The following is a 55,294-nucleotide window of genomic DNA, read 5'->3' on the forward strand; positions in this document are numbered from 1 at the left end:
TGCTGGGTGTCCGCTGTGAACCAGCCGTGCTCCCGACTGTGAGTCCTCTCAGACCCGGATCAGAGCAGCCGCGGTCAGCTCCAGAACCCCAGGACCGAGCCGCCGATCCGGACGATGAACGCCCCGACCACGAGGACGAAGACGACCCGGACGAAGCCGGCGCCCCGGGCCACGGCGGTGCGGGCGCCGAGATACGCCCCCATCAGGTTGCAGCCGCCCATGAGCAGGCCAATCCGCCACATCACGGCGCCCTGCGGGATGAAGACGGCCAGGGCGGCCACGTTGGTCGCCCAGTTGGCCATCCGGGCCTTGGCGCTGGCCTGGAGGAAGGCGTAGCCGAGCAGGCCGACGAGCGCGAACACGAAGAACGAGCCGGTGCCGGGGCCGAGGGCGCCGTCGTAGAAGCCGATCACCAGGCCGGCGCCGGTGGCGGCGAGGACGTGGTGGTGCCCGGCGAAGCGCAGGTCGGTGAACGTGCCCAGGGCCGGCTTGAACAGCGTGTAGCCACCCACGGCGATGAGCACCACCAGGATGATCGGGTTGAACGCGCTCTTGGGGATGTGCGAGCCGACCAGCGCCCCACCGAGCGCGCCCACGAACGCGACCGCCGCCATGGGGATGGCGGTGCGCAGGTCGGGGCGCACCCGGCGGTAGTAGGTCAGCGAGCTGGCCGACGTGCCGCAGATCGAGCCGAGCTTGTTCGTCGCGAGGATCTGCACCGGCGCCGCGTGCGGGAAGCCGAGCACGAGGGCGGGCAGCTGCACCAGCCCTCCCCCGCCGACGACGGCGTCGATCCATCCGGCCGTCAGCCCGGCGAGCATGAGCAGCAGCGTCGTCTGCAGCGACGGGTCGCTCACGCGGACAGCCAGCCGTCCACGATCTCCAGGATGTCGAGCAGCTCGTGGGCGACGCCGTCGGGGGTGACGTCGACGGTCACCTGCTGGTCCATCGGGATGTCCGAGTGCGGGATCCAGATGGCGCGCAGCCCGGCGCGCTGGGCGCCGTGGACGTCCTCGAAGGGCCGGTCACCGACGTAGACCGCCGCCGCCGGGTCCTCCACGCCGACCGCGGCCAGGGCGGCGCGGAAGGCCTCCCGGTGCGGCTTGGCGTGGTCGATCTCGGAGGTGTAGACCGCCCCGTCGAGCAGCTCGAGCACGCCGTCCCGGGCGAAGACGCCGTCGTGGTAGTCGGCCGGCCAGATCGTGTTGGACAGCACGCCGACCCTGACCCCGCGCTCCCGCAGGCCGCGCCACAGGGGCGCGACCTGCGGGTCGGTGAACGTGTGCGGCTCCCAGAACTCCTGGTATGCCGTGAGCGCGGCCGGGTGCCCCGGGTGGTCGCTCTCGACGCCGGCCGTCCGGAGCACGTCCTCGATGTGGGCGCTGCTGCCGTCGACGCGCAGCCGCTTCCACGCCCGGTCCTCGACCTCGAGGATGCGCGCGGCGAGGGCCTCGACCTCGGCCTCGGTGTGCCCGGCGGCCACGGCGAACTCGCGGGCGTAGACGCGCCACTGCTCGGCCAGGTCGATGCTGTGCCAGGGCGTGAGCGTGCCGCCCCAGTCGAAGATGACGGCTTCGACCGGGGCGCGCCCGGCGCTCATCGGGCGGTGGTCCCGCGGACCTCCGCCACGACCGCCTCGACGATGCCGTCGACGGCGACCTCACGGCGCTCACCGCTGGCGCGGTCCTTGAGCTCGACCGTGCCGTCGGCCAGGCCGCGGCCGATGACGACGATGGTCGGCACGCCGATCAGCTCGGAGTCCTTGAACTTCACGCCGGGGCTGACGCCCTTGCGGTCGTCGTAGAGGACCTCGATGCCCTGCGCCTGCAGCGCGCTGACGATCTCCTCGCCCTTGTCGAACACCGCGGCGTCCTTGCCGGTGGCCACGACGTGCACGTCGGCGGGGGCGACCTCGCGGGGCCAGACCAGGCCGATCTCGTCGTGGGTGCCCTCGGCGATCGCGGCCACGGCGCGGCTGACGCCGATGCCGTAGGAGCCCATCGTGACGGTGACGAGCTTGCCGTTCTGGTCCAGCACCTTCAGCTCGAGCGCCTCGGCGTACTTGCGGCCGAGCTGGAAGATGTGGCCCATCTCGATGCCGCGGGCCGACTCCAGCGGGCTGCCGCAGTTGGGGCAGGGGTCGCCGTCACGGACCTCGGCGGCCTCGATCGTGCCGTCGGCGGTGAAGTCCCGGCCGGCGACGAGGTCGATGACGTGCTGGCCGGCGACGTTGGCGCCGGTGACCCAGGCCGTGCCCTCCACGACGCGGGGGTCGAGCAGGTAGCGGATGCCGGACTTGCCCGCCTCGCCGAGCACCTCCGGGCCGATGTAGCCCTTGACCAGCGCGGGGTTCTTGGCGAACTCCGCCTCGTCGAACGCCTCGACCTCGGCGGGCTCGAGCTGGGCGCCGAGCCGCTTCTCGTCGATCTCGCGGTCGCCGGGCACGCCGATGGCGAGGGGCTCGCGGGTGCCGTCGGGGTGGACCACCATGACGAGCACGTTCTTGAGCGTGTCGCCCGCGGCCCAGGGACGGTCCTCGCGGGGGAACCGCTCGTTGAGGTGCGCCACGAGGGTCTCGATCGTGGGGGTGTCGGGCGTCTCCTCGGCGTGTGCGGCGGGCAGCCCGTCATACGGCCTGGCCTCGGGGACGGGGACCTTGACCGCCTCGACGTTGGCGGCGTAGTCGCAGGAGGTGCACCGCACGTAGGTGTCCTCGCCGTGCTCGGCCGTGGCGAGGAACTCCTCGGACTTGCTGCCGCCCATGGCCCCGGCCATGGCGGCGACGATGACGTAGTCGAAGCCGAGCCGGTCGAAGACCCGGACGTAGGCGCGGCGGTGCGCCGCGTAGGAGTCGTCAAGCCCGGCGTCGTCGACGTCGAAGGAGTAGGAGTCCTTCATCGTGAACTCGCGGCCGCGCAGGAGGCCGGCACGCGGACGCGCCTCGTCGCGGTACTTGGTCTGGATCTGGTAGATCGACAGGGGCAGGTCCTTGTACGAGGAGTACAGGTCCTTCACCGCGAGGGTGAACATCTCCTCGTGCGTGGGGCCGAGCAGGTAGTCGGCGCCCTTGCGGTCCTTGAGCCGGAAGATGTTCTCGCCGTACTCGGTCCACCGGCCGCTCGCCTCGTAGGGCTCGCGGGGCAGCAGCGCGGGGAAGACGAGCTCCTGGGCGCCGATGGCGTCCATCTCCTCGCGGACGATGCGCTCGATGTTGCGCAGCACCTTCAGGCCGAGGGGCAGCCACGTGTAGATGCCGGGGGCGACGCGACGGATGTAGCCGGCGCGCACGAGGAGCTTGTGGCTCGGCAGCTCCGCGTCGGCCGGGTCCTCGCGCAGGGTTCGCAGGAACAGGGTCGACATGCGCAAGGCGGCCACGATCACTCCTTCGTCAGGTCCGGCGACGACGCTCGCCCCGGACCCCGCGAGGATATCGGCCCGCGCGGGTCGTGCTCACGGCAGTTTCACGCCGCGGTATGCCGGGTGCTCGCCGCCTCAGCCCCGGCTCGCCTTGAGCGCGGTGCGCACCAGCGGCACCTGCAGCGGCAGCCGGGCGAGCGTCACGGCCTGTCGCCGGCGGCTGACCGGGCGCCCGGCGCGCAGCTTGCGGTTGACCCGTCCGGTCTCGTCGACGGCCATCTGCACGTTGGCGGGGAACACCGCGACCAGCAGCGCCGCGCTCAGCCAGCCGGCGACCTTGCGGGTGCGCGGGTGCAGCAGCCCTGCGGCACACGCGATCTCGGCGACCCCGGAGGCGTAGACGAGCCCGCGTCGAGCCGGCAGCTGCCGTGGGGTGATCGACTCGAACGGCTCGGGCTTGACCAGGTGCAGCACGCCGGAGGTGGTGAAGAGGGCGACGAGGCCCTTGAGGTCACGGGTGAGCGGGGCGGCCATGACCCGATCCAAGCAGACCGGGCCCGGCCGCGGCGCGGCGCGCTCAGCCCCAGATGTCCTCCACGAGCCGCTCGGCGGACCGCAGCCCGGCCAGCCAGGCCTGGGCGTCACCCTGGCTCGCGCCCGTGCGCTCCCGGAAGATCGCCATGAGGGACGCCCGCACGCCGGGGGCGATCGTGGCGGCGTTGCCGCAGACCAGCACGAGGGCGTCCTGCTGAAGCAGGTCCCAGACCTCGTCGGCGCACTCGAGCATCCCGTCCTGGACGTAGTGCCGCGGGGTCCCGGGCGCATCCGAGTAGCAGCGCTCGACCCGGGCGACGCCCTGCTCCTCGAAGGCCGCCAGCTCCTCGGGGTAGAGCTGGTCGTCGGCGTCGCGGCACCCGAAGAAGAACAGCGACGGCCCGGTCGGGACACCCTGGGCGCGCTGGGCGGCCCGCTCGAGGATGAACCCGCGGAAGGGCGCGAGCCCGGTGCCGGCGCCGACCATGATCATCGGGGTGTGCGGGTTCTCCGGGGGCCGGAAGGGGATCGCCGGCCGGCGCACGAACACGAACACCGTGCCGTGGACCGGGATCTGCGCCAGGTGGCTGGAGCAGACGCCGACGTACTCCCCATCCCCGGACCGGGCGGGCCCGCGCAGGATGCCCTCGGTGATGGCGCAGGTGTCCGGGCTGGCCAGCGCAGAGGAGGAGATCGAGTAGAACCGCGGCCGCAGCGGGGGCAGCAGCTCCAGGTAGACCTCGAACGGCAGGCGGCACGAGGGGAAGGCGTCCAGCAGGTCCAGGACGGAGGCGTTCCTCGCCCGCACCCTCTCGCGGTAGAGCGCCTGGGCCTCCTCGGTGTCCCCGGTCATCGCCTCGAGCGCCGCTCGCTGCTCGGGGTCGTCGGTGTAGCGGGCCATGACCAGGAGGTCGTCCCGGCCCGCGGCGTCCTGCAGCTCGACGCAGCTGCCCAGGACGCCGAGCAGGGGCGCCGGCTCGTCGATGGGCAGGTGGGTGAAGCTGCCGCCGTTGGGGATGATCGTGAGGTACTGCCCGGCGTCGAGGCCGAAGCGGTCGATGACCCGCCGGATCGCCTGGAAGCTGTTGCGGGGCAGCACGCCGAGGTGGTCCCCGGTGCGGTAGGTCGTCCCCACCGGGAGCGCGATCTCGAGGTGCCGCACGGACCGCCCGGCCGGGGCGCCCGTCGCCGTGGCGGGGATCAGCTCGCGGCTCTCCCGCACCAGGGCCGGGTGCGCCTGGTAGGACACGACGACCGGGTTGGTGACCTGCCGGTTGGTCAGCGTCACCGACAGCCGCGGCCCGGCCGGCGCCTCCTGGGCGACCTCGGCCGGCAGGTCGAGGGCCCCGGCGAGCCCGCCCCACAGCCCGGCGTGCCAGGCGCGGTAGGCGGCGTCGAAGTCACCGGCGGCATTGCCCTCGCCCCGGGGGTGCACCCGCCGCCCGCCGAGCCGTTCCAGCTGCTCGTCGACCTGGGTGGGCACGGCCTGGTAGGTGTCGGCCCACTCGGTGTTGCCGCAGCCGAACACCGTGTAGGCCAGCCCGCTCGCCGCCCCTGCCGGGGCGCCGCTGAGCCACCGGCAGAAGGCGACGGCGTTGTCCGGCGGGGTGCCGTTGTAGGAGGAGGTGACGACCACGGTCGCGCCGTCCGCGCGCAGGTCGTCGACGTGGTCGTCCAGGGACCCGACGGTCACGTCGAACCCCCGCTCGGTGCCCTCCTGGGCGAGCCGGGTCGCGATGGACTCGGCCGTGCCCAGGTTGGAGCCGAACAGGACGGACAGCCGGGTGCCGTGGCGCGGCACCATCGGGGCCGGCGCCGCCAGCGGTGCCGTCGTCCCGGCGACCGCAGCCGGTTCGCCGGTGACCGGGCGGATGTGGACGTCGGGCCGGGGCACCACCTGGATGTGGAACTCGTCCGGCTTGACCGTCAGGGTCGTCTTGGTCCGCAGCTGGTAGTCGAGGTGGTCGATCAGGTCGAACCGCTGGAGCACCATCCCCAGCACCAGGGCCGCCTCCTGGAGGGCGAACTGCCGCCCGATGCACGCCCGCATGCCGGTGCCGAAGGGCTTGTAGACCGCCGGGGACACCGCGGCGACGCGTTCGGGCGCCATGTGCTCGGGGTTGAACTCCCCCGCGTCCGGCCCCCAGACCGACGTGGCCCGGTGCAGGGCGGGGGTGAGCACGGTCATCGGGGTGTGCGCCGGGATCGCGTACCGGCCGCCGATCACGGTGTCCTCCAACGGAGTCCGGGTGAACCCCGGCGCGGTCGGCCACAGCCGCAGCGACTCGTCCAGCACCTGGCGCACGTAGGTCAGGCGGTGCACCTGCTCGAACGTGGGCACGGCAGTGTCGCCGAGCACCTCGTCCACCTCGGCCCGCGCCCGCGCGAGCACCTCCGGGTCCTTGAGCAGGTAGTAGATGGCGAACGACAGCAGCCCCGAGGTCGTCTCGTGCCCGGCGACCAGGAAGGTGATGCACTGGGCCCGGATGTTGTCGTCGGGCAGGCCCTGGCCGGACTGCTTGTCCACGCCCGTGATCATCCGGCCGAGCAGGTCGGTGTTGTCCGCGGCGTCACCCTGGGCGCGGCGCTCGGTGATGAGCCGCCCGACGAGGTCGGCCATGAAGTCCTGGTCCTCCTCGAGCTGGCGCTGCGACCGGACCTTCAACCGGGCCTGGATGGGCAGCTGCCGCATCCGGGCCTGCGACTCGGACAGGACGCGCACCATGGCCTGGATGAACGGGTGCGGGGTGTCGCGGTAGAAGGAGTTGAACCGGTAGCCGAAGCCGCACAGCGCGATCGTGTCGAGCGTCAGACGGGTCATGTCGGCGGGGACGTCGACCTCCTCCCCCGGGTTGAGCCGGGACCACTTGTCCATCAGCTGGTCGGCGATGTCGAGCATCCGGGGCATGTAGTCGCGCATGGCCTGGACGCTGAACGGCGCCATGAGGATGTTGTGCGCGCGGCGCCACAGCGGGTCGTCGGTGTCGGAGGTGAACAGGCCTGCGCCGACCGCGCCGTTGCGCAGGTTCGACAGCCCCCCGCTGACCAGCTTGTCGAACCGCGAGTCGTCGCAGATCTCCTCGACGAGCTCGGGCCCGGACACGATGAGCCGGGTGGTGCCCGGAGTGGTCAGCTTGAAGATCGGCCCGTACTCCCCCGCCATGGCGATGAAGCCCTCGATCGGGTTGTGGGCGTCGATGTCGAACGCGTTGCCGACCAGCGGCAGGCCGTGCGGGCCGGGGATGGCGTCAAGCTGGATCGTGGTGCTCATGGGGAGCCTCCTGTGCAGGCTGTCGGGGGACGGCAGGGACGCTGGGCCCGACGTCGGCGCCGGGCGGACCGGGGGCCTCGCGTCGGGCGGCGCGGAGCAGGACGACGCCCAGCAGGACGGCCCATCCGGGGAGGACGAGCAGGACCGCCGGGTGGAAGGTGGTGCTCACCAGCAGGAAGGCCGCGGCCAGGTAGCTCAGCACCGCCAGCCAGCGCGGGAGCAGGCGCCGGGACTGGACCAGCTGGGTGGTCGCGATCATGTACATCCCCGCGGCGCGCACCGCGAAGACGAAGACCAGGCCGTATCCCGCGCTGCCGAGGGCGCGGGCCACGTCCGGGGGCGGTGGCGGGGTGGTCGACAGGCGCGTCAGCAGCGCCACCGCGCCCACGGCGGCGGTGCCGGCGAACAGCATGCAGACGAAGACCACGCCGGAGGACAGCTGGATCCAGCGCTGGACCTCCGAGCGCGGGCCGGGCAGGTCCTCGACGAAGGTCCGCAGGGCGCTCACGTGCCAGAGGAACGCGATCCCGGCGAACGGCACGACATACAGCCCGACCGTCACGAGCACGTTGCGGTGACCGACCGCGTAGAAGCGGGTGTAGACGCTGTCGGGCACGCCCAGCCCCGGGGCCTCGTGGACCAGGACGAGGGCGAGGACGAGCAGGGCGGCGAACACGAGGCTGGACACGGCGCTCATCCGTGCGCTGGCCCGGTGGGCCGGGGCCGCCGCCTCCACGGGCGCCGACCGCCGGCCGTAGCGGGTACGTGGTGCCATGCCGGACCTTCTTCTCCCCCACCGTCGGTGGCGTCGAACAGGCCCCACGCTCGTCCGCCCCCGGTGACCGTGGTTCCCCTCCAGAGGTGAGCCGGCCCCGGGTGGGCCTCGTCAGTTAGGACGGGCGCCCCTCATACCGGCCGAGCGCCGGAGCGTGCGTCGCTCAGAGCAGGACGGTGGCGAAGCTGCCGACCTCGGTGAAGCCGACCCGGCGGTAGGTGGCGCGCGCGGCGGCGTTGAAGTCGTTGACGTACAACGTGACCAGGGGGGCGACCTCCTGGCGGACGGTCTCGACCACCGCGGCCATGGCCGGCTCGGCCAGGCCCTGGCCGCGCAGCCGCGGCGCCAGCCAGACGCCCTGGATCTGGGCGACGCCCAGGGCCACCGACCCCACGTCCGCCTTGAAGACGACCTCGCCGTCCTCGACCCGCACGAACGTGTGCCCCCTGGAGATGAGGGACGCGATGGACTGCCGGTATGCCGCGTCGGAGCCCCAGTAGGGCGGGTAGCCGATCTCGTCGGTGAACATCGCGGCGGCGGCCGGCACGACGAGGTCGACCTCGTCCAGCCGGGCGCGGCGGACCCCGGGGTCAGGGACCACGCCCGGGGCGAGCGGGCCACCCAGCGACATCATCGGCTGGTGGCCCCGCACCGCGCGGGCCGGGCCCCAGTGGGGGCCGAGCTCGTGCCAGAGGGCGTGGACCGCGTCGGCCGGGCCGAACAACGAGGAGCACTGGCGCCGCCACCGACGGACCTTCGTGGCGAACGCCGCCACCGCCAGGTCGTCGGCCTCGACGGGCACGAGGTTGGCCGCCGCCCAGCACAGCGCGGTCAGCGCCGTGCCGTCGGAGTAGCCGAGCAGGCTGCCCGGCGACGTGGCCAGGGCGCCCTCGAGGATGCGGGCGGCGACGAAGACGTTGGTGGCGGCATCACGGGCGCACACCTCCAGCGCCTCGTCCCGGTCGCTGACCGTCAAGGCGCGGACCGGGGTCTGGGTGCGCAGCACGCCTCCAGCGTGCCTTCACCCGGGCCCGGTGTCGACCGCTTCCATGGTGTTCACCGCCACGCCGGGCAGCATGCGGGTCAGGCCGGGACGCGCGTGGCCGGGTCGAGCCCGTGCCGGAGCCGGCTGCGGACCGAGGTCTGTACGCCCTCTCGGCGCGGGGCGACCATGGGAGGGGGCAGGGGCTGAGGGCCGGGGCGCCCGGCCGGCGGGAGGCACACCATGAGACTCGACCACCTCTTCGATGCCGACTGGCACTACGACCTGTTGCACGAGGTCAGCTCCGCCGCCGGCGGCGACGGACAGGTCTACGGCCAGGGCACCGGTGTCCTCTCCGGACGGCTCTCCGGCACGGCCCGGTGGTCCAACTACCCGCGGCTCCGGGGCGGGTACGCGTTCCCCGACGCCCGGGGCACGGTGGACGTGGGCGACGGCGGCTTCGTGCTGTTCAGCCTCGCCGGGTTGTCCTCCATCACCGACGGCAGCGGGGTCCACGTCATGCTCTTCCGGACCGACGACGAGAGGTACCAGTGGCTGAACACGGTGATCGCCGTGGGCGAGGGCAGCGTCGACCGGACTGACGGCGTGCTCGCCATGCGCTACTACGCCTGCGTGGTCGACCACCTGCCGTCCCTGGACGCGGCCCGCGCCCTGGCCTGACCGCCGGAGCGCGTCACGGGGGGCCGACCCGGCGACGTGTCTGACGGCCTGCGGGCTCGGGACGTTCGCCCTGTGGGGGCATGTCCCGACGAGGAGTATGCAGGTGGCGTAGCAGCAGTCGGCGGAGGCCTCGGCCGAAGTCCCTCGGCCGAGACCCCTGCCCAACCGCTGGGAGGTGTCAGAGCGATGAAGCGAGTCGTGGTTGAGCGCTTCGGCGGGCCCGAGGTCTTGCGCGTGGTGGACGACGACAAGCCGCGACCCGGCCCGGGCGAGGTGTGTGTCAGGGTCCTGGCGGCGGGCGTGTCCTTGACGGACGCGCAGCTGCGCGCCGGTACCTACCTCGGGGTGCCGAGACCACCGTTCACACCGGGTTATGAGCTGGTCGGTGTCGTCGACGAGCTCGGCCCGGGCTGCAGGAGGCTGCGGACGGGCGACCGGGTCGCCGCGCTGACCGCCTACGGCGCCTACGCGGAGTACGTCTGTGTGCCGGAGTCGGAGGTGGTCGAGGTTCCCGCGGACCTGGACCCGGCTGAGGCCGTGGGCCTGGTATTGACCTATGGGACCGCCTACCAGATGCTGCACCGCCTGGCGAAGGTGCGCAGCGGCGAGTCCTTGCTCGTGCACGGCGCGGCCGGCCGGGTGGGTGTCGCAGTCCTCGAGCTCGGAGCACTGGCCGGGCTGCGCCTCTACGGCACCGCGGCCGCGGTTGACTGCGCCGCCGTGGAGCGCCTCGGCGCCGTGGCGATCGACTACCGCAACGAGGACTTCCTGGTACGGGTGCGGGAGCTGACCGGTGACGGCGTGGACGTCGTGCTGGACGGGATCGGCGGCCCGACGTCGCTGCGCTCCTTCCGCGCACTGCGACCTGGCGGGCGGCTGATCGTGTACGGCCACTACGCCATGCTCGAGCGAGGGCGCAGCAGCTGGCGACGGTGGGCCGCGGGCTGGGCCGAGTGGTACGGGACGACCGCGGCCGTCTCGCTGTGGGGGCTGCTGGATCCTCGCCGGCGGGTGATGGCCTACCGGATCCAGAGACTGCGCGACAGCCGGCAGTGGCTGCCGGTGGCCGGACGCCGTCCGGCACGGCTGGTGGGTGGTGGTCCCCGCAACCCCGAGTGGTTCCGCGAGGACATGACCGTGCTGCTCGAGCTGCTCCGCGCGGACAAGGTCCACCCGGTCGTGGCCGAGCGTCTGCCGCTGTCCGAGGCGCGGCACGCGCACGAGCTGCTCGCGCAGTCGGCGGCGAAGGGCAAGATCGTGCTGGTGCCGTAGCCGGGGAGAGGTGAACCCGATGGCTCCCGACCTCCCGACCGCCCCTGTGGCGAGCGCCGTCATCGACCGGGTCGACCGGGGGCGTTACCTCCCCATCGCTGAGCACGGCGTCATCGGTGACCTGCACACCGTCGCGCTCGTCGGGACCGACGGCACGATCGACTGGTACTGCTGCCCACGCTTCGACTCACCGAGCGTCTTCGCCGCGCTCCTCGACGCCGACCGCGGCGGCCTGTTCCGCATCGCACCCGAAGGAGGCGGCTGGACCTCGAAGCAGCTGTACCTGCCCGACACCAACGTGCTCATCACCCGCTTCCTGACACCCGGCGGAGTGGGCGAGGTGCATGACTTCATGCCTCCTGCCCGCGCGGGGGCGGCGGCGCACCGCCACCGCGTGATCCGTCGGATACTCGTCGTGCGCGGCCGGATGGACTTCCTCGTCGAGGTGGCCCCGCGCTTCGACTACGCGCGCGCCAACCACGAGGTGGTGCTCCACCCGCACGGCGCGCTGTTCCACTCGCCCCAGCTGGAGCTGGGCCTCTCGACAGGCTGCCCGCTGGACATCGTCGACGGCCGCGACGTCCGGGCCCACCTCAGTGTCCGCGCAGGCGAGACGGCCGCCTTCGTGCTGGAGCGCCTTGACCCCGGACGCATGCCGGAGCCGTGGACCGACGACGACATCGCCACTGCCTTCGACGCGACCGTGGCGTACTGGCGGAACTGGCTGAGCCGCTCGCGCTACGGCGGACGCTGGCGAGAGACGGTGCACCGCTCGGCACTGACCCTCAAGCTGCTCACCTACGCCCCCACCGGCGCCATCGTGGCCGCCCCCACCACCAGCCTGCCCGAACAGATCGGGGGCTCGCGCAACTGGGACTACCGCTACACCTGGATGCGCGACTCGGCGTTCTCCCTCTACGCGCTGCTCAGGCTCGGGTTCACCGAGGAGGCAGCCGCGTTCATGCAGTGGCTGGAGGGTCGCGTGCGCGCCGGCGGCGACCGGGAGTCCGGGCCGCTGCAGATCATGTACGGCATCGACGGTCGCGCGGACCTGCCCGAGGAGGAGCTTGCCCACCTGGAGGGCTACATGGGCTCGGCCCCGGTGCGCATCGGGAACGCCGCGGCAAGCCAGCTCCAGCTGGACATCTACGGCGAGCTGATGGACTCCCTCTACCTGTGCGACAAGCACGGGCTGCCGATCTACCAGGAGGGCTGGACCGAGCTCACCCGCAGCCTCGAGTGGCTGATCGAGCACTGGGACCAGGCCGACGAGGGAATCTGGGAGACCCGCGCCGGCCGCCAGGACTTCACCCACTCCCGTCTGATGAGCTGGGTGGCCGTCGAACGCGCGATCCGGGTCGCTCTTCACCGTGGACTGCCCGTCGACCTGCTGCGCTGGATGGCCGTCCGCGACCGGATCTACACCCAGATCATCGAGCGTGGGTGGCATCCCGGTCGCCAGGCGTTCGTCCAGCACTTCCAGACCGACAGGCTCGACGCCTCCGTGCTGCTCATGCCGCTCTGCAAGTTCATCGCACCCACCGACCCGCGCTGGCTCTCCACGCTGGACGCCATCGGCGAGGAGCTGGTCTCCGACAGCCTGGTCTACCGCTACCGCGCCGACACCTCCCCCGACGGCCTCGCCGGCCAGGAGGCGACCTTCTCGATGTGTTCGTTCTGGTGGGTGGAGGCGCTTGCCCGGGCCGGGCGACTGAACCAGGCCCAGCTGGCCTTCGAGAAGATGCTGACCTACGCGAATCACCTCGGCCTGTACTCGGAGGAGATCGGGCCGACCGGCGAGCAGCTCGGCAACTTCCCCCAGGCCTTCACGCACCTGGCCCTGGTCAGCGCCGCGTACAACCTGGACCGCCAGCTCGGCTGAGGCCCCTGTGCCGCCGTCAGCGCGGAGCGGCGTCACCCGGCCGGGGCGGAGCCCGGAACAGGGACGTGCCCGTTCACAGGACCTGGGACAGGAACCGTTGCAGGCGTGGGCTCTCCGGCGCGTCGAAGAGCTGCTCCGGTCGGCCCGCCTCGACCACGCGGCCCGCGTCCATGAAGGCGACCCGGTCGGCCACCTCGCGGGCGAAGCCCATCTCGTGGGTGACCACGAGCATCGTCATGCCGGTGGCCGCGAGGTCGGCCATCGTGGCGAGGACGCCCTTGACCAGCTCGGGGTCCAGTGCCGACGTGGCCTCGTCGAAGAGCATCACCTCCGGGCCCATGGCCAGGGCGCGGGCGATGGCGACCCGTTGCTGCTGGCCGCCGGAGAGGCGGCCCGGGCGGACCTCGGCCTTGTCCTTGAGCCCCACCTGGTCGAGGTGGTGGAGGGCGACCTCGCGAGCCCGCTCGGACGGCATACCGCGCAGCTTGCGCAGGCCGAGGGTGACGTTGGCGAGGACGCTCTTGTGCGGGAACAGGTTGAAGTGCTGGAAGACCATGCCGACGCGCTGCCGCAGGGCGTCCGGGTCCTCGCCCAGCACGCTGCGCCCGTCGAGCAGGACGTCGCCGCGGTCCGGCTCGAGCAGGCGGTTGACCACCCGCAGCAGGGTCGACTTGCCCGAGCCGGAGGGGCCGATGACGCAGGTGGCCGAGCCGGCCGGGACCTCGAGGTCGATCCCGCGCAGCACGGGGTTGGCGCCGAAGGACAGGTGCACGTCGCGGGTGGCGACGCTGACCGCGGCACGCCCCGAGGTGGGGGTGGACGTCGTGGCGGTGGTCATCAGTGGGCCTCCTGGGTGACGGCGACCGGCAGGTCCTGCTCCACGCCGGCCGCACCGCCGGCGGCCTCGCGCCGCCCCTCGCGCAGCCGGCGGTCGATGGCGTTGACGGCGTGGGTCAGCGGGATGGTGATGAGCAGGTAGAGCAGCCCGGCCAGCAGCAGCGTCGACTCGTTACCGGTGTTCGCCGCCTGGTCCTGGCCGATGCGGAACAGGTCGCGCTGGCTGGCGAGCAGGCCCAGGAAGTAGACCAGCGAGCTCTCCTTGATGAGGGCGATGAGCTGGTTCACCAGCGCCGGCAGCACGCGCCGGACGCCCTGCGGGATGACGACCAGGCGCATGCCCGCCGGGCGGCTGAAGCCGAGCGCGCGCGCAGCCTCGAGCTGGCCGGCCTCGACCGACTGGATGCCGGAGCGGAAGATCTCGCCGATGTAGGCCGAGGCGATCAGCGACAGCGCGAGGATACCGAGCGGGTAGGGGTTGGGGCCCCAGACCTGCAGGCCCAGCGGGGACAGCCCGACGCCGATCAGCAGGATCGTCACAGCGGCGGGCAGCCCGCGGAACACGTCGGTCCACACCCGGGCCGGCCAGCGCAGCCAGCGGCTGTGGGACAGCCCGGCCACCGCCAGCAGCATGCCCAGGACGGTGCCGAGCACCGCCGCGGTGAGGGCCAGGAGCAGCGTGTTGGGCAGTCCGACCGTCAGCAGGTCGGGCAGCGCCTGCCGCATCGCGTCGACGTCGAAGAACGTCTGCCAGAGCGTCGTCAGGATGTCCATGAGGCCTCCCGGCCCTCCCCTCGTGTCATGTCCGGTGGGTGGTGGCGGGGCCGGTCAGCCGGCCTGGGCGGCCTTGACCGCGACCGCGCCGCTGCCAGGCTTGAAGTCGGCCGGGATGGTGCGGCCCGGGTAGTACTTCGCCTGGAGCCGGCTCCAGGTGCCGTCGGCGATGACCTCGTCGAGGGCCTTGTTCAGGGCTGCGAGCAGCGTGGGGTTGCCGTGGGCGATGGCGAACGCGGTCGGCGCGGGGCTGAGCTGCTTCTGCGCCAGGACGACCTTGCCGCCGCTGTCCTTCGCGCTCTTGTCGCCGATCTCGGCGGGGGCGATCCACGCCTGGGCGGTGCCGGCCTTGAGCTGGTTGAGCGCGCTGTTGTAGTCGGGGACGCGCACCGGGTCCAGGCCGTTCTTGCTGGCGTAGTCGTCCTGGACCGTGCCCTGCACCACCGCGACGCGCTTGCCCTTCAGCTGGTCGAAGCCCTTGATCGGGGAGCCCTGGGGCACATCGAGGCCGAAGTAGCCGAAGTCGTAGCCGTTGGTGAAGTCGACGGTCTTCTTGCGCGCGTCGGTGATGGTGATCGAGGAGGAGCCGAGGTCGAACTTGCCGCTCTTGACCTGCGCGAGCAGCGCGGAGAAGTCGGTGCCGACGAACTCGACCTTGAGGTCCAGCTTCTTCGCGACCGCGGTGAGCAGGTCGTTGTCGAAGCCGGTGAACTTGCCGTCCTTGAGGTAGACGTTCGGCGGCGCGTCGGTGAGCGTGCCGACGCGCAGGGTCCCCGGCTGCTGCAGGGCATAGGGGTTGTCGGCACTGGCCTTGGTCGGGCCGCACGCCGTCAGCGAGGCGGCGGCGACGAGCGTCGCGGCGGCAGCGGTGATGACACGGAAACGCTTGGTGGGCATGGGTCTTCCTTCGGGCGTCAAGTGTGGCGGGCAGGCAGCCGCGCGGACGCGATGGGCGCGTCGGCGGTCAGGTGTGCTGCCGGTGGAGCAGGATCCGGGGCGAGGCGGCGTATGCCGGCGTGGCCGCGCCTTCCCGGGTCGGCCGACCCGGGTGCGCGGCTACCGACACCTCAACGGGGCCGGCGTCCAGGGGTTGCTCCTCACAAAACGTGACGTTATAGGACGCCAAACGTTGGCTAATAACCGGATGGCCTCTCCGCTCACCATCCGAGACGCCCCTCCCCCAGACCAGCCGGTCCTGGCGGGCCAGCACCTGCACCCCGCCCGGAGCCCGGAGCCCGCAGCCCGCAGCCCGCAGCCCGCAGCGCAGGTTCGTCACAGTTGTCCGCAGACGTTTCCGGTCCGGTGTGACGAACCTGCGCGTGGGCACCGGGTCGTGCCCTTGCAGCGGCTGTGCCGGCCGGGAGGAGGATGGTGCCCGACGACCTGCAGGGAGGAGATCGCGGTGCTGAGGACCTGGCTGACCGAGACGTTCGGGGTGGGGGTGCCCGTCATCGGCGCGCCGATGGCCGGCGCCGGGTCCGGCCGGCTGGCGGCTGCGGTGTCCGCCGCCGGCGGGCTCGGGATGATCGGGGCCGGTGGCGCCGCGACGCCGACGTGGATCAGCGAGCAGTCGCGGATCGCCTCCGAGCCCGGGCGCCCCTGGGGCGTCGGCCTCATGGCGTGGGTGCTGCCCGATCGGCCCGAGCAGCTGGAGGCGGTCATCGCCGCGCAGCCGTCGCTGGTCTCGGTCAGCTTCGGTCACTACGGCGACGCGGTCCGGACGTTGCAGGACAACGGGATCCGCGTCGCCACCCAGGCCGGCACGGTGCAGGAGGCCCTCGAGGCGGAGGACGCGGGGGTCGACCTGGTCGTCGCTCGCGGCGCCGAGGGCGGCGGTCACGGCCGGGCCGACGTGGGCACCCTGCCCCTGCTCCAGGCGGTGCTCGACCGGGTCGCGACCCCGGTGGTGGCCGCCGGCGGCGTCGGCACCGCGCGCGGCCTGGCGGCAGTGCTCGCCGCCGGCGCGGCCGGCGCCTGGGTCGGCACCGCGTTCCTCACCTGCCCGGAGGCCGACACGGCCCCGGCCGCCCGCGAGCGGCTGCTGGCCGCGACGGAGGCGGACACGGCATACGGGCGGGTCTTCGACGTGGCCCAGCGGCTGGGCTGGCCGCCGGAGTACGGCGGGAGGGCGCTGCGCAACGCGTTCTTCGACCGTTGGGAGGGGCGCGAGGACGAGCTCGCGGCCGACGACGCGGCGGCCGACGAGCTGGCCCGCGCGCGCCGCGACCAGGACCTCGACGTGGGCTACGTCTACGCCGGGCAGGGCGTCGGGATGATGCAGCGGGAGCGGTCCGTGGCCGAGGTCATGGCCGACCTCGCCGGCGCCGAGGACCTGCTGCGAGGCTGGGGCGCATGAGCCTGTTCACCGTGGAGGAGGCGCGCGCCGAGCTCGCCGACCTGGGCCCCGTGCTCGCCGAGATCGTGGCGCTGCGCGCGGACGCCGCCGAGCTCGCCACCGCCACCATGCCCGGCGGCCGGCCCACCACCCTGGGCGGGCTGCCCGAGCTCAAGGCCGCGCAGGCCCGGCTCGACGACCTGATGACCCGGGTGCAGCAGACCGGCGCGGAGCTCAAGGGCCTGGCGCCGCTGCTGCTCGACTTCCCCTCCGAGCTCGACGGCGTGCCCGTGCTGCTGTGCTGGCTCGAGGGCGACCAGGGACTGCACTGGTACCACCGCAGCGACCTCGGCTTCGCCGGCCGCCGCCGGCTGCCCGCCTGAGGCGCGGACCCGCCGGCACGCAGACCGGGCGGCCCCGCGGGTGCGGGACCGCCCGGTCAGGCGCCGTGTGGTTTCAGCTCACGGTGACGGTGGGGCTGCCGGCGGACTCGCCGTCGACGGGCTCACCCATCGACTCCGCGATGCGCATGGCCTCCTCGATCAGGGTCTCGACGATCTTGGCCTCGGGGACGGTCTTGATGACCTCGCCCTTGACGAAGATCTGGCCCTTGCCGTTGCCGGAGGCGACGCCGAGGTCGGCCTCGCGGGCCTCGCCCGGGCCGTTGACGACGCAGCCCATGACCGCGACGCGCAGCGGGACCTCCAGGCCCTCCAGGCCGGCGGTCACCTGGTCGGCGAGGGTGTAGACGTCGACCTGGGCGCGACCGCAGGACGGGCAGGAGACGATCTCGAGCTTGCGCGGGCGCAGGTTCAGCGACTGCAGGATCGCGTTGCCGACCTTGACCTCCTCCACCGGCGGGGCCGAGAGGGAGACACGGATGGTGTCGCCGATGCCCTTGGCCAGCAGCGCACCGAAGGCCACCGAGGACTTGATCGTGCCCTGGAACGCCGGGCCGGCCTCGGTCACCCCGAGGTGCAGCGGCCAGTCGCCGCGCTGGGCGAGCATCTCGTAGGCCTGCACCATGACCACCGGGTCGTTGTGCTTGACCGAGATCTTGAAGTCGTGGAAGTCATGCTCCTCGAACAGCGAGGCCTCCCAGACGGCCGACTCCACCAGCGCCTCGGCCGTGGGCTTGCCGTACTTCTCCAGCAGGCGCGGGTCGAGCGAGCCGGCGTTGACGCCGATCCGGATCGAGACGCCGGCGTCCTTGGCCTCGCGGGCGATCTGCTTGACCTGGTCGTCGAACTTGCGGATGTTGCCGGGGTTGACCCGCACCGCCGCGCAGCCGGCCTCGATCGCCTTGTAGACGTACTTCGGCTGGAAGTGGATGTCGGCGATGACCGGGATCTGGGAGTGCCTGGCGATCTCGGGCAGCGCGTCGGCGTCGTCCTGGCTCGGGCAGGCCACGCGCACGATGTCGCAGCCGGTCGCGGTCAGTTCGGCGATCTGCTGGAGCGTCGCGTTGACGTCCGTGGTGGGGGTGGTGCACATCGACTGCACCGAGATCGGGGCGTCACCGCCGACCTCCACCTTGCCGACCTTGATCTTGCGCGACTTGCGCCGCGGGGCGACGACCGGCGGCGGGGTGGCAGGCATTCCGAGCGAAACCGTCATGCCCGCAGTATCCCCCACCCGTCTCAGTCGGTGAGAGGCGGAGTCAGCCGCCGATCTTGATCGGGTTGACCACGTCGGCGTAGATCAGCAGGGCCGACATGACGATGAGGACCGAGGACACGGCATACGCCACCGGCAGCGCCTTGGCGACGTCGACGTAGCCCGGGTTGGGGCGGCGGCGGACGCGGGCGATGGCGCGCTTGAGGCCCTCCCACAGCGCACCGGCGACGTGCCCGCCGTCCAGCGGCAGCAGCGGGATCAGGTTGAAGACGAACAGCGCCATGTTCAGAGAGGCGAGCAGGCCGAGCTCGAAGATGAGGATGTTGCCGACCGACCCGCCGAAGCCCCGGACCTCGCCGCTGGCGACCTCGCCGGCCACCCGGCCGACGCCCACGACCGACATCGGACCGTTGGGGTCGCGCGGGCCGGAGCCGAACGCCGCCTGCGCGACGCCGGCCATCTTCTGCGGGATCTTCAGGATCACGCCGGCCGTCGCACCGAGCTGGCTGCCGACCAGGGCGGGCACGGCGGTCACCGGCTGGCGCACGGTCTCGACCGAGCCGCCCATGCCGACGAAGCCGACCCGCTCGGTGAGGACCTTGCCCGAGGCATCGGTGAGGAGCTTGCCGTTGTCGTCGACCTTGGGCCGGTCGGTGAGCAGCGGGGTGACCGTCACGGCCCGGCGCACGCCGTCGCGCTCGACGACCAGGGCCAGCGGCTTGCCGCCGTGGGTCCGGATGGCCCCGCGCACGTCGTCGAACGTCGAGACCGCTCGCCCGTCGATGCGCACGATCCGGTCGCCCGGCTTCAGGCCGGCCTTGTTGGCCGGGGCCACCGGGTCGGTCGCGGCGCACGCCGTGGGCTGCGAGGAGGCCGTGCTGCTCACCGTCTGCACGCACTCCTGGACCAGCCCGACCCGCGAGGTCTCGGTGGGGATGCCGTTGAGGGTGACGATGCCGGTGATCAGCGCAACGGCGATGAGCAGGTTCATCGTCGGGCCGCCGAGCATGACGACGACCTTCTTGCGCACGGGCAGCTTGTAGAAGACGCGGTCCTCGTCGCCGGGCTGGACCTCCTCCAGGGAGTCCTGCCGGGCCTGGTCCATCATCTGGCTCCAGCGGCCAGTGGTCGACGCCCGCAGCTTGGTCGGGTCGTCACCGGGCTTGGGCGGGAACATCCCGATCATCCGGATGTAGCCGCCGAGCGGGATCGCCTTGATGCCGTACTCGGTCTCGCCGCGGTGCCGGGACCACAGGGTCGGGCCGAAGCCGACCATGTACTGCGTGACCTTGACGCCGAACTTCTTGGCCGGGACCAGGTGCCCGATCTCGTGCAGGGCGATGGACAGGCCGATGCCCAGCGCGACGAAGAGGACCCCAAGGACGTAGCTCACGACTCCACCGTCTCACGCTCGGCCAGCCCGAGGACCTCCCGAGCCCGGTTGCGCGCCCACGACTCGGCACGCAGCACGGACTCAACGCTCAAGGCGCCCGGATCGTTCACGACGTGCTCGTCGACCACCCGCGAGACGGTGTCCACGATGTCGGTGAAGCGGATCCGCCCGCCGAGGAAGGCCTCGACGCACTCCTCGTTCGCCGCGTTGAACACCGCCGGGTACGTCGCGCCCTCTGTCCCCACGTGCCTCGCCAGGGCCACGGCCGGGAAGGCCTCGTCGTCGAGCGGGAAGAACTCCCACGTCGCCGCCTGCGTCCAGTCGCACGGCGCCGAGGCGCCGGGGACCCGGTCGGGCCAGGCCAGGCCGAGCGCGATGGGCAGGCGCATGTCGGGCGGTGAGGCCTGGGCGAGGGTGGACCCGTCGGTGAACTCGACCATGGAGTGGATGACCGACTGCGGGTGGACGACGACCTCGATCTGCTCGAAGGGGATGTCGAAGAGCAGGTGGGCCTCGATGACCTCCAGGCCCTTGTTGACCAGCGTGGCCGAGTTGGTGGTCACGACCGGTCCCATCGCCCACGTCGGGTGGGCCAGCGCCTGCTCGGGCGTGACGTCGGCCAGCTCGGCGCGGCTGCGCCCGCGGAACGGGCCACCGCTCGCGGTGACCACGAGCCGGGCGACCTCCTCGGCCCGGCCGCCGCGCAGGCACTGTGCCAGCGCGCTGTGCTCGCTGTCGACCGGCACGATCTGGCCCGGTCGGGCGGCGGCCTTGACCAGCGGCCCGCCGACGATGAGGGACTCCTTGTTGGCCAGGGCCAGGGTGGACCCGGCCTCGAGCGCGGCGAGGGTGGGCCGCAGCCCGATCGAGCCGGTGATGCCGTTGAGCACCACGTCCGCGCCATTGCCGGCGACCACGGTGTTGGCGTCGGGCCCGACGAGCACCTCCGGACGGTATGCCGTGCGGCCGGCCGCCGTCGCGGCCGCCGCGACCGCCGCCACCACGTCCTCCCGCTCGGCGGAGGCGACAGCGACCCGCTCGACCCCGAAGGCCACGGCCTGCTCCGCCAGCAGCGCGAGGTTGCCGCCGCCCGCGGTCAGCGCCGTCACGGTGAAGCGGTCGGGGTTGCGGGAGATGACGTCCAGGCCCTGGGTGCCGATCGATCCGGTGGACCCAAGGATGACGACGCTGCGCGGAGAGCTCACCGGCCCATTCTTGCCTGCCGGGGGTGCGCGGTCCGGGCGCACCCCCGGCAGTCGGGGACACCCGGGCGCGTCGCAAGGAGGCGGAACAACGCGCCCGGGGGCTGGTGGCTAGTCAACGAAGATGCGCTCCTCGACCAGCTGCTCGGTGACCTCGCGGCCCTGGGGGTCGAACCGGCTCTGCTCGAACCTCTTGTGGAACTCCAGCTCCACCTTGTCCACGCCGTTGCGGTTCTTCTCCAGGGTGACCACGACCCAGCGGTGGAAGCCCTTGGCGTTGCCGAGGTCGTAGAGCAGGTGGTGGCGGGCGACGACGTCGAACTTGTCGTTCATCAGCAGCACGATGTCGGCCTCGTAGGCCAGCGCCGAGGAGCCGCGCAGGTGCTGCACGCGCAGCCGCTTGCCCGTGGTGATGCCCTCCTTGTCGGCGGCGACGATCGCCAGCACCGGCAGCTCGAGGTCGAGGGCGAGGTCCTTCAGGCCCTCGACCACGGCCTCGACACGGGCTTCCTCAGCCGCCGCAGCGTCCGGCGCGGCGACCTTCTGCAGGTAGTCCACGACGATCAGCGGGACCTCGCCGGTGGTGCGCCGCACCTCCTCGGCCGTGCGCCGCAGCTCCTCGAGGTTGGTGTGCGTGCCGCTGGAGGTGTGCACGTGGAGGCGGTTGCCGTAGCCCCGCAGGGCCCGCACGCCCTCGAGGCCTCCCGGGGTCCCGGCGAGCCGGTCCTCCAGGGACTCGGCCTGGCCGTGCCGGGCCTCGAAGGCCTCCCGCACGCGGTGCAACGGCACCGACCCCTCGCCGTGGCGCTCGGCCGCCTCCAGCGCGATCAGGCGCTCGAGCAGGGTGTGCGTGTCGTGCTCGAAGGAGAAGTAGACCGCCGAGCGGCCCGCGGCGACGGCGTTGCGCAGCAGCTGCAGCGCGAACGTGGTCTTGCCCAGGCCCTGCGGCCCACCGAGCAGGACGAGCTCGCCGGAGCGCAGCCCGCCGGAGAGGGCCTTGTCCAGGGCGGTGAACCCGGTCGGCCAGACACGGGCCCCGGCCACGGAGCCGGCCCGCAGGACGGAGTCGGTGTGGTCCAGCACATCGGCCAGGGACTGCAGTCGTTCGGTGCTCATGTCCGCCAGTGCAGCACCGCTCCGCCCGGCGCCACCGGTGATCCCGGCAGAACTGCCCGAACGCCCGATGACCCCCTCGGCCACCGGGCCGAGGGGGTCATCCGTTCGGGGTATGCGCGGCGCGCCGCCAAGGCGCGCCGCCTCACCTGCGCGACGGCAGGCGGCGGGTCAGGGGGCGATACCGACGTACTTGACCTCGAGGTACTCGTCGATGCCCTCGAAGCCGCCCTCACGGCCGAAGCCGCTGTGCTTGACGCCGCCGAACGGCGCCGCAGGGTTGGACACGATGCCCTGGTTGATGCCGACCATGCCGAACTCGAGGGCCTCGCTGACCTTGAGCATGCGCGAGAGGTTCTCGGTGAACGCGTAGGCGACCAGGCCGTACTCGGTGTCGTTGGCCCGGGCGATCGCCTCGTCATCCGTGCGGAAGGTCGAGATCGGCGCGACCGGGCCGAAGATCTCCTCGCGGAACAGCCGCGCGTCGGTGGGCACGTCGGTGAGGACGGTCGGCTGGTAGAAGTAGCCGCGGTCCCCGGTCGCCGCACCGCCGACGAGCACCGTCGCGCCCTTGCCGCGGGCCTCGTCGACGAGCTCGCTGACCTTGTCGCGGGCCTTGTCGTCGATGAGCGGGCCGACGGTGACGCCGTCCTCGGTGCCGCGTCCGACGGTCAGCGCCGACATCTTCGCCGCGAACTTGGTCGCGAACTCCTCGGCGACGGACTCGTGCACGAGGAACCGGTTGGCGGCGGTGCACGCCTCCCCGATGTTGCGCATCTTGGCCAGCATCGCGCCGTCCACCGCCTTGTCGACGTCGGCGTCCTCGAAGACGAGGAACGGCGCGTTGCCGCCGAGCTCCATCGAGACCCGCAGCAGCTGCTCGGCGGACTGCTCGACCAGCATCTTTCCCACCGGGGTGGACCCGGTGAAGGTCAGCTTGCGCAGCCGCGGGTCGCGGATCAGCGGCTCCATGACGGCGCCGGTGCTGCTGTGGCTGGTGGTGATGACATTGAGGACCCCGGCGGGGACACCGCACTCGGTGAGCAGGTCCGCCAGGGCGAGCATCGTCAGCGGAGTCTGGGAGGCCGGCTTGACCACCATGGTGCAGCCGGCAGCCAGCGCAGGGCCGATCTTGCGGGTGCCCATCGCCAGCGGGAAGTTCCACGGCGTGATCATCAGCGTCGGGCCGACCGGCTGCTTCATCGTCATCAGCCGGGTGGCGCCGTTGGGGGCGGTGGACCAGCGACCGTGGATGCGCACGGCCTCCTCGGCGAACCAGCGGAAGAACTCTGCGCCGTAGGTCACCTCGCCGCGGGACTCGGCCAGCGGCTTGCCCATCTCCAGGGTCATCAGCGTCGCGAAGTCCTCGGCGCGGGCGGTGATCGCCTCGAACGCCTTGCGCAGGATCTCGCCGCGGTCGCGCGGCGGGGTGGCGGCCCAGTCGGCCTGCGCCGCGACTGCCGCGTCGAGGGCCGCCGTGCCGTCGGCGACGGTCGCAGCGGCCACCTCGGTGAGCACCTCGCCGGTGGCAGGGTCCTCGACCTTGATCGTGCCGCCGTCGCTGCTGTCCCGCCACTGCCCGCCGACGAACAGACCGGTGGGCACGGAGTCGATGAGGGTCTTCTCGGAGTCGGTCGTTGCCATGGTGTCAGCCTCTCAGGAGGGTCGGGACCGGTCCCCGTCCAGGGTGGTCCAAGCGGTATGCCGCGGGCTCGCCTGCCCCGGTCAGCGGCCGTCGAGCAGGGGTTGCCTGGGGTCCCAGGTGGTGCCGTCGCGCGCGTCCTGGCGCCGGCGGGCGATCGCCGACAGGGCCTCCAGGACCACCCGGTTGGCCAGGGCGGCGGTGATGTCGGCGTGGTCGTAGGGCGGGCTCACCTCGACGACGTCGACGCCGACGACGGGCAGCTCCAGGCAGATCCGGCGCACCGAGTCCAGCAGCTGGCGCGCCGAGAGCCCGCCGGGCTCGGGCGTGCCCGTGCCCGGGGCGTGGCCCGGGTCGCACACGTCGATGTCCACCGACAGGAACACGCCCTCACACTCGTCCGTCGCGATACCGAAGGCCTCGGTGAGGCACTCCTCCAGGCCGCGCTGGCCGATCTCGGTCATCTCGTAGGAGCGCATCCGGTGCCCGGCCATCCAGTCCAGCGTCTCCGGCGGCGGCCAGTAGCCGCGCAGCCCGATCTGCAGGAAGCGGTCACCGCGCAGCGCGCCGGACTCGATGAGGCGGCGCATCGGCTGGCCGTGGCCCCACAGCGAGCCGAACTCGATGTCACCGGTGTCGGCGTGGGCGTCAAAGTGCAGCATGGAGACCCGGCCGTGGCCGAGGACGTTGGCCACGCCCTTGGCGTCGGGGTAGGCGATCGAGTGGTCGCCACCGAGGACCACCGGGATCTTGCCGGCCCGGGCGACCTTCTCCACGGCCGCCTCGAGCGCCGGCAGCGCCTTCTCGATCTCCCCGGAGTACATCTCGACGTCGCCGGCGTCGACGACCTTGAGGTCGACGAGGCCGTCGGTGCGCAGGGCCAGGCTGGGCCGCGAGCCGTCGTGCGGCAGGTAGTCGGTCATCCGGATCGCCATCGGGCCGAAGCGCGTGCCGGGCCGGTGCGAGGTGCCGCCGTCGAACGGCGCACCCAGGATCACCACGTCGGCGTCGGCGTAGGTCTCGGGCTCGTCCAGGTCGCAGCGGGGCACGCCGAGGAAGGTGATGTCGGGGCCGAACTGGGGGCCGTACCGGGTCATGACCCGATCCTAGGGCTGCCCGGGCGCAGCGGATTCCGGCTGCAGGACCTCATGGTTGCCCGCCTTCCCGTGTCGTCGCGGCGATGACCTGGGTCAGGGCGGAGTGCAGGGCCTCTAGGTCGTCCAGGCTCATGCCCAGCCGCTCCACCACCGCCGGCGGGATGCGCTCGGCCTGCGCGCGCAGTGCGCGTCCGGAGTCGGTGAGCGTGACCGCCAGCGACCGCTCGTCGGCGGGGTGCCGGTCGCGGCTGACGTAGCCCGCGGCCTCGAGCCGCTTCAGCAACGGCGACAGGGTGGCCGGGTCGAGGGCCAGCAGGCCGCTGAGCTGCTTGACCGATAGCGGGGAGGTCTCCCACAGCGCCAGCATCACGAGGTACTGCGGGTGCGTCAGGCCCATCGGCTCCAGCAGGGGCCGGTAGAGCGCGACCACGTTGCGGGAGGCGACGGACAGCGCGAAGCAGACCTGCCGGTCCAGGGCGAGCGGGTCGCGCAGCCCGGGTGCTGCCTGTGCGCCGGTCACGGCACCTCCAGAGGCGGGTAGGATTTTGTTAGTACACCAACCATTAGCCCACAAACGGCTGGCTCCGGACAGGACACACGATGGCGCACTCCCCCAAGAACGAGGGCCTCGGCCTGGGCTACCGGTTCGGCTGGAGGGTCCGCCGGATCCTCATGACGGTCTTCGGCCCGGCCACGCTGGACGAGGCACAGGACCCGATCCGCAGGCTGGAGCGCGAGCGCGCCGACCGGGTCGCCGCCGCCCGGCGCGCCCGCGAGGACCGCGAGCGCACGGCCGGCTGACCCCCGCCCCGGCGCTCCGGCGCGCCCCACCGGCTGCCGGTGGGGCACCACACCGGTCACCGGTCCTGCTGGCCCCACGCCGATCCGTAGCCCTTGGGCGCGGGCGCGGCGAGCAGGTCGAGGAACGGCACTGCGTCGAAGGACTCCGGCCCGCGCACCCCGGAGCCGGACCAGGCCCCGGTGGACAGCAGCTCCAGCGCCACGACCGGGTTGATGGCCGTCTGCCACACCACGCACTGGGCGCCGTACTCGCGCATGGCCCACTCGTTGTCGACCACGTGGTGCAGGTAGACCTCGCGCGGCCGGCCGTCCTTGCCGGTGCCGGTGACCCACAGGCCGGCGCAGGTCTTGCCGGTCATCCGCGGGCCGATCGTGGCCGGGTCGGGCAGGCAGGCGGCGACCACGTCGCGGGGCGAGACCTCCACCCCACCGACGCGCACCTTCTCCGTGCGGTCCAGGCCGAGGGTGTGCAGGGTCTTGAGCACCCCGATGAACTCGTCACCGAGGCCGTACTTGAAGGTCACGCGCCTCGCGTCGACCCAGCGCGGCATGAGGAGGACCTCCTCGTGCTCGACGTTGACGCACTCCACCGGCCCGATGCCCTCGGGGAAGTCGAAGACCTCCGGCTCGCTGAACGGCGGCGTGGTGAACCAGCCCCGGTCCTTCTCCCACACCACCGGCGGGTTGAGGCACTCCTCGATCGTGGTCCAGATCGAGAAGCTCGGCGCGAAGACCTCGTTTCCGTCCTCGTCGCGCACCACGAGGTTGGCGCCGTCACGGGTGCCGAGCTCGTCGATCTCGCTGAACAGGTGGTCGGCCGCGTAACGCGCGAAGACGTCCGAGAGCCCCGGCTCGACCCCCATCCCGACCAGGGCCAGCCGCCCGGCGTCCTCCCACTGCCGGGCCACGGCGAACTGCTCGTCACCGAGCTTGACCCCGGACTCGGCGTAGGGGCGCTCGGGGTGCGGGCGGGACAGGCTCATCGCCATGTCGAGGTAGTCCGCCCCCGCCGCCAGTGCGCCCTCGAACACCGGCATGACGAAGCGCGGGTCGACCGCGTTGAGGACGTGGGTGATGCCGTGCTCGAGGGCCAGCGCCGCCACGGCCCCGCTGGAGGAGGCGTCCACCCGGGCCGCGACCAGCCGGGACTCCCCCTCGCGCCGGGCGGTCGCAGCCGCGACGGTCGCGCGGGCGCGCGCCTCGTCGTAGTCGGCCACGACCATCAGCTCGAAGAAGTCACGCTCGACCGCGATGCGCGCGACCGCGTCGCCGACCCCACCGGAGCCGACCACCAGAACCCTCATGTCACGCCACCCTTGCGCGTCGGTTGCCGACCAGCTGGGCCGCGCCCACGATCAGCAGGGAAGCCAGGAACATCACCGTGCCGATCACGTTGATCTGCACCGGTGTACCGCGTTGGGCCGCGCCCCAGACGTACATCGGGAAGGTCACCGACGCGGGGCTCGCGTTGAAGTTGGTGATGATGTAGTCGTCGAAGCTGAGCGAGAAGGACAGCAGCGCACCAGCAGCGATGCCGGGCGCCACCAGCGGCAACGTGACCTTGGTGAACGTCTGGTACTCGTTGGCGAACAGGTCGGCGGCCGCCTGCTCCAGGCGTGGGTCGAGCGAGGCGATGCGCGCCTTGACGGTGACCACGACGAAGGACAGGCAGAACATGATGTGCGCGATGAGGATCGTCGTGCGCCCGGTGGGGATGCCGAGGGCGATGAAGAGGGTCAGCAGGCTGGAGCCCATGACGACCTCGGGCGTGGCCATCGGCATGAAGATGAGCAGGTTGGTGCCGGCGCGGCCCCGGAACCGGTAGCGGCCGAGGGCGAAGGCCACGGCGGTGCCCAGGATCGTGGCCACCACCGAGGCGATGATCCCGATCTGCAGGCTCAGGCCGAGCGCCGGGCACATGCCGGCGGCACCGCACGGGTGGAGCCAGGCGTCCAGGGAGAACCGGGTCCACTGGTAGTTGTAGCGGCCGTTGGGCTTGTTGAAGGAGAACAGGATGACGACCATGTTCGGCAGGAGCATGTAGAACATGACCAGGAACGCGACGATGGCGAGGACGTGCCGGCGGATCCATCCCATGTCAGACCAGCTCCTCGGTGCCGCTGCGGCGCACGTACAGCGCCACCAGCACCACGATCGTCAGCATGAGCACGAACGACAGGGCGGCGGCCGTCGGGTAGTCCAGCACCTGCAGGAACTGCCCGTCGATGACCTGCCCGATCATGACCGTCTGGGTGCTGCCCAGCAGCCGCGAGTTGATGTAGTCACCGGCTGCCGGGATGAACGTCAGCAGGGTGCCCGCCACCACGCCCGGCAGCGACAGCGGCCAGATCACGCGCCGGAAGGAGTCCACCGGCGCGGCGTAGAGGTCGTGGGCGGCTTCCACCAGCCGCGGGTCGAGCCGCTCGAGGTTGGCGTAGAGCGGCAGGATCATGAACGGCAGGAAGTTGTAGGTCAGCCCGCAGATCACCGCGAACGGTGAGCTCATCAGCTGGTCGGTGCTGGTCAGGTGCAGCCACTGCAGCAGCGTGGTGAAGTGGATCGCCTGGGCGGCCTTGGTCACCACGCCGTCGTTGTTGAGGATGATCTGCCACGCCAGCGTCCGGATGAGGAAGCTGGTGAAGAACGGCGCGATCACCGCGACCAGCAGCAGGTTCTTCCAGCGCCCCGCCTTCTGCGCGATGAAGTAGGCCAGCGGGTAGCCCAGCACCAGCGCCAGCACCGTCGCCGACCCGGCGTAGATGAGCGATCGGAGGAACTGCGGCCAGTACAGCGAGAACGCCTCGGTGTAGGTCTGCCAGTTCCACGTCAGCGTGTAGCCGGTGTCGACCGAGCCGGTCTGCAGCGACTGGGAGGCCAGGGACAGTGTGGGCAGCACGAAGAAGATGACCAGCCACAGCAGCCCGGGCACGAGCAGCAGGTATGGCGTCCAGCGGCCCCGCTTCGCGGGCTCCTTGTGCTCGCTCGCGGCCGCCAGGGCGCCGATCTCGGCCACTACGAGACCCCGAGCTCGTCGGCCTGGTCCTGGGCGCCGGCGTGCGCGTCCTGCCGGGAGTCCAGGGCGAACCCGTGCTCGGGAGCCCAGGCGAGGGTCACCGGGGCACCCACGGAGGCACGCGGCATACCGTCGTTCTGCTGCACGACGGCGAGCTCCTGGCCCCAGGGCAGCCGGACCAGGTAGTTGGTCGCCAGACCCGTGAACGAGGCGTCGGTGACCGTGCCGGTCAGCGTGTTGAGCCCGTCCTCGGCGTGCGCTCCGGCGCCGTCGACGAGGCGCAGCTTCTCGGGGCGGACGCCCAGCCACATCGTGGACACCCCCGCCACGAGCCGCTCCACGGGCAGGCGCAGCTTGACGCCGTGCACGTCGAGGTCGGCCAGGGCCCCGGGGGTGCCGACCACCTCGGCCTGGAGCAGGTTGGACTGGCCCAGGAAGTTCGCGACGAAGGTCGTGGCCGGCTTCTCGTAGAGCAGGCCCGGGTCGCCCACCTGCTCCAGGCGCCCGGCGTTCATCACCGCGATGGTGTCGGCCATGGTCATGGCCTCCTCCTGGTCGTGGGTGACGTGCACGAACGTGAGGCCCACCTCGGACTGGATCCGCTTGAGCTCGATCTGCATCTGGCGGCGCAGCTTCAGGTCGAGCGCACCGAGCGGCTCGTCGAGCAGGAGCACGTCGGGCCGGTTGACGATCGCCCGGGCCAGGGCCACGCGCTGCTGCATGCCGCCGGAGAGCTGGGTCGGCTTCTTCTTGGCGATGTGGGCGAGCTGGACCAGCTCGAGGGCCTCCATCGCCTTGGTGCGGTAGTCCTTGACGCCACGGCGGCGCAGCCCGAACGCGACGTTGTCCACGATGTTCAGGTGCGGGAAGAGCGCATAGCTCTGGAACACCGTGTTGACGTTGCGTTGGTAGGCCTTGGTGTCGGTGATGTCCCGGTCGCCGATGTTGATCCGGCCGACGGTCGGCTGCTCGAGACCGGCGACCATCCGCAGGGTCGTCGTCTTGCCGCAGCCGGACGGGCCGAGCAGGGCGAAGAACGAGCCCTGCGGGATGACCAGGCTGAGGTCGTCGACCGCGGTGAAGGTCTCGTAGCGCTTGGTGACGTCGGTGAGTCGCAGGTCTCCTGCGGTGTCGGTTGCCATGTCAGCCGGAGATCAGCGCCTGGAACTTCTTGTTGTACTTCGTCTCCGTCGCGGCATCGAGGCCCTTGAACACCTGGGACTTCGCCAGCACCTCGGGGCTGGGGAAGATCAGGGGGTTCTGCGCCACCGACGGGTCCTGCTTGACGAGGTACTCCTTGGCCCCCTTCACGGTCGCGATGTAGTTGATGTAGTCGACCACCTGGGCCATCACCTTCGGGTCGTAGTAGTAGTTGATCAGCCGCTCGGCGTTCTTCTTGTGCTGCGCGAGCGCCGGGATGACGAAGTTGTCCGACCAGAGGGTGAAGCCGGTCGAGGGCAGGGCGTAGCCCAGGTTGGGGTTGTCCGCCTTGAGCTGCACCACGTCGCCGGTCCACGCGAAGCAGGCCGCGGTGTCGCCCGCCGCGAGCGGCTTGGTGTACTCGTTGCCGGTGAAGCCCTTGATCTGGCCGGCGTCCTTGGCCTTCTGCAGCTCGGCGATCGCCGCGTCGAAGTCGGCGTCGGTGAAGGAGGCCAGCTTCTTGCCCAGGGCCATGAGGACCAGGCCGACGGTGTCGCGCATCTCGGTGAGCAGGGTGACCTTCCCCTTGAGCGCCGGGTCGGTCAGCAGCTGGTCGACGGACTCGACCTTCTTGCCGCCGGTGGCCTTGGGGTTCCACGCGATGCCGGCGAACCCGCTCTGCCACGGCAGGGTGTAGAGGCGGCCCGGGTCCCAGGGGACGTTGAGCAGCGAGTCCTCGACGTTGTTGTGGTTGGGGATGTTGGCCAGGTCGAGCTTCTGGGCGTAGCCGAGGCGGATCAGGCGCGAGGCCATCCAGTCGGTGCTGACCCACACGTCACGGCCGGTGTCCTTGCCGGCGGCCAGCAGCGGGCGCACCTTGGCGTAGAACTCGTCGTTGTCGTTGTAGTCCTCGGTGTAGTTGACCTTGATCCCGGTCTGCTTGGTGAACGCGTCGATCGTGGGGTGGGTCTGGTTCTTGTCGTTGACGTCGATGTACTCGGGCCAGTTCGACCAGTTGACGACCTTCTCGGTGTCGGAGAGGTCCTTCGCCGCCGCCTTGGCGGTCGGGGTCCCGCCCCCGGTCGGGGCCCGTCCCTTGGACCCGCACGCCGCCAGGGCGGCCACCGCGGCCACACCCGCCGCACCGCTCATCAGGGTCCGGCGCGAGACGAGGCCGCGCGCCAGGGCCGCCGTCATCTCGGGTGGGAACGTGGGGTTCTGCTCGTTCATCGGTCGTTCTCCTTCGACGGGGGCCAGGCGGGGTCAGCTGTCGATGTTGGCCATCACGTGCTTGATGCGCGTGTAGTCCTCGAAGCCGTACATGGACAGGTCCTTGCCGTAGCCGCTGTGCTTGAAGCCCCCGTGCGGCATCTCGGCGACGATGGGGATGTGCGTGTTGATCCACACGCAGCCGAAGTCCAGGCGCTTGCTCATCCGCATCGCGCGGCCGAAGTCCTTGGTCCACACGCTGCTCGCCAGGCCGTACTGCACGCCGTTGGCCCACTCGAGGGCCGTGGCCTCGTCGGTGAAGCGCTGGGCGGTGATGACCGGGCCGAAGATCTCCTTCTGGATCACCTCGTCGTCCTGCTGCAGGCCGGAGATGACGGTGGGCTCGAGGAAGTAGCCGTCGCCGAGGCCGGAGACGCGCTTGCCACCGGTGGCGATCATCGCGTGGTCGGGCAGGCGGTGCAGGAAGCCCTCGACGTTGGCCAGCTGCGTGGCGTTGTTGACCGGGCCGAAGAGCGCGTCCTCGTCGTCGGGCAGGCCGACCTTGGCGTTGTCCCGCGCATACTCCGCCAGGGCGGCCACGAACTCGTCGTGGATGCCGCCCTCCACGAGCACGCGGGTGGCGGCGGTGCAGTCCTGGCCGGCGTTGAAGTAGCCGGCGGTGGCGATCGCCTCGACGGCCGACTCGATGTCCGCGTCGTCGAAGACGACGACCGGCGCCTTGCCGCCAAGCTCGAGGTGGACCCGCTTGAGGTCGCGCGAGGCGCTCTCGGCGACCTGCATCCCGGCGCGGACCGACCCGGTGATGGCGACCATGGCCGGAGTGGCGTGCTCGACCAGCGCGCGCCCGGTGTCCCGGTCGCCGAGGACGACGTTGAACACGCCGGGCGGGAAGAACTCGGAGGCGATCTCGGCCATCAGCAGCGTCGTCTCGGGCGTGGTGTCGCTCGGCTTGAGGACGATCGTGTTGCCGGCGGCCAGGGCCGGACCGATCTTCCAGACGGCCATCATCATCGGGTAGTTCCACGGGGTGACCTGGCCGATGACCCCGATCGGCTCCCGACGGATCCAGCTGGTGTGACCCTTCATGTACTCACCCGCGGCCCGACCCTCGAGCACCCGGGCCGCGCCGGCGAAGAACCGCAGCTGGTCGACCATCGGCGGGATCTCCTCGCTCGCGGTGAGCGCGAGGGGCTTGCCGGTGTTCTCGGCCTCGAGCCGGACGAGCTCGTCGCCCCGCTTCTCGATCGCGTCGGCGAAGCGGCTCATGGCCTGCTGGCGCTCGCTGGGCGTCGTGTCGCCCCAGGTCTCGAACGCCTTCGACGCCGCGGCGTAGGCGCGGTCGACATCCGCCGCGCCGGAGACCGGGGCCTGGGCGACGACCTGCGCGGTCACCGGGCTGACGATGTTGGCCACGGCGACCGTCTCGGCGTCGACGTACTCGCCGTTGACGAAGTTGCGCAGGACACGGGGGCTGGAAGTCACGAGAAACGCTCCTGGTCGGTGCGGATACCGGTGTGTCGCACTGTAACCACAATCCGGCCCATTCCAACAGAGTCAGCCGGTCGAAGTTAACGAATCCGTAGCATTGGGCGACTCACAGCAACTGATTCCGTAGCACACAGACTTGCCAAACCACACGGCATACCGCCACGATGCAGGGCGTGGGCTCTCCTCGCAGGTCGGCGCCGTCCCCCGGACGGCCGACCGAACGCCGCGCCAACGGCGCCGGGCTCGACGACGTCGCGAAGGCGATCATCGAGCACCTGCAGGAGGACGGCCGGCAGTCCTACGCCACGATCGCCAAGAACATCGGGTTGTCCGAGGCCGCGGTCCGCCAGCGGGTCCAGCGCCTGCTCGACGCCGAGGTGATGCAGATCGTCGCCGTCACCGATCCGCTCCAGGTGGGCTTCCGCCGCCAGGCGATGATCGGGATCCGCGTCGACGGCGACATGGCGCACGTGGCCGACGCCCTCTCCGCGATGCCCGAGGTGTCCTACGTCGTCACCACCGCCGGCAGCTTCGACCTGCTCGCCGAGGTCGTCTGCGAGGACGACGACGAGCTGCTCGACCTGCTCAGCCGGCGCATCCGCACCCTCTCCGGGGTGCAGACCACCGAGACGTTCGTCTATCTCAAACTCAACAAACAGCACTACAACTGGGGTACCAGATGACCGAGCCCACACCCGTCTACGAGCCTTCGTCCGACCTGCGGACGCCTACCGGCACGCTCTACTCGGAGGCGGCCCGTGACCACCTGTGGATGCACTTCACGCGCCACTCCACCTTCGAGGACCGCAGCGAGGGCGGCGCCGGCCACACCGTGCCGATCATCACCCGCGGCGAGGGCGCCTACATCTGGGACGACCGGGGCAAGCGCTACCTCGACGGCCTCGCCGGCCTGTTCGTCGTCCAGGTCGGCCACGGCCGCAGCGAGCTCGCCGAGGCGGCGGCCCGGCAGGCGCGCGAGCTGGCGTTCTTCCCGCTGTGGTCCTACGCCCACCCGCGGGCCATCGAGCTGGCCGAGCGGCTGACCCAGCACACCCCCGGCGACCTCAACCGCGTCTTCTTCACCACCGGGGGCGGCGAGGCGGTCGAGACGGCCTGGAAGCTGGCCAAGCAGTACTACAAGCTCGTCGGCAAGCCCACCAAGCACAAGGTGATCAGCCGCAACGTCGCCTACCACGGCACCCCGCAGGGCGCGCTGTCCATCACCGGCATCCCCGCGGCCAAGGAGATGTTCGAGCCGCTGGTCCCGGGTGCGTTCAAGGTCCCCAACACCAACATGTACCGCGCGCCCGAGCACCTGCGCGAGGACAACAAGGCCTTCGGCCGCTGGGCCGCCGACCGCATCGCCGAGGCGATCGAGTTCGAGGGTCCCGACACCGTCGCCGCCGTCTTCCTGGAGCCGGTGCAGAACTCCGGCGGGTGCTTCCCGCCGCCGGAGGGCTACTTCGAGCGGGTCCGCGAGATCTGCGACGAGTACGACGTGCTGCTCGTCTCCGACGAGACCATCTGCGCCTTCGGCCGGATCGGCGACATGTTCGCCTGCAACGACTTCGGCTACACCCCCGACATCATCACCTGCGCCAAGGGCATGACCTCGGGCTACTCCCCCATCGGCGCGATGATCGCCAGCGACCGGCTGTTCGAGCCGTTCAAGCAGGGCACGAACTACTTCCCGCACGGCTACACCTTCGGCGGCCACCCGGTCTCCGCGGCGGTGGCCATGGAGAACCTCGACATCTTCGAGCGCGAGGGCCTCAACGCCCACGTGCACGAGAACGCCCCGAAGTTCCGCGCCTCCCTGGAGAAGCTGCTCGACCTCCCGCTCGTCGGTGACGTCCGCGGCGAGGGCTACTTCTACGGGATCGAGCTGGTCAAGGACAAGGCGACCCGGGAGACGTTCGACGACGCCGAGTCCGAGCGGCTGCTGCGTGGGTTCCTTTCCAAGGCGCTGTTCGACGCCGGCCTCTACTGCCGCGCCGACGACCGCGGCGACCCGGTCATCCAGCTGGCCCCGCCGCTGATCATCGGCCAGGCCGAGTTCGACGACATCGAGCAGCGCCTGCGCGGCGTCCTCACCGAGGCCGAGAAGCACCTGTAGGCCCCGGCCGGACGCACCGAGACGGCCCTGACCCGGTTCCCCTGCCCGGGTCAGGGCCTTCTCGTGCGCCTCGGCCCGGGGAACGTGCGCAAGGAGCCCGCCGACCTTTGCTCACCCCAGGCCGGTTTGCTCAGCCCAGGCCGCTTCAGGCCCCTCTTTCGAGCGCGCAAAGCGGTCTGGAATGAGCAAACATCGGTCGGCCGGCGTTTCGGCCCGGCCCGCGCGAGGGCCCGGGCATGCGGGCCAGGCGGTGTCCTCTCGCGGGATGCCTCAACTAGCGTGGCGGCATGTCGGCACTGCGCAGGACCACGACCCCGCGTGACCCCGCACCCCCTGCCCCGCTCGCGCCGTTGTGGTGGGAGGGGCTGGAGGCCCGGCGCACCCGACCGGCGCTCACCGGCAACGAGGTCGTCGACGTGTGCGTCGTCGGCGCCGGCTACACCGGGCTGTGGACCGCGTACTACCTGCTCGAGGCCGACCCCTCGCTGAGCGTGCTGGTGCTCGAGGCCGAGCACGTCGGCTTCGGCGCCAGCGGGCGCAACGGCGGCTGGTGCTCGGCGCTCTACCCCGTGGGTGCCGCCACCCTGGCCGCGGAGCACGGCGAGCCGGCCGCCCGGGCCCAGCACGCGGCGCTGCGCGAGAGCGTCGACGAGGTCGGCCGGGTCGCCACGGCCGAGGGCTTCGACTGCCACTTCTCCAAGGGCGGCACGGTCGTCGTGGCGCGCGGCCGCGCCCAGGCTGCCCGCGCGAAACTCGAGGCCGAGGAGGCGGCCCACTGGGGCACCGGCACCGTCTGGCTGGAGCCGGACGAGGCGCGCGAACGCCTTGCGGCACAAGGCCTCTCGGGTGCGACGTTCAACCCGAACTGCGCCCGCATCCACCCCTTCCGCCTGGTGACCGGGCTCGCCGCGGCTGTCGAGGCCCGCGGTGGCCGCATCGTCGAGGGCACCCGGGTGAGCACCATCGGCGAGCGCCGGGTGCAGGTCGCCGGTGGACCGGTCGTGCGGGCCCGCCACGTCATCCGCGCCACCGAGGCGTGGAGCGCCCGGCTGCCGGGGCTGCGCCGGGTCGTCGCCCCGGTCTACAGCCTCGTCGTCGCAACCGCTCCCCTGCCCGCGAGCACCTGGGACGCGATCGGACTGCAGCGGCGGGAGACGTTCAGCGAGCACCGGCACGTCATCGTCTACGGCCAGCGCACCGCCGACGACCGACTCGTCTTCGGCGGCCGCGGCGCCCCCTACCACTTCGGGTCTGGCATCCGGCCCGGGTTCGACCAGGACGGGGGCGTGTTCGCCACCCTCCGCACGTCGCTGCGCGCCATGCTCCCGGCCATCGGGGACGCCGCCTTCACCCACGCCTGGGGCGGACCCCTTGGTATCGCGCGCGACTGGCACCCCAGCGTCGGGCTGGACCGGGCCACCGGCACGGGCTGGGCCGGTGGCTACGTCGGTGACGGCGTCGCCACCGCAAACCTCGCCGGCCGCACGCTCGCCGACCTCGTGACCGGGTCCGACACCGCGCTGACCCGGCTGCCATGGGTCGACCACCGCTCTCGCCGGTGGGAGCCGGAGCCCGCGCGGTGGCTCGGCGTCAACGCCGGCCTGCGCCTGGCGACCCTCGCCGACACCGAGGAGCGACTCACCCACCGCCCGGCCGTCCTCGGCCGGGCCTTGTCCGCCCTGACCGGCCACTGACACGAGCGCCGCCGAGGCACGCGGCCACCCGCGCATACCGCCGAGGGGTGACGGTCAGCTGGGGCGCCAGCCGGGGCCGCGGACGAGGTGGCGCACCCGGTCACCCCAGTGGGCGGCCGCGCGCACGTCGCGCCAGATGCTGAGGTACTCGTGGGTCGCCACCACCACCGGGTTGTGGCTGCGCAGCTGCTTGGTCAGGCCGTAGACGACCCGCTCCCCCTCGGCCTCGAACGAGCGGAACAGCCGGTCCCAGACGATGAGGATGCCGCCGTAGTTGCGGTCCAGGTAGGCCTGGTTGGAGCCGTGGTGCACCCGGTGGTGCGAGGGCGTGTTCATCACCCACTCGACCGGGCGCGGCAGCCGGTCGACCCGCTCGGTATGCAGGAAGAACTGGTAGAGCAGGCTGACCGACTGCTGCAGGAAGATCGCCCACGGCGGCACGCCGATCACCGCCAGCGGCAGCCAGAACGGCAGCCCGCTGAACGGCGTCCACGTCTGGCGTAGCGCGGTCGAGAGGTTGTAGCGCTGGCTGGAGTGGTGGACGACGTGGCTGGCCCAGAGGATGCGCACCTCGTGGTGGGCCCGGTGGTACCAGTAGTAGGCCAGGTCCTCCACGAAGAAGACGACCACCCAGGTCCACCACAGCCCGGTGTCCAGCCGCAGCGGCGTCAGCTCCCACACGGCTGCGTAGACGACCAGCGCCAGCGCCTTGTAGCCGATGCCGACGACCACGCTGCCGATGCCCATCGACAGGCTCGTGGCCGTGTCGCGGACCTCGTAGCCGACCTCGTCGTCGTCCGGCGCGAGCCAGAGCGAGCCGACCTCCAGGGCGATGAACAGCAGGAAGAACGGGACCGCGGTCAGGATGAGGTCGACCATCATGCGCTCCGGGTCCGACGCCGGGCGGCCCGGCGGGTGTGCCGCTCCAGCGCCGCGAGGGCCTGGCCCAGGATCGCGTCGGCGACCTCGGCGGCCCGCCCCGCGTCCCCGTCGGCGATGGCGCCGGCCAGGTCGGCGTGCGAGGTGGCGTCCGTGCGGTCGTCGGCGAGGAGCTCGTCCATCAGCTCGGGGTGCGCGTCGATGGCGTGCACCAGGCTGTTGAGCCCCAGCCGGAAGGCCAGGTTGTCGCTGGCGTCGACCACCTCCGCCCAGAACGCGCGGTCGGTGCCGTCCCCGCCTGCGTCCACCCCGCTGTATGCCGTGGCGGCGGCGACGATGCGCCGCCTCGCCGCGGCGTCGGCCCGGGTCGCGGCCAGGCGGGCCGCCTCGACGCCGATGCAGCGCCGCATCTCCAGGCCGTCGCGGATCACGCGGGTGAGCGGCTCCCCCTCGGCCAGTGCGAGGTGGGCCAGCAGGTCCAGGCCGGCGGTCCGGCGCACGTCCAGCACCGCGGTGCCCCCGCCGTGGACGACCCGGACGAAGCCCGCCTGCTGGAGGCGCTTGACCGCCTCGCGGACGGCATGCCGGTTGACGGCGAAGGACTCGGCGAGCTGGCGCTCCGGCGGCAGCAGCTCCCCCGGGGCGAACCGGCCGTCGAGCACGGCGGCCCGCAGCTCGTCGAAGACCGAGTCCGACACGGACTGGCGGGGCACCGGCGCGAAACCTTGGCTCATGGGGACCGACGGTAGGACCCAGACATCAACTCATCAAGTGGTTGGACCACTATGCGGACGGAGGGACGTATCGGACACCTCGACCGAGCGCCGGACGCGCCCGGTCCCGCGCCCATAGGGTCGCGGCATGAACCCGCCCCAGGACAGCGCCAACAGCGCGACGCTCGAGGCCTACGAGCGCGCCGCCGAGGCCTACGTGGCGGGCACCCCGACCACACCCCCGCCCCACCTGACCGCCCTGCTGGACCGGGTCGTCGCCCACGTGCCACCCCCGGCCTCGCTGCTGGAGATCGGCAGCGCCACCGGGCGCGACGCCGACCTGCTCGAGGACCGCGGCTACACCGTGCAGCGCACGGACGCCGCGAACGCCTTCGTCTCGCTCCTGCGCCAGCGTGGCCTGCGGGCGGACCGCCTCAACGTGCTCACCGAGGACGTGCGCGGCACCTGGGACGTCATCTACGCCAACGCGGTGTTCCTGCACTTCAGCCGCGCCGAGCTCATGGGCGTCCTGGCCCGCATGCTCCCGCACCTCACCAGCCGGGGGATGCTCGTGTTCACCGTCAAGGAGGGCGACGGCGAGGCCTGGAGCACGCACAAGCTGGACCAGCCGCGCCACTTCACCTACTGGCACGCGCCCGCCCTGCGTGACGTGCTGGCCTCCACCGGCTGGCGCGTGGTCCACCTCGACGCGCGTGAGGACACCCCGACCGGCTGGCTCTCGGTCGTCGCTCGACCCGCGGTCTGAGCGGGCGGGTCACTCCCCCCGCAGCACCGGCCCCAGACGGTCCAGGACCGAGGCGTCCTCGATCGTGCTGGGCACCGCGGGGACCGCCCCGTCGGCCAGCTCCCGCATCGTCTTGCGCAGGATCTTGCCCGAGCGCGTCTTGGGCAGGCCGCCGACGATGTCCACGCGGTGCAGCGCCGCGACCGGGCCCACCTCGTCGCGCACCCGTTGCACCAGCTCGGCACGCAGCGCCTCCTCGGCGCCCTCGGCCGAGGTGTCGACGCCGGCCTTGAGCACGACCAGGGCCCGTGGGACCTGGCCCTTGAGCGGGTCGGCCACGCCGATCACCGCGCACTCGGCCACCGCCGGGTGGCCCGCGAGCGCCGCCTCCAGCGAGCCGGTCGAGAGGCGGTGGCCGGCGACGTTGAGCACGTCGTCGGTGCGGCCCATGACGAACAGGTAGCCGTCCTCGTCGAGGTAGCCGCCGTCGCCGGTCAGGTAGTAGCCCTCGTAGGCCGACAGGTAGGACGCCCGGTACCGATCGTCGTCCTGCCACAGGGTCGGCAGCGTCCCCGGCGGCATCGGCAGCTTCAGGCAGATCGCCCCCTCCACCCCGGCCGGCACCGGGGCGCCGCGCTCGTCGAGCACCTGCACGGCATACCCGGGGACCGGCACGGTCGGTGAGCCGGGCTTGATCGGCAGCGGCTGCAGGCCGCGGGGGTTCGCCGCGATCGGCCAGCCGGTCTCGGTCTGCCACCAGTTGTCGACCACCGGCACGCCGAGGCGCTCGGAGGCCCACGCCCAGGTGTCAGGGTCGAGCCGCTCCCCCGCCAGGAACAGGGTGCGCAGCGAGGACAGGTCGTGCCCGGCCATCAGCGCACCGCCCGCGTCCTCCTTCTTGATCGCCCGGATCGCGGTGGGGGCGGTGAACATCGCCGCGACGCCGTACTGCGCCACGATCCGCCAGAACGCCCCCGCGTCCGGGGTGCCGACCGGCTTGCCCTCGTACAGGACGGTCGTGCAGCCGGTCAGCAGCGGCGCGTAGACGATGTAGGAGTGCCCGACGACCCAGCCGACGTCGCTGGCGGTGAACCAGGTCTCGCCCGGGCGCACCCCGAAGACGTTGGTCATCGACCAGCGCAGCGCCACCGCGTGGCCGCCGTTGTCGCGCACGATCCCCTTGGGCCGGCCGGTCGTGCCGGAGGTGTAGAGGACGTAGAGCGGGTCGGTGGCCTCGACCGGGACGCACCCGGCGGGCTGGGTGGCGTCGGGGTGCATCAGCGAGGCCCAGTCCAGGTCGCGCTCGCCCATCGACGCCCGCGCCTGCTCGCGCTGGAGGATGACGCAGTGCTCGGGCTTGTGCGCGGAGCGCTCGATGGCGGCGTCGAGCATCGGCTTGTACTCCACCACCCGCGTCGGCTCGATCCCGCACGAGGCGGCGACGACCACCCGCGGGGCGGCGTCCTCGATCCGCGCGGCGAGCTCCCCCGGGGCGAACCCACCGAAGACCACCGAGTGCACGGCGCCGATCCGGGCGCAGGCGAGCATGGCGACGACCGCCTCGGGCACCATCGGCATGTAGATGACGACCCGGTCGCCCTTCTCCACCCCCAGGCCCCGCAGCGCCCCGGCGAACCGCGCCACAAGGTCCAGCAGCTGCGCGTAGGTCAGCGTCCGCGCCGTGCCGGTCACCGGGCTGTCGTAGTGCAGCGCCGGCTGGTCCGCGCGCCCGGCGACCACGTGCCGGTCCAGCGCGTTGAAGCAGGTGTTGAGCCGGCCGCCGGGGAACCACCGGTAGAACGGCGGGGTGTCGGCGTCCAGCGCCCGCGTCGGCCGGGTGATCCAGTCGATGTCGCGGGCCGCCTGACCCCAGAACCCTTCGGGGTCCTCGAGGCTGCGTCGGTGGGCCCGGGCGTACGCGCCGTCGGTCAGGGCGTCGGTCATGGCGCCATCCTCACCCCCCGGCCCGCTGCGGGCCACCCGTCGTCCGTCGTTCGTCGTCGGGCCGATCCCTCGCCCCGGCCGCCGCGGTGACCACGGTGGTTGACCGGTCTGCGAGGCTGACCCCCGTGGCCCTCGACCCCCGCGCCCTGCCCGAAGCCGCCCTGGCCTTCCTGGCCGAACGCCACCTGGCGACGCTGACCACCCTGCGCCCGGACGGCAGCCCGCACGTGGTGCCGGTCGGCTTCACCTGGGACGAGGAGGCCAGGGTCGCCCGGGTCATCACCGGCGGCCCGACCCGCAAGGCGCGCAACGCCGACGGCGGCCGGGCGGTGCTGTGCCAGGTCGACGGCTGGCGCTGGCTCTCCCTCGAGGGGCCGTCCCGGGTGCTCACCGACGCGGCCGCCGTCCACGACGCCGAGCGCCGGTATGCCGTGCGCTACCGCGAGCCTCGCGCCAACCCTCGCCGCGTGGTGCTCGAGATCGCCGTCGACCGGGTGCTCGGGCTCGTCGAGCGCCCCACCCGGGAGCGCTGATGCGCGAGATCGAGACGCTGGCCGCACTGGACAGCGCCCTGTCGCGACACACCCCGCTGCGCGGCCTGCGGCTGCAGGACCTGGACCTGCGCCAGCGGGAGGCCGCGCTCCTGCGGCACACCGACCTCGAGGGCGTCGTGGTCCTCGGCGGCGAGCTCACCCCCACCCTCGAGGCGCACCTGCGCGCCCATGGTGCGCTCATCTTCCCCAACGACCCGCTCACCCCGGTCCACCCCTACCGGGCCAGGCTCTACAGCCCGGAGGAGCTGTATGCCGGGCTGGCGTCCGACGGGTACGCCGCCACGGCCGACGCCCGCGCGTACGCCTGGTTCTCCGACGCCCGGGTCCGTGGCGACGTCTTCGTGACCCTGCTGCGGGCCATCCACGACGACAGCATCGGCGACGCCCTCGACGAGCTGCTCGCCCGCCAGCGGGTGGTCGGGGTCATGGGCGGGCACGCCTTCGCCCGCGGCTCGGCCGACTACCGGCAGGCGGCCCGGCTGGGCCACGACCTGGCGGCCGCCGGGCTGGTCGTGATGACCGGCGGCGGACCTGGCGCGATGGAGGCGGCCAACCTCGGGGCGTTCTGCCGCGACGGTGGCCGGCTCGACGGCGCGGTCGAGCGACTGGCCGCGGTGCCCGGCTTCCAGCCCGACGTCGGCGACTGGGCCCGGGTCGGCCTCGCCGTCCGGGAGGACCTCGCGCCGGCCGATGGCGCGGCGGTGCGCAGCGTCGGCATGCCCACCTGGTTCTACGGGCACGAGCCGCCCAACGTCTTCTGCGACGGCGTCGCCAAGTTCTTCAGCAACGCCATCCGCGAGGACGGCCTGCTGTCCCGGTGCACCGCCGGGGTGGTCGTCCTGCCCGGCGCCGCCGGCACGGTGCAGGAGGTCTTCCAGGCCGCCACGCGGCTGTACTACGCCGGCGAAGGAGCGGACCCGGCCCCGCTGGTCCTGGTGGGACGCGAGCACTGGAGCCACGGCATACCGGTCTGGGCCGCCCTGCAGGCCCTGGGTGGGGGCCGGTCGATGGGCGCTGCCGTGCACCTCGTCGACGACGTGGCCGAGGCGGTCGAGGTGGTGGCGTCATGCAGCTGAGCGACCTGGCCGGGGTGGCCCTCACCTATCCCGGCGTCGGCGGCACCCGCACCGGGGCGTTCCCGCCCGGGTACCCCACGGTGAGCATGGGCCGCGACCTCGGCGAGGGTCCAGACGTGCTGGCGCGAGCCGGCGAGGCGCTGATGACGTGGCGGCTGCACGCGGCGTTCGGGCTGAGTCCGGCGAGCACGTCGCCGCGGGTCACCGAGGGCGCGGAGGTGCTCGGCCGGCTCGGCGTGGGCCGCCTCGCCCTGCCCGTGCCGTGCCGCGTCGTGTGGACGCTGGAGGAGCCGGGTCGGGTCGGGTTCGCCTACGGCACCCTGCCGGGCCACCCCGAGGCCGGGGAGGAGTCCTTCCTCGTGGAGGACGTCGAGGGCACGGTGCGGTTCACCGTCAGCGCCTTCAGCCGGGGCGACCGGTGGTGGTCCCAGGTCGTGCCGCCGGCCACGCGGGCGGTGCAGCGGGTGGCGATCCGGCGCTACCTGACCTGCCTGCACCGCCTCGCCCACGAGCCACGCTGAGCCGACCCCCGTCCCGAGGAGGGTCAGGCGGTGGCGGCGGCCAGCTGGCCGCAGGCGCCGTCGATCTCGCTGCCGCGGGTGTCGCGGATCGTCGTCGGGACGCCGTGGGCGCGCAGCCGCTCGACGAACTGCTGCTCGACGCCCTTGCGCGAGGCGGTCCACTTCGACCCGGGGGTGGGGTTGAGCGGGATCGGGTTGACGTGCACCCAGCCACGGCCGCGGGCGTTGAGCTTGTCGCCGAGCAGGTCGGCCCGCCACGCCTGGTCGTTGATGTCCTTGATGAGGGCGTACTCGATGCTCACCCGGCGACCCGTGGCCTCGAAGTAGCGGTAGGCCGCGTCGAGGGCCTCGTCGACCTTCCAGCGGGTGTTGATCGGCACGAGCTCGTCGCGCAGCTCGTCGTCGGGGGCGTGCAGCGAGAGGGCGAGGGTGACCGGGATGCCCTCGGCGGCCAGCTTGTCGATGCCGGGGACGAGCCCGACCGTCGACATCGTGATGCCCCGGGCCGACATGCCCAGGCCGTCGGGGGCCTTGTCGGTCAGCCGGCGGATGGCGCCGATCGCGGCCTTGTAGTTGGCCAGCGCCTCGCCCATGCCCATGAACACCACGTTGCTCACCCGCAGCGGGGCGTCCTCGCGCCCGCCGGCGACCTCACCCCGGCGCAGCGACCGGGCGGCCGCGACGACCTGCTCCACGATCTCGGCCGCCGACATGTTGCGGGTCAGGCCCTCCTGGCCGGTGGCGCAGAACGGGCAGTTCATGCCGCAGCCGGCCTGGCTGGAGACGCAGATGGTGACCCGGTTGGGGTAGCGCATGGTGACGCTCTCCACGAGGGCGCCGTCGTGCAGCCGCCACACGGACTTGACCGTGGCACCCGCATCGGCGGTGACGGTGCGGACCGGGGTGATCAGCTGCGGCAGCAGCCCGGCGACCAGCTCGTCGCGGATCGCCTTGGGCAGGTCGGTCATCTCCTCCGGGGAGTCGACCAGCCGCTCGAAGTAGTGCGTCGAGAGCTGCTTGGCCCGGAAGCCCTTGTGACCCAGCGACTCGACCGCCGCCTTGCGCTCCTCCGGCGCGAGGTCGGCCAGGTGCTGCGGGGGCTTGCCCCGGCGGGGTGCGGCGAAGGTCAGCTGACCGGGCGCCGGCCGACGGGTCGGCTCGGGCAGGGCGGTGGGGGCGGGGCGCTCGGACATCCCGTCCAGTGTCTCAGCCGTCAGTGGGCCGGGACAAACACGGCCAGCAGGGCCCACACGACCGGGGCCACCAGCAGCAACGAGTCCAGCCGGTCCATCACCCCGCCGTGGCCGGGCAGCAGCGTGCCCATGTCCTTGATGCCGAGGTCGCGCTTGATCATCGACTCCGACAGGTCGCCGAGCGTGGCGGCCACGACCGCGGCCAGGCCGAGCACCACCCCGACCCACCAGGCGACGTGGAAGATGACGACCACGGAGATGACCCCGCCGAGCACGCAGGTGAGCGCGGACCCGGAGAAGCCCTCCCAGGACTTCTTCGGGCTGACCGAGGGCGCCATCGGGTGCTTGCCGAACAGCACCCCCACCGCGTAGCCACCCACGTCGCTGCAGACGGTGAGCAGGACGAAGACGAAGATCCGCCAGGGCCCGTCCCTCTCGGCGAGCATCAACGAGGCGAACGACGCGAGCAGCGGCACGTAGGCCGCGACGAAGATGCCCCCGGCGATGTCGCGCATCGCGTCCTCGAGGCCGTCGGCAACCCGCCAGAGCAGCACCGCCACCGTCGTCAGCCCGAAGGCCACGGTGAGCGCCTGACCGCCGCCGACGTAGGCCGAGACCACCATCGTCACGGCGCCGACGAGGCTGGGCAGCAGCGGGGCCTTGATCCGGCCCGCCGACAGGCCCTGGACCAGCTCCCACACCCCGGCGCAGGCCGCGAGCACGGCCACCACGAGGAAGGCCTCCTTGCGGATGAACAGGCTCGCGACGATGACCGCACCGAGGCCGACGCCCACGCCGATGGCCGCGGGCAGGTTGCGTCCGGCCCGGCCCGGGTCCTTGGGGGCGGCGCGCCGGCCCGAGCCGCCGGCCCGGGCGCCTGACTCCGCCCGGGAAACCGCCTCGGGCTCGACCGGGCGCGCGTCAGCCGTCCCGGCGTCCGCGGAGGCGGCCGCCCGACGGGCGGCGCGGCCGGGGTTGGCCGGGGCGGAGGAACGACGGCTGGCGCGACCGGGACCCTGGGGCCCGGTCGCGCCGGCTTCGCGTCGCTCCCGACGTGAGGACGGGGAGGTGGTCATGGCATCGGCACCGCGTGCGCGGAGCGCCCTCAGACGTCGAGGAGCTCGGCTTCCTTGTGCTTGAGCAGGCTGTCGATGGTGTCGACGAACTTCTTGGTCAGGCCCTCGAGCTCCTTCTCGGCGCGGGCACCCTCGTCCTCGCCGACCTCGCCGTCCTTGACCAGGCGGTCCATCTCCTCCTTGGCCTTGCGGCGGATGTTGCGGATGGAGACCTTGGCCTCCTCGCCCTTGTGGCGCGCGAGCTTGATGTACTCGCGGCGACGCTCCTCGGTCAGCTCCGGCAGGTTGATCCGGATGACCCCGCCGTCGTTGTTGGGGTTGACGCCCAGGTTGGAGTCGCGCAGCGTCTTCTCGATCTCGTGCATCGCCGACTTGTCGAACGGCGTGATGAGGATGGTGCGCGCCTCGGGGGTCTGGAAGGAGGCCAGCTGCTGCAGCGGGGTCGGCGAGCCGTAGTAGTCCACCAGCAGCTTGGTGAACAGCGCGGGGTTGGCCCGGCCGGTGCGGATGCTGGCGAAGTCCTCCTTGGCGACCTCGATGGCCTTCTCCATCTTCTCCTCGGCCTCGAGCAGGGTTTCGTCAAGCATCAGGACTCCTCGTTGGGTGTAACGGCGGTGCGGGCTTCGTCGTGCCCGGTCGGGCGCAGGTGTGGTGCGTCAGTCGGCGGTGACGAGCGTGCCGATCTTCTCACCCCGGACGGCCCGGGCCACGTTGCCCTCGCCCTCCATCCCGAAGACGATCATCGGCAGCTTGTTCTCCATGCAGAGGCTGAACGCCGCGGCGTCCACCACGCGCAGCCCCTGCTGCAGGGCATCCTGGTAGGAGACCCGCTCGAGCTTCTTCGCGTCCGGGTTGGTGCGCGGGTCGGCGGTGTAGACCCCATCGACGCCGTTCTTGCTCATCAGCACCGCGTCGCACTTGATCTCCAGCGCCCGCTGCGCGGAGACGGTGTCGGTGGAGAAGAACGGCATGCCGGCGCCGGCGCCGAAGATCACGACGCGGCCCTTCTCCAGGTGCCGGATGGCGCGGCGCGGGATGTAGGGCTCGGCGACCTGGCCCATCGTGATGGCGGTCTGCACGCGCGTCTCGACCCCCTCCTTCTCGAGGAAGTCCTGCAGCGCCAGGCAGTTGAGGACGGTGCCCAGCATGCCCATGTAGTCGGCGCGGGTACGGTCCATGCCCTTCTGCTGCAGCTCGGTGCCGCGGAAGAAGTTGCCGCCGCCGATGACCACGGCCACCTGGACGCCCTCGCGGACCGCCTCGGCGATCTGCTCAGCGATGCCGTGGACCACGTCGGGGTCGAGGCCGATCTTGCCGCCGCCGAAGACCTCTCCGGAGAGCTTGAGCAGGACCCGCTTGTAGGTCGGGTGCGGGCTGAGGTCGGACACGGGGCCTCCCGGGGTGGTCATGCAGCGGTCGCTCGATCCTTCCACAGCGGGGGTCCCCGCCGCGACGCGGCCCCGACCGGCAGGACCGCCCGGTATGCCGGGTGGCCGGCTCTCAGAGGCGCGCGGCCTGGGCGGCCTCGAGGCTGTCGTAGCGCTGCACGGCGGCCACCTTGCCGCCCCGGACGTGAAACACCGTCACGCACGGCACCGGCTCGGCCGGGCCGGCGCCGGACGGCCACGTCGCGACCTGCTCGGCGAGCACGCCGTCGTCCAGGGCCTTGAGCGAGACGAGCTTGAGCCGGATGCCGCTGCCGGTCAGCCAGTCGCGCATCAGCTCCTGGCCGGAGCCGGTCCCCCGTGGACCGGCGACCGTCACGTCCTCGGTGCACAGGCGCAGGACCGTCGGCAGGTCCTTGGCGTTCACGGCGGCGTGCCAGTCGCGCAGGAGGCACGCGGTGTTGGGGTCCACGGCGTGGGTCATGACCGGAAGCAAACACCCGCGCGGGGCCTGCGTCCACAGGAGCGGGCCGGTGACTTCTCCCGGGGAGTGCCGATCCCCCGGCCCCGATGGCCGTGCCGGTGCCCGGCCCCGCACGCAGCGCGGCCCGGCACCTTGGTGAGGTGCCGGGCCGCGGCGACCCACCGGCATACCGGCGGGGTGGTGCAGTGGTGCGTCAGCTGCCGACGCGGAAGCGGGCGAAGCCCTTCGCGGTGGCGCCGGCCTCCTCGAGGACCTTCGCGACCGACTTCTTGGCGTCCTTGGCGAACGGCTGCTCGAGCAGGACGTTCTCCTTGAAGAAGCCGTTGACGCGACCCTCCACGATCTTGGGCAGGGCAGCCTCGGGCTTGCCCTCCTCCTTGGCGGTGGCCTCGGCGACGCGACGCTCGTTCTCGACCGTCTCGGCGTCGACCTCGTCACGGGTCATCACGGTGGGGCTGAACGCGGCGATGTGCATCGCGACGTCCTTGGCGATCTGCTCGTCGCCGCCCTCGGTGGCGACCAGGACGCCGATCTGCGCCGGCAGGTCGGGGCTGGTCTTGTGCAGGTAGGACACGACCGTCGGGCCCTCGAGGCGAGCGACCCGCTTGACCTCGATCTTCTCGCCGATGGTGGCGTTGGCCTCGTCGAGCAGGACCTTGACGGTCTTGCCCGGCTCGATCTCGCTGTCCAGCAGGGCGTCCGCGTCGGCAGCGCCGACCGTGACGGCCTGGTCGAGGACCTGGTTGGCCAGGGCGACGAACTTGTCGCCCTTGGCGACGAAGTCGGTCTCGCACAGGACCTCGACCAGGGTGCCCACGCCACCCGCGGCCTTGGCGGCCACCAGGCCGTTGGAGGTGGTGCGGCCCTCACGCTTGGTGACGCCCTTGAGGCCCTTGACGCGCAGGATCTCGGTGGCCTTGGCGCGGTCGCCGTCGGCCTCGTCGAGGGCCTTCTTCACGTCGAGCATGCCGGCGCCGGTCTGCTCGCGCAGCGCCTTGATGTCAGCGGCGGTGTAGTTCGCCATCGTTGTATCGCTCTTTCTGCTCAGATCGGTGGTCGGCCGGGCCGGTGGGATCGCTCCCACCGACCCGGCCGTGGCAACCAGGGGGTCAGACTCAGGCCTTGGCGTCGGTCTCGACGGTCTCGGCAGCCTCGGTGGTCTCCGCAGCCTCGGCGGTCTCCGCCGTGGCGGTGGCGTCCGCGGCCTCGGCAGCGCCGGTGGCCTCGGCGGCCTTCTCGGCCTCGCCGCCCAGGAGCTCGCGCTCCCACTCGGCCAGCGGCTCGTCGGTGGCGACGGTGCCGTCAGCGGCAGCCTCGCCGCCCTTGGCGGCGGAGCGGGCCATGAGGCCGTCGGCGACGGCGTCCGCGACCACGCGGGTCAGCAGCGTGACCGAGCGGATGGCGTCGTCGTTGCCGGGGATCTTGTAGTCGACCTCGTCGGGGTCGCAGTTGGTGTCGAGGATCGCGATGATCGGCAGCTTGAGCTTGCGCGCCTCGGTGACCGCGAGGTGCTCCTTCTTGGTGTCGACGATCCACACCGCGGAAGGCACCTTCGACATGTTGCGGATACCGCCGAGGGTCTTCTCCAGCTTGTCCTTCTCGCGCTTCATGACGAGAAGTTCCTTCTTGGTGCGACCCGAGCCGGCGACGTCGGCGTAGTCGATCTCCTCGAGCTCCTTCAGACGCGCCAGACGCTTGCTGACGGTGTTGAAGTTGGTGAGCATGCCGCCGAGCCAGCGGTGGTTGACGTAGGGCATCCCGACGCGCGTCGCCTGCTCGGCGATCGGCTCCTGGGCCTGCTTCTTGGTGCCGACGAAGAGGATGGTGCCGCCGTGGGCGACGGTCTCCTTGACGAACTCGTAGGCGTTGTTGATGTACGTCAGCGACTGCTGGAGGTCGATGATGTAGATGCCATTGCGCTCCGTCATGATGAAGCGCTTCATCTTCGGGTTCCAGCGACGCGTCTGGTGCCCGAAGTGGACGCCGCTCTCGAGGAGCTGGCGCATGGTGACGACGGCCATGCCGAGGTCTCTCTTTCGTTCGTTTGCCGGTTATCCACGGTCGCGACGGGATTGCCGCTCACGTGCCTGGCGTCTGCGTACGCACCCCGACCCGGACTGGTCCGGGACCGCTCGAGGTGCGCCCCGTCATACGGCCCGGCTGGTATGCCGTGTGCCTGCGACGGTGAGAAGACGCGCGAATTCCACGGGCCGACCAATGGGCCCACCTGTGGTGCGGCCATCGTACGCGGTGCGGGCGGGGATCGGGAAATCGCCGGGAGGCGGGAAATCCCGGGCCGGTGAGGGGTCACGCTGGGTAGGTTGGTCGCCCGTGAGCCGAGCCCTGGACGTCGTCGCCCCCGCCCGCATGGGGCGCAGCTTCCGTTGGCTGCTCGCCTCCTCGTGGATGAGCAACATCGGCGACGGGATCGCCCTGGCCGCCGGCCCCCTGCTCGTCGCCTCGCAGACCCACAACGCCGTGCTCGTGGCCATGGCGGCGCTGCTGCAGCGCCTGCCCTGGCTCGTGTTCGGCCTGTGGGCCGGGGCGGTCGCGGACCGGCTCGACCGCCGCCTCGTCGTCATGGTCGCGGACCTGCTGCGCGCCGTCGTGGTCGGCGCACTCTGCCTGACCATCGTCACCGGGCGGGTGTCGATCGCCCTGGTGCTCGTGACGATGCTCGTCTACGGCATCGCCGAGGTGTTCGCGGACACCACCTCCTCCACGCTGCTGCCGATGCTGGTCGACAAGGGCGACCTGGGCATCGGCAACGCCCGGCTGCAGGCCGGCTACCTGACGATGAACCAGCTGGTGGGGCCGCCGGTCGGGGCGTTCCTGTTCGCCGCCGGCATGGCCTGGCCGTTCGTCACCCAGGTCGTCTGCGTGGCCCTGAGCGTCCTGCTCGTGGCCCGGGTCGCCACGCCGCGGGGCGCGGTGCGCGACACCGCCGCCACCCACGTCCGGCGTGACATCGCCGACGGGCTGCGGTGGATCCGTGGCCACGCGCCGGTCCGCACCCTCGCCCTGGTCATCCTCGCGTTCAACGTGACGTGGGGCGCGGCCTGGTCGGTGCTCGTCCTGTACTCCCTGGACCACCTGCACATGGGCGAGGTGGGCTTCGGCCTGCTCACCACGGCCGCCGCGCTGGGCGGCCTGGTGGGGACCGCCGGATACGGCTGGCTGGAGCGGCGCGTCCCGCTCGCGGCCCTCATGCGGGCCTGCCTGCTGCTGGAGGTGCTGACCCACCTGGCGCTGGCGCTGACCACGACCGGCTGGGTGGCCATCGTGATCATGGTCGTCTTCGGCTCCTACGCCTTCGTCTGGGGCACCTTGTCCCAGACCGTGCGCCAGCGCGCGGTGCCCAAGGAGTTCCAGGGCCGGGTCGGCAGCGTCTACCTCGTCGGGCTGTTCCTCGGCCTGGTCGTCGGGCAGGGCCTCGGCGGCGTGATCGCCCAGCGGTGGGGCCTGACCGCGCCGTTCTGGTTCGCCTTCGTCGGGTCCGCGCTGACACTGGCGCTGGTCTGGCGGCAGCTGGCGCACATCGCGCACGCCGACGCCGAGGCCGACCCGGATGCGGTGGACGGCGCCGGCGCGGGTGCCGTCGAGGCGTAGGCGGCCTAGCCTGCCGGCATGGGACATCCGCCGGCCACGCCCCTGATCGAGCGCATGCGGGGCTTCGGGACCACGATCTTCGCCGAGATGAGCGCCCTCGCGGCCCGCACCGGCGCCATCAACCTCGGTCAGGGCTTCCCCGACACCGACGGCCCGCAGGTCATGCTCGAGGCGGCGGTCGACGCGATCCGGTCCGGGCGCAACCAGTACCCGCCCGGCCCGGGCGTTCCCGAGCTGCTGGCGGCGGTCGCCGGGCACCAGCGGCGGTTCTACGGCCTCGACGTGGACCCCTCCTCGCAGGTTCTGGTGACCGCGGGGGCGACCGAGGCGATCGCGGCCACGGTGCTGGCGCTGTGCGAGCCGGGCGACGAGGTGGTGACCTTCGAGCCCTACTACGACTCGTACGCCGCGACCATCGCGCTCGCCGGGGCCGTGCGGCGCACCTCGGTGCTGCGCTTCCCCGACTTCGCCGTCGACGAGGCCTCGCTGCGGGCGGCGTTCTCCTCCCGGACCCGGCTGGTGCTGCTCAACACCCCGCACAACCCGACCGGCAAGGTCTTCAGCCGGGCCGAGCTGGAGATCATCGCCTCCCTGGCCCGCGAGCACGACGCGTGGGTGGTCACCGACGAGGTCTACGAGCACCTGGTCTTCGACGGCCTCCAGCACGAGCCGATGGCCACGCTGCCGGGCATGGCCGAGCGCACGCTGACGATCTCCTCGGCCGGCAAGACGTTCTCCGCCACCGGGTGGAAGGTCGGGTGGGTGCACGGCCCGGCGTCGGCCGTGGCCGCGGTGCGCACGGTCAAGCAGTTCCTCACCTACGTCGCCAGCGGCCCGTTCCAGCCCGCGGTCGCTACCGCGCTCGACCTGCCGGACGAGGTGTATGCCGGGCTGGCCACCTCGCTGCAGGCCAAGCGGGACCTGCTCTGCGAGGGCCTGGAGGGCGCCGGGCTGCGGGTGTCGCGCCCGTCCGGGACCTACTTCGTCGTCGCCGACGCGGCGCCACTCGGCGCGACCGACGCGGTGGAGTTCTGCCGCCGGATGCCCGAGCTGTGCGGGGTGGTCGGCGTGCCGGTGTCGGTGTTCCACGACGACGTGGACGCCGCCCGCACGCTCGTGCGGTTCGCCTTCTGCAAGCGCGACGAGGTGCTGCGCGAGGCGGTGGACCGGCTCGCCGCGCTGGCGACCGCCCCGGCCTGACGGATCGCGCCTGGCCCTCCACGCTTGGCCCTCCACGCCCGGTGCTTCCCTTGTGTCTCGCCGAGCTGGACGTTGATGCCCCTTCGGCGGCACGGAAGGGGCACGAACGTCCAGCTCGGCGGAGCTGGAGGGCCGGACGATCGGGGCCTGTCGGCCGGACTGTCCACAAGGGGTGTCGCGTTCGTCCCACCATCCACAGGCTCGCGCCGGCCCCGTGCCCCGCGCTGGCCGGGACGCCAGCGTGGGGACATGCGCACCACCGTCCTCCTGAGCCTGCTCGTGCCCGCCGCCGTCGGGGTGGCCGTCGTCCACGCGACACCACCGCGTGCTGCCGCTTCGTCATCGTCCGCGGTCGCGTCGCCGGACCGCTCATCGGTCCCCCGCCCGTCCGGCCCGGCGCCTTCGACGCCCCCCGCCGCTGAGGTCCCTGCCGCCAGAGGGCCGGCTCCCCTGCCGCGGCAGCGGTGGGGATGGCCGTTGGCGCCGCGCCCGGCGGTGGCGCGCCGGTTCGACCGACCGACCCACCAGTGGTCCGCCGGGCACCGCGGCGTCGACCTGACCGCACGCGTCGGGCAGCCGGTGCTCGCCGCCGGTGACGGGGTTGTCGTCTTCGTCGGGACGGTGGCCGGGCGCGGCGTCGTCTCCCTGCGGCACGCCGGTGGATGGCGCACGACCTACGAGCCGGTGGCCGCGACCGTGGCCGTCGGCGACGCGGTGCGCGGGGGCGACCGGATCGGCACGCTGGCCGCGACGTCTGGGCACTGCGCCCCGGGGACGTGCCTGCACTGGGGCGCCCTGCTCGAGCAGGACTACCGCGACCCGCTCGCGCTGCTGCTCCCCCGCCGCGTCGTGCTGCTGCCCCTGTCCTGACGTCATGCCCCCCCTTTCCGGCCACCTGCCCCTCCCTCGGCCGGGCGACCAGGTCAGGTCGTGGTGGATCCGGCCGGTGTCGGGAACGGCCAGGGCCGGCAGCCGCCCATGGCGATGGTCTGCTGCTGCATCACCGGTGCCGGTCGTCCCCGACCGGGGCACTGCTGGTGGCCGTGGCCCAGGCCGTGCCCGACCTCGTGGTTGACCTGGTAGACGCGGTAGCGCGCCACGTCCGCGCCGTAGCTGTCGTCGCCCAGGGCCCAGCGCCGCAGGTTGAGCACCGAGCGGGCACCGTTCCAGCAGGAGACCTCCGAGCGGGTCTGCAACGGGGCACACAACCGGTCGGTCAGGGCCGGGCTGGCCAGGGTGACCCGGATGTCGACCTTGGCGCCCGCGGCGGCCTGCGCAGGGCTGACGTTGACGAACCGGACGTGGTCCTTGGTCTGCCAGCCGCGCGGGTCGAGCAGGACGGAGCGGACGGTGGCCGAGACGGTGCGCGCGTCGACCCCGAGGCCGTCCTCGATCTCGACGGTGTAGCGCACCGGGCGCCCGCTCGCGGCGGACGCGGGACCGGCCACCGGGACGACCCGGATCCGGCCGGTGCCATGGGTGGGGACGGATGGCGCGCGCGCCGTCACGGCCCCGGTGCCGGCCTCGGCGTCTCCTCCTGCGCCGAACGGGTCCGTGTGGAGCACCGCGGCGACCACGAGCAGCAGGCCGACGAACCCCGTCAGCGTCCGTCGCCGCCGCACCCTGCGGCTCACCGGGCGCCGTGGCCGAGGGCGCGCGCCGGCCGGCCGCCGCAGGGGCTGCTCAGGCACGGGGATGGGCCTGCTCGTAGGAGCGACGCAGCCGGTCCAGCGAGACGTGGGTGTAGATCTGGGTAGTGGCCAGGCTGGCGTGCCCGAGCATCTCCTGCACCGTGCGCAGGTCGGCGCCTCCGTCGAGCAGGTGGGTCGCGGCGCTGTGGCGCAGGCCGTGCGGCCCGAGGTCCGGGGCGTCGGGGAGCTCGGCCAGGAGGGCGTGCAGGGCGGAGCGCACCTGCCGGGGGTCGAGCCGGCGACCGCGGCGGCCGAGCAGCAGGGCCGGCCCGCTGCCGTCGGCGACGAGCTGGGGCCGCCCCCGGGTCAGCCAGTCCTCCACCGCGCGGGCGGCCGGGGCGCCGAACGGGACGACCCGCTCCTTGCTCCCCTTGCCCATCACGCGCACGGTCCCGGAGGTGAGGTCGACGTCGTCGACGTCGAGCGCCACCAGCTCTCCGACGCGGATGGCGCTGGCGTAGAGCAGCTCCAGGGCTGCGCGGTCGCGCAGGTGCACCGGGTCGGCGTCGTCGGCGGCCACGGCGGCGAGCTCGAGCAGGCCGTCGGCCTCGGCGGGCTTGAGCACCCCGGGCAGGGACCGGGACCGTCGGGGCGCCACGAGCCGGAGCGAGGGGTCGTGCGGGATGCGGCCGGTGCGGGTGGCCCACTGCAGGAAGGCCCTGACGGCGGCCGCCCGGCGGGCCACGGAGGAGCGGGCCGCGCCGGACTCGGCGAGCTGCCCCAGCCACGCCCGCAGGTCCGCCAGCTCGAGGTCGGCGAGCGCCGTGACACCGCGCGAGCGTGCGAAGGCGAGCAGCGCACTCACATCGCCGAGGTAGGCCCGCTGGGTGTGCGCCGACCGCCCCCGCTCCGCGCGCAAGTACCTGGCGAAGGCCTCCACGGCCTCCTCCGTCGCGGCGTCCGCCCCAACCTGCGCCTCGTCCACCCCGCCACCGTGGCAAACCGGCACCGCCGGGGCAACGACCGTCACCGGCGTGCCGCGCACCACACGCCACGTCACGCGCGGACCTGGCGCCAGCCCTCCCCCTGGCGCTGGGCCAGGCCCATCAGCTCCAGTCGTCCGAGCACCGAGCCCACCTGGGCCGGGGAGAGGCCGGACGCGACCGCCAGCCGGTCCACCGGCACACCACGGCGCAGCGGCAGGCTGGCGAGGACCTGGGCAGCCACCGGATCGAGGTCGTCCCCGGGCCGGCCGGGCTCACTGGGGCGAGGGGCGGCGTCCTCGCCGAGGGTCCCGAGCGCCTCCGCCGCCTCGGCGGGGTCGGTGACGAGCACCGCGTAGCCGTCGCGGACCGCCTGGTGGCAGCCGGCGGACATCATCGAGGTCACCGGCCCCGGCACCACCGCGACCACCCTGCCGTGGTCGGCCGCGTGCCGGGCGGTGTTGAGCGAGCCGGAGCGCAGGCCCGCCTCCACGACGACGGTGCCACGGGTCATCGTGGCGATGAGCCGGTTGCGCTGGAGGAAGCGCGTCTTGGTGGGCGCCGAGGCCGGGGCGACCTCGCTCACGACGGCGCCGGCCTCGACGATCCGGCCGAGCAGCGTGGCGTGGGCCGCCGGGTAGGGCCGGTCGACGCCACCGGCCAGCACCGCGACCGTGTCGCCGTCGACCGCCAGGGCGCCCCGGTGGGCGGCGGCGTCGATGCCGAACGCCGCACCCGAGACGATGGTGAAGCCACGCTCGGCGAGGCCGGCCGCGAGGTCGGTGGCGACCATCTCGCCGTACGCCGTGGCACTGCGGGCCCCGACCACGGCGCTGCTGCGGCGGCAGGCGGCCCCCAGGTCGAGCGGGCCGCGCACCCACAGGCAGTGCGGCGGGGCGGCCAGGTCGTCGAGCCCGCTGGGCCACTCGGGGTCGGCGGGGCAGACCAGCCGGGCACCGAACCGGGTGCCGACCTCGAGGTCGCGCTCGACGTCCAGCACCGCCAGCCGCGGACCGAACCGCTCGAGGTTGCGGTGCCCCCCACGTTCGGCGACG

General features: G+C 72.4%; 52 protein-coding genes (1 of these 52 only partly in view). 16 read left to right on the plus strand and 36 right to left on the minus strand.

Annotation, left to right across the window (positions count from 1 at the left end; genetic code table 11):
- Positions 1-74 precede the first annotated feature (74 nt).
- The 7 genes from AC3ANM_RS05360 to AC3ANM_RS05390 all read right to left on the minus strand — a co-directional run bounded on the left by AC3ANM_RS05360 (position 75) and on the right by AC3ANM_RS05390 (position 8,943).
- Positions 75-857, minus strand: a complete 783-nt coding sequence (locus AC3ANM_RS05360; protein WP_488287113.1) for a TSUP family transporter — start codon at positions 855-857, stop codon at positions 75-77.
- Positions 854-1,600 (minus strand): HAD family hydrolase, encoded by a 747-nt coding sequence (locus AC3ANM_RS05365; RefSeq protein WP_488287114.1) that lies wholly within the window; start codon positions 1,598-1,600, stop codon positions 854-856. The genes AC3ANM_RS05360 and AC3ANM_RS05365 overlap by 4 nt, the downstream gene beginning before the upstream one ends.
- Positions 1,597-3,360 carry a proline--tRNA ligase gene (locus AC3ANM_RS05370; RefSeq protein WP_488287912.1) on the minus strand — a complete coding sequence of 588 codons (1,764 nt, stop codon included), beginning with the start codon at positions 3,358-3,360 and terminating at the stop codon, positions 1,597-1,599. Before AC3ANM_RS05370 ends, AC3ANM_RS05365 begins: the two co-directional genes overlap by 4 nt.
- Positions 3,361-3,492: 132 nt before the next feature.
- Positions 3,493-3,891: a DoxX family protein gene (locus AC3ANM_RS05375; RefSeq protein ID WP_488287115.1), complete on the minus strand. Its 399-nt coding sequence runs from the start codon at positions 3,889-3,891 to the stop codon at positions 3,493-3,495.
- A gap of 43 nt (positions 3,892-3,934) precedes the next feature.
- Positions 3,935-7,162, minus strand: coding sequence for a bifunctional cytochrome P450/NADPH--P450 reductase (locus AC3ANM_RS05380; RefSeq protein WP_488287116.1), 3,228 nt, complete (start codon positions 7,160-7,162; stop codon positions 3,935-3,937).
- On the minus strand, positions 7,140-7,937 hold the full coding sequence (locus AC3ANM_RS05385) for a hypothetical protein (protein ID WP_488287117.1): 798 nt from the start codon (positions 7,935-7,937) through the stop codon (positions 7,140-7,142). Before AC3ANM_RS05385 ends, AC3ANM_RS05380 begins: the two co-directional genes overlap by 23 nt.
- Positions 7,938-8,100: 163 nt before the next feature.
- Positions 8,101-8,943, minus strand: a complete 843-nt coding sequence (locus AC3ANM_RS05390; RefSeq protein WP_488287118.1) for a GNAT family N-acetyltransferase — start codon at positions 8,941-8,943, stop codon at positions 8,101-8,103.
- 219 nt (positions 8,944-9,162) lie between these two features.
- Here AC3ANM_RS05390 and AC3ANM_RS05395 point away from each other — a divergent pair, with 219 nt between their 5' ends.
- From AC3ANM_RS05395 to AC3ANM_RS05405, 3 genes are all read left to right on the plus strand, one after another.
- Positions 9,163-9,600 (plus strand): hypothetical protein, encoded by a 438-nt coding sequence (locus AC3ANM_RS05395; RefSeq protein ID WP_488287119.1) that lies wholly within the window; start codon positions 9,163-9,165, stop codon positions 9,598-9,600.
- Positions 9,601-9,786: 186 nt separating this feature from the next.
- On the plus strand, positions 9,787-10,872 hold the full coding sequence (locus AC3ANM_RS05400; RefSeq protein ID WP_488287120.1) for a medium chain dehydrogenase/reductase family protein: 1,086 nt from the start codon (positions 9,787-9,789) through the stop codon (positions 10,870-10,872).
- A gap of 19 nt (positions 10,873-10,891) precedes the next feature.
- Positions 10,892-12,754, plus strand: a complete 1,863-nt coding sequence (locus AC3ANM_RS05405) for a glycoside hydrolase family 15 protein (protein ID WP_488287121.1) — start codon at positions 10,892-10,894, stop codon at positions 12,752-12,754.
- Between the two features lie 73 nt (positions 12,755-12,827).
- Here the strand turns inward: AC3ANM_RS05405 and AC3ANM_RS05410 are convergent, their stop codons facing one another.
- Genes AC3ANM_RS05410 through AC3ANM_RS05420 form a run of 3 tightly spaced genes read right to left on the minus strand, consistent with a single transcriptional unit; the run spans position 12,828 to position 15,262 of the window.
- Entirely contained in the window at positions 12,828-13,592 is a 765-nt protein-coding gene (locus tag AC3ANM_RS05410) for an amino acid ABC transporter ATP-binding protein (protein ID WP_488287122.1), read from the minus strand.
- Entirely contained in the window at positions 13,592-14,365 is a 774-nt protein-coding gene (locus AC3ANM_RS05415) for an amino acid ABC transporter permease (RefSeq protein ID WP_488287123.1), read from the minus strand. Before AC3ANM_RS05415 ends, AC3ANM_RS05410 begins: the two co-directional genes overlap by 1 nt.
- Positions 14,366-14,419: 54 nt before the next feature.
- Positions 14,420-15,262: an ABC transporter substrate-binding protein gene (locus AC3ANM_RS05420; RefSeq protein ID WP_488287124.1), complete on the minus strand. Its 843-nt coding sequence runs from the start codon at positions 15,260-15,262 to the stop codon at positions 14,420-14,422.
- 505 nt (positions 15,263-15,767) lie between these two features.
- Here AC3ANM_RS05420 and AC3ANM_RS05425 point away from each other — a divergent pair.
- Both AC3ANM_RS05425 and AC3ANM_RS05430 read left to right on the plus strand, forming a co-directional pair.
- Complete coding sequence (locus AC3ANM_RS05425; protein WP_488287125.1) at positions 15,768-16,721, plus strand: NAD(P)H-dependent flavin oxidoreductase; 954 nt, start codon at positions 15,768-15,770, stop codon at positions 16,719-16,721.
- The gene (locus tag AC3ANM_RS05430) at positions 16,718-17,083 is read left to right on the plus strand and encodes a DUF2203 domain-containing protein (protein ID WP_488287126.1); all 366 of its coding nucleotides are present in this window, start codon (positions 16,718-16,720) and stop codon (positions 17,081-17,083) included. Before AC3ANM_RS05425 ends, AC3ANM_RS05430 begins: the two co-directional genes overlap by 4 nt.
- Before the next feature lie 73 nt (positions 17,084-17,156).
- On the opposite strand, the gene ispG is transcribed toward AC3ANM_RS05430, so the two are convergent.
- From ispG to AC3ANM_RS05465, 7 genes are all read right to left on the minus strand, one after another.
- Positions 17,157-18,317 (minus strand): flavodoxin-dependent (E)-4-hydroxy-3-methylbut-2-enyl-diphosphate synthase, encoded by a 1,161-nt coding sequence (ispG, locus tag AC3ANM_RS05435; protein ID WP_488287127.1) that lies wholly within the window; start codon positions 18,315-18,317, stop codon positions 17,157-17,159.
- Between the two features lie 43 nt (positions 18,318-18,360).
- The gene (locus AC3ANM_RS05440) at positions 18,361-19,710 is read right to left on the minus strand and encodes a M50 family metallopeptidase (protein WP_488287128.1); all 1,350 of its coding nucleotides are present in this window, start codon (positions 19,708-19,710) and stop codon (positions 18,361-18,363) included.
- Complete coding sequence (gene dxr / locus AC3ANM_RS05445) at positions 19,707-20,915, minus strand: 1-deoxy-D-xylulose-5-phosphate reductoisomerase (RefSeq protein WP_488287129.1); 1,209 nt, start codon at positions 20,913-20,915, stop codon at positions 19,707-19,709. The genes AC3ANM_RS05440 and dxr overlap by 4 nt, the downstream gene beginning before the upstream one ends.
- Before the next feature lie 108 nt (positions 20,916-21,023).
- Positions 21,024-22,028 carry a DnaB-like helicase C-terminal domain-containing protein gene (locus AC3ANM_RS05450; RefSeq protein WP_488287130.1) on the minus strand — a complete coding sequence of 335 codons (1,005 nt, stop codon included), beginning with the start codon at positions 22,026-22,028 and terminating at the stop codon, positions 21,024-21,026.
- Between the two features lie 168 nt (positions 22,029-22,196).
- Positions 22,197-23,669 (minus strand): NAD-dependent succinate-semialdehyde dehydrogenase, encoded by a 1,473-nt coding sequence (locus tag AC3ANM_RS05455; protein ID WP_488287131.1) that lies wholly within the window; start codon positions 23,667-23,669, stop codon positions 22,197-22,199.
- A gap of 81 nt (positions 23,670-23,750) precedes the next feature.
- Positions 23,751-24,764 carry an agmatinase gene (speB, locus tag AC3ANM_RS05460; protein WP_488287132.1) on the minus strand — a complete coding sequence of 338 codons (1,014 nt, stop codon included), beginning with the start codon at positions 24,762-24,764 and terminating at the stop codon, positions 23,751-23,753.
- A 49-nt stretch (positions 24,765-24,813) separates the two neighbouring features.
- A complete protein-coding gene (locus tag AC3ANM_RS05465) occupies positions 24,814-25,284 on the minus strand; it encodes a MarR family winged helix-turn-helix transcriptional regulator (protein ID WP_488287133.1) in 471 nt (156 codons plus the stop codon).
- Positions 25,285-25,364: 80 nt separating this feature from the next.
- On the opposite strand from AC3ANM_RS05465, the gene AC3ANM_RS05470 reads away from it, so the two are divergent.
- Positions 25,365-25,565 carry a hypothetical protein gene (locus tag AC3ANM_RS05470; RefSeq protein ID WP_488287134.1) on the plus strand — a complete coding sequence of 67 codons (201 nt, stop codon included), beginning with the start codon at positions 25,365-25,367 and terminating at the stop codon, positions 25,563-25,565.
- A gap of 56 nt (positions 25,566-25,621) precedes the next feature.
- On the opposite strand, the gene AC3ANM_RS05475 is transcribed toward AC3ANM_RS05470, so the two are convergent.
- Genes AC3ANM_RS05475 through AC3ANM_RS05500 form a run of 6 tightly spaced genes read right to left on the minus strand, consistent with a single transcriptional unit; the run spans position 25,622 to position 32,430 of the window.
- Complete coding sequence (locus tag AC3ANM_RS05475; protein WP_488287135.1) at positions 25,622-26,869, minus strand: saccharopine dehydrogenase family protein; 1,248 nt, start codon at positions 26,867-26,869, stop codon at positions 25,622-25,624.
- 1 nt (position 26,870) lies between these two features.
- Positions 26,871-27,662, minus strand: a complete 792-nt coding sequence (locus AC3ANM_RS05480; protein WP_488287136.1) for an ABC transporter permease — start codon at positions 27,660-27,662, stop codon at positions 26,871-26,873.
- Position 27,663: 1 nt separating this feature from the next.
- Positions 27,664-28,578 carry an ABC transporter permease gene (locus AC3ANM_RS05485; RefSeq protein WP_488287137.1) on the minus strand — a complete coding sequence of 305 codons (915 nt, stop codon included), beginning with the start codon at positions 28,576-28,578 and terminating at the stop codon, positions 27,664-27,666.
- Positions 28,578-29,720, minus strand: a complete 1,143-nt coding sequence (locus tag AC3ANM_RS05490; RefSeq protein WP_488287138.1) for an ABC transporter ATP-binding protein — start codon at positions 29,718-29,720, stop codon at positions 28,578-28,580. Before AC3ANM_RS05490 ends, AC3ANM_RS05485 begins: the two co-directional genes overlap by 1 nt.
- A gap of 1 nt (position 29,721) precedes the next feature.
- Positions 29,722-30,948, minus strand: a complete 1,227-nt coding sequence (locus AC3ANM_RS05495; protein ID WP_488287139.1) for a polyamine ABC transporter substrate-binding protein — start codon at positions 30,946-30,948, stop codon at positions 29,722-29,724.
- A 33-nt stretch (positions 30,949-30,981) separates the two neighbouring features.
- The gene (locus tag AC3ANM_RS05500) at positions 30,982-32,430 is read right to left on the minus strand and encodes a gamma-aminobutyraldehyde dehydrogenase (RefSeq protein WP_488287140.1); all 1,449 of its coding nucleotides are present in this window, start codon (positions 32,428-32,430) and stop codon (positions 30,982-30,984) included.
- A gap of 179 nt (positions 32,431-32,609) precedes the next feature.
- Here AC3ANM_RS05500 and AC3ANM_RS05505 point away from each other — a divergent pair, with 179 nt between their 5' ends.
- From AC3ANM_RS05505 to AC3ANM_RS05515, 3 genes are all read left to right on the plus strand, one after another.
- On the plus strand, positions 32,610-33,119 hold the full coding sequence (locus AC3ANM_RS05505; RefSeq protein ID WP_488287141.1) for an Lrp/AsnC family transcriptional regulator: 510 nt from the start codon (positions 32,610-32,612) through the stop codon (positions 33,117-33,119).
- Positions 33,116-34,552, plus strand: coding sequence for an aspartate aminotransferase family protein (locus tag AC3ANM_RS05510; protein WP_488287142.1), 1,437 nt, complete (start codon positions 33,116-33,118; stop codon positions 34,550-34,552). Before AC3ANM_RS05505 ends, AC3ANM_RS05510 begins: the two co-directional genes overlap by 4 nt.
- 287 nt (positions 34,553-34,839) lie before the next feature.
- Positions 34,840-36,246, plus strand: a complete 1,407-nt coding sequence (locus tag AC3ANM_RS05515; protein WP_488287143.1) for an NAD(P)/FAD-dependent oxidoreductase — start codon at positions 34,840-34,842, stop codon at positions 36,244-36,246.
- Positions 36,247-36,300: 54 nt separating this feature from the next.
- Here AC3ANM_RS05515 and AC3ANM_RS05520 read toward each other — a convergent pair whose 3' ends face one another.
- Both AC3ANM_RS05520 and AC3ANM_RS05525 read right to left on the minus strand, forming a co-directional pair.
- A complete protein-coding gene (locus tag AC3ANM_RS05520) occupies positions 36,301-37,125 on the minus strand; it encodes a sterol desaturase family protein (RefSeq protein WP_488287144.1) in 825 nt (274 codons plus the stop codon).
- Positions 37,125-37,859, minus strand: coding sequence for a FadR/GntR family transcriptional regulator (locus tag AC3ANM_RS05525; RefSeq protein WP_488287145.1), 735 nt, complete (start codon positions 37,857-37,859; stop codon positions 37,125-37,127). Before AC3ANM_RS05525 ends, AC3ANM_RS05520 begins: the two co-directional genes overlap by 1 nt.
- Before the next feature lie 127 nt (positions 37,860-37,986).
- Here AC3ANM_RS05525 and AC3ANM_RS05530 point away from each other — a divergent pair, with 127 nt between their 5' ends.
- The gene (locus tag AC3ANM_RS05530) at positions 37,987-38,604 is read left to right on the plus strand and encodes a class I SAM-dependent methyltransferase (RefSeq protein ID WP_488287146.1); all 618 of its coding nucleotides are present in this window, start codon (positions 37,987-37,989) and stop codon (positions 38,602-38,604) included.
- Between the two features lie 9 nt (positions 38,605-38,613).
- Here the strand turns inward: AC3ANM_RS05530 and AC3ANM_RS05535 are convergent, their stop codons facing one another.
- Entirely contained in the window at positions 38,614-40,527 is a 1,914-nt protein-coding gene (locus AC3ANM_RS05535; RefSeq protein ID WP_488287147.1) for a propionyl-CoA synthetase, read from the minus strand.
- Between the two features lie 125 nt (positions 40,528-40,652).
- Between AC3ANM_RS05535 and AC3ANM_RS05540 the strand changes: the two genes are divergently transcribed.
- The 3 genes from AC3ANM_RS05540 to AC3ANM_RS05550 are packed head-to-tail and all read left to right on the plus strand — an operon-like array spanning position 40,653 to position 42,678.
- Positions 40,653-41,060, plus strand: coding sequence for a TIGR03618 family F420-dependent PPOX class oxidoreductase (locus AC3ANM_RS05540; RefSeq protein ID WP_488287148.1), 408 nt, complete (start codon positions 40,653-40,655; stop codon positions 41,058-41,060).
- The gene (locus tag AC3ANM_RS05545; RefSeq protein WP_488287149.1) at positions 41,060-42,157 is read left to right on the plus strand and encodes an LOG family protein; all 1,098 of its coding nucleotides are present in this window, start codon (positions 41,060-41,062) and stop codon (positions 42,155-42,157) included. Before AC3ANM_RS05540 ends, AC3ANM_RS05545 begins: the two co-directional genes overlap by 1 nt.
- Positions 42,148-42,678 (plus strand): DUF1990 domain-containing protein, encoded by a 531-nt coding sequence (locus AC3ANM_RS05550; protein ID WP_488287150.1) that lies wholly within the window; start codon positions 42,148-42,150, stop codon positions 42,676-42,678. The genes AC3ANM_RS05545 and AC3ANM_RS05550 overlap by 10 nt, the downstream gene beginning before the upstream one ends.
- Positions 42,679-42,701: 23 nt before the next feature.
- On the opposite strand, the gene rlmN is transcribed toward AC3ANM_RS05550, so the two are convergent.
- The 7 genes from rlmN to rpsB form a co-directional block, all read right to left on the minus strand.
- Complete coding sequence (gene rlmN, locus AC3ANM_RS05555) at positions 42,702-43,871, minus strand: dual-specificity RNA methyltransferase RlmN (RefSeq protein WP_488287151.1); 1,170 nt, start codon at positions 43,869-43,871, stop codon at positions 42,702-42,704.
- Positions 43,872-43,891: 20 nt separating this feature from the next.
- Positions 43,892-44,947, minus strand: a complete 1,056-nt coding sequence (locus tag AC3ANM_RS05560) for a phosphatidate cytidylyltransferase (RefSeq protein WP_488287152.1) — start codon at positions 44,945-44,947, stop codon at positions 43,892-43,894.
- Between the two features lie 29 nt (positions 44,948-44,976).
- A complete protein-coding gene (gene frr / locus AC3ANM_RS05565; RefSeq protein ID WP_488287153.1) occupies positions 44,977-45,534 on the minus strand; it encodes a ribosome recycling factor in 558 nt (185 codons plus the stop codon).
- A gap of 69 nt (positions 45,535-45,603) precedes the next feature.
- Entirely contained in the window at positions 45,604-46,335 is a 732-nt protein-coding gene (gene pyrH / locus AC3ANM_RS05570; RefSeq protein WP_488287154.1) for a UMP kinase, read from the minus strand.
- Between the two features lie 112 nt (positions 46,336-46,447).
- Positions 46,448-46,816, minus strand: coding sequence for a nuclear transport factor 2 family protein (locus AC3ANM_RS05575; protein ID WP_488287155.1), 369 nt, complete (start codon positions 46,814-46,816; stop codon positions 46,448-46,450).
- 193 nt (positions 46,817-47,009) lie between these two features.
- Positions 47,010-47,840, minus strand: a complete 831-nt coding sequence (gene tsf / locus AC3ANM_RS05580) for a translation elongation factor Ts (RefSeq protein ID WP_488287156.1) — start codon at positions 47,838-47,840, stop codon at positions 47,010-47,012.
- 91 nt (positions 47,841-47,931) lie between these two features.
- A complete protein-coding gene (gene rpsB / locus AC3ANM_RS05585) occupies positions 47,932-48,837 on the minus strand; it encodes a 30S ribosomal protein S2 (RefSeq protein WP_488287157.1) in 906 nt (301 codons plus the stop codon).
- Positions 48,838-49,183: 346 nt separating this feature from the next.
- Here rpsB and AC3ANM_RS05590 point away from each other — a divergent pair, with 346 nt between their 5' ends.
- The 3 genes from AC3ANM_RS05590 (at position 49,184) to AC3ANM_RS05600 (ending at position 52,495) form a co-directional block, all read left to right on the plus strand.
- On the plus strand, positions 49,184-50,425 hold the full coding sequence (locus tag AC3ANM_RS05590) for an MFS transporter (protein WP_488287913.1): 1,242 nt from the start codon (positions 49,184-49,186) through the stop codon (positions 50,423-50,425).
- Positions 50,426-50,443: 18 nt separating this feature from the next.
- Entirely contained in the window at positions 50,444-51,625 is a 1,182-nt protein-coding gene (locus tag AC3ANM_RS05595) for a pyridoxal phosphate-dependent aminotransferase (RefSeq protein WP_488287158.1), read from the plus strand.
- A gap of 477 nt (positions 51,626-52,102) precedes the next feature.
- Positions 52,103-52,495, plus strand: a complete 393-nt coding sequence (locus AC3ANM_RS05600; RefSeq protein WP_488287159.1) for a M23 family metallopeptidase — start codon at positions 52,103-52,105, stop codon at positions 52,493-52,495.
- Positions 52,496-52,548: 53 nt separating this feature from the next.
- Here the strand turns inward: AC3ANM_RS05600 and AC3ANM_RS05605 are convergent, their stop codons facing one another.
- The 3 genes from AC3ANM_RS05605 to dprA all read right to left on the minus strand — a co-directional run.
- A complete protein-coding gene (locus AC3ANM_RS05605; RefSeq protein WP_488287160.1) occupies positions 52,549-53,259 on the minus strand; it encodes a DUF3152 domain-containing protein in 711 nt (236 codons plus the stop codon).
- A 49-nt stretch (positions 53,260-53,308) separates the two neighbouring features.
- Positions 53,309-54,241: a tyrosine recombinase XerC gene (locus tag AC3ANM_RS05610; RefSeq protein ID WP_488287914.1), complete on the minus strand. Its 933-nt coding sequence runs from the start codon at positions 54,239-54,241 to the stop codon at positions 53,309-53,311.
- A 71-nt stretch (positions 54,242-54,312) separates the two neighbouring features.
- Positions 54,313-55,294, minus strand: partial view of a DNA-processing protein DprA gene (gene dprA, locus AC3ANM_RS05615; protein WP_488287161.1) — the 3' portion only. The gene runs 134 nt beyond the window's last position; 982 of the gene's 1,116 nt are visible here — the last part of the coding sequence; its start codon lies off the right edge, out of view; the stop codon is at positions 54,313-54,315.

The sequence above is a fragment of the Oryzihumus sp. JJN4-3R genome, from assembly GCF_057747915.1.

What these genes read in the sequence shown, in the direction of transcription:
- AC3ANM_RS05365 (WP_488287114.1), bottom strand. Translation starts at nt 1,600, where the DNA reads ATGAGCGCCGGGCGCGCCCCGGTCGAAGCCGTCATCTTCGACTGGGGC.
- AC3ANM_RS05370 (WP_488287912.1), bottom strand. Translation starts at nt 3,360, where the DNA reads ATGTCGACCCTGTTCCTGCGAACCCTGCGCGAGGACCCGGCCGACGCG.
- AC3ANM_RS05375 (WP_488287115.1), bottom strand. Translation starts at nt 3,891, where the DNA reads ATGGCCGCCCCGCTCACCCGTGACCTCAAGGGCCTCGTCGCCCTCTTC.
- AC3ANM_RS05380 (WP_488287116.1), bottom strand. Translation starts at nt 7,162, where the DNA reads ATGAGCACCACGATCCAGCTTGACGCCATCCCCGGCCCGCACGGCCTG.
- AC3ANM_RS05385 (WP_488287117.1), bottom strand. Translation starts at nt 7,937, where the DNA reads ATGGCACCACGTACCCGCTACGGCCGGCGGTCGGCGCCCGTGGAGGCG.
- AC3ANM_RS05395 (WP_488287119.1), top strand. Translation starts at nt 9,163, where the DNA reads ATGAGACTCGACCACCTCTTCGATGCCGACTGGCACTACGACCTGTTG.
- AC3ANM_RS05400 (WP_488287120.1), top strand. Translation starts at nt 9,787, where the DNA reads ATGAAGCGAGTCGTGGTTGAGCGCTTCGGCGGGCCCGAGGTCTTGCGC.
- AC3ANM_RS05405 (WP_488287121.1), top strand. Translation starts at nt 10,892, where the DNA reads ATGGCTCCCGACCTCCCGACCGCCCCTGTGGCGAGCGCCGTCATCGAC.
- AC3ANM_RS05410 (WP_488287122.1), bottom strand. Translation starts at nt 13,592, where the DNA reads ATGACCACCGCCACGACGTCCACCCCCACCTCGGGGCGTGCCGCGGTC.
- AC3ANM_RS05415 (WP_488287123.1), bottom strand. Translation starts at nt 14,365, where the DNA reads ATGGACATCCTGACGACGCTCTGGCAGACGTTCTTCGACGTCGACGCG.
- AC3ANM_RS05420 (WP_488287124.1), bottom strand. Translation starts at nt 15,262, where the DNA reads ATGCCCACCAAGCGTTTCCGTGTCATCACCGCTGCCGCCGCGACGCTC.
- AC3ANM_RS05430 (WP_488287126.1), top strand. Translation starts at nt 16,718, where the DNA reads ATGAGCCTGTTCACCGTGGAGGAGGCGCGCGCCGAGCTCGCCGACCTG.
- ispG (WP_488287127.1), bottom strand. Translation starts at nt 18,317, where the DNA reads ATGACGGTTTCGCTCGGAATGCCTGCCACCCCGCCGCCGGTCGTCGCC.
- AC3ANM_RS05450 (WP_488287130.1), bottom strand. Translation starts at nt 22,028, where the DNA reads ATGAGCACCGAACGACTGCAGTCCCTGGCCGATGTGCTGGACCACACC.
- AC3ANM_RS05455 (WP_488287131.1), bottom strand. Translation starts at nt 23,669, where the DNA reads ATGGCAACGACCGACTCCGAGAAGACCCTCATCGACTCCGTGCCCACC.
- speB (WP_488287132.1), bottom strand. Translation starts at nt 24,764, where the DNA reads ATGACCCGGTACGGCCCCCAGTTCGGCCCCGACATCACCTTCCTCGGC.
- AC3ANM_RS05470 (WP_488287134.1), top strand. Translation starts at nt 25,365, where the DNA reads ATGGCGCACTCCCCCAAGAACGAGGGCCTCGGCCTGGGCTACCGGTTC.
- AC3ANM_RS05475 (WP_488287135.1), bottom strand. Translation starts at nt 26,869, where the DNA reads ATGAGGGTTCTGGTGGTCGGCTCCGGTGGGGTCGGCGACGCGGTCGCG.
- AC3ANM_RS05480 (WP_488287136.1), bottom strand. Translation starts at nt 27,662, where the DNA reads ATGGGATGGATCCGCCGGCACGTCCTCGCCATCGTCGCGTTCCTGGTC.
- AC3ANM_RS05490 (WP_488287138.1), bottom strand. Translation starts at nt 29,720, where the DNA reads ATGGCAACCGACACCGCAGGAGACCTGCGACTCACCGACGTCACCAAG.
- AC3ANM_RS05495 (WP_488287139.1), bottom strand. Translation starts at nt 30,948, where the DNA reads ATGAACGAGCAGAACCCCACGTTCCCACCCGAGATGACGGCGGCCCTG.
- AC3ANM_RS05510 (WP_488287142.1), top strand. Translation starts at nt 33,116, where the DNA reads ATGACCGAGCCCACACCCGTCTACGAGCCTTCGTCCGACCTGCGGACG.
- AC3ANM_RS05515 (WP_488287143.1), top strand. Translation starts at nt 34,840, where the DNA reads ATGTCGGCACTGCGCAGGACCACGACCCCGCGTGACCCCGCACCCCCT.
- AC3ANM_RS05520 (WP_488287144.1), bottom strand. Translation starts at nt 37,125, where the DNA reads ATGGTCGACCTCATCCTGACCGCGGTCCCGTTCTTCCTGCTGTTCATC.
- AC3ANM_RS05525 (WP_488287145.1), bottom strand. Translation starts at nt 37,859, where the DNA reads ATGAGCCAAGGTTTCGCGCCGGTGCCCCGCCAGTCCGTGTCGGACTCG.
- AC3ANM_RS05530 (WP_488287146.1), top strand. Translation starts at nt 37,987, where the DNA reads ATGAACCCGCCCCAGGACAGCGCCAACAGCGCGACGCTCGAGGCCTAC.
- AC3ANM_RS05535 (WP_488287147.1), bottom strand. Translation starts at nt 40,527, where the DNA reads ATGACCGACGCCCTGACCGACGGCGCGTACGCCCGGGCCCACCGACGC.
- AC3ANM_RS05545 (WP_488287149.1), top strand. Translation starts at nt 41,060, where the DNA reads ATGCGCGAGATCGAGACGCTGGCCGCACTGGACAGCGCCCTGTCGCGA.
- AC3ANM_RS05550 (WP_488287150.1), top strand. Translation starts at nt 42,148, where the DNA reads ATGCAGCTGAGCGACCTGGCCGGGGTGGCCCTCACCTATCCCGGCGTC.
- rlmN (WP_488287151.1), bottom strand. Translation starts at nt 43,871, where the DNA reads ATGTCCGAGCGCCCCGCCCCCACCGCCCTGCCCGAGCCGACCCGTCGG.
- AC3ANM_RS05560 (WP_488287152.1), bottom strand. Translation starts at nt 44,947, where the DNA reads ATGACCACCTCCCCGTCCTCACGTCGGGAGCGACGCGAAGCCGGCGCG.
- frr (WP_488287153.1), bottom strand. Translation starts at nt 45,534, where the DNA reads ATGCTTGACGAAACCCTGCTCGAGGCCGAGGAGAAGATGGAGAAGGCC.
- AC3ANM_RS05575 (WP_488287155.1), bottom strand. Translation starts at nt 46,816, where the DNA reads ATGACCCACGCCGTGGACCCCAACACCGCGTGCCTCCTGCGCGACTGG.
- tsf (WP_488287156.1), bottom strand. Translation starts at nt 47,840, where the DNA reads ATGGCGAACTACACCGCCGCTGACATCAAGGCGCTGCGCGAGCAGACC.
- rpsB (WP_488287157.1), bottom strand. Translation starts at nt 48,837, where the DNA reads ATGGCCGTCGTCACCATGCGCCAGCTCCTCGAGAGCGGCGTCCACTTC.
- AC3ANM_RS05590 (WP_488287913.1), top strand. Translation starts at nt 49,184, where the DNA reads ATGGGGCGCAGCTTCCGTTGGCTGCTCGCCTCCTCGTGGATGAGCAAC.
- AC3ANM_RS05595 (WP_488287158.1), top strand. Translation starts at nt 50,444, where the DNA reads ATGGGACATCCGCCGGCCACGCCCCTGATCGAGCGCATGCGGGGCTTC.